The sequence below is a fragment of the Tetragenococcus solitarius NBRC 100494 genome, from assembly GCF_001544195.1.
Taxonomy (GTDB): domain Bacteria; phylum Bacillota; class Bacilli; order Lactobacillales; family Enterococcaceae; genus Tetragenococcus; species Tetragenococcus solitarius.
Genome location: NZ_BCPY01000004.1, coordinates 57672 through 105135, shown reverse-complemented (window position 1 = coordinate 105135; position 47464 = coordinate 57672). Strand labels below are relative to the sequence as shown.

At 35.4% G+C, this 47464-nt stretch carries 43 protein-coding genes, 1 tRNA gene and 1 pseudogene (1 of these 45 running past the window's edge); 29 read left to right on the top strand and 16 right to left on the bottom strand.

Annotated elements, in window-relative coordinates; translation table 11 throughout:
- Positions 1–92: 92 nt before the first annotated feature.
- Together TS1_RS02635 and leuS are read left to right on the top strand one after the other, a co-directional pair.
- Positions 93–2363, top strand: a complete 2271-nt coding sequence (locus TS1_RS02635; RefSeq protein WP_068707543.1) for a LysM peptidoglycan-binding domain-containing protein — start codon at positions 93–95, stop codon at positions 2361–2363.
- Positions 2364–2727: 364 nt separating this feature from the next.
- Positions 2728–5145 (top strand): leucine--tRNA ligase, encoded by a 2418-nt coding sequence (leuS, locus tag TS1_RS02625; RefSeq protein WP_245610094.1) that lies wholly within the window; start codon positions 2728–2730, stop codon positions 5143–5145.
- 215 nt (positions 5146–5360) lie between these two features.
- Here the strand turns inward: leuS and TS1_RS02620 are convergent, their stop codons facing one another.
- The 3 genes from TS1_RS02620 to murE form a co-directional block, all read right to left on the bottom strand.
- A complete protein-coding gene (locus tag TS1_RS02620; protein WP_068707537.1) occupies positions 5361–5777 on the bottom strand; it encodes an Ohr family peroxiredoxin in 417 nt (138 codons plus the stop codon).
- 152 nt (positions 5778–5929) lie between these two features.
- Complete coding sequence (locus TS1_RS02615; protein ID WP_068707535.1) at positions 5930–6148, bottom strand: hypothetical protein; 219 nt, start codon at positions 6146–6148, stop codon at positions 5930–5932.
- Between the two features lie 105 nt (positions 6149–6253).
- On the bottom strand, positions 6254–7753 hold the full coding sequence (murE, locus tag TS1_RS02610) for a UDP-N-acetylmuramyl-tripeptide synthetase (RefSeq protein WP_068707533.1): 1500 nt from the start codon (positions 7751–7753) through the stop codon (positions 6254–6256).
- 178 nt (positions 7754–7931) lie between these two features.
- On the opposite strand from murE, the gene TS1_RS02605 reads away from it, so the two are divergent.
- A complete protein-coding gene (locus TS1_RS02605) occupies positions 7932–9578 on the top strand; it encodes a putative polysaccharide biosynthesis protein (protein WP_068707531.1) in 1647 nt (548 codons plus the stop codon).
- A gap of 65 nt (positions 9579–9643) precedes the next feature.
- Positions 9644–10363 (top strand): pseudouridine synthase, encoded by a 720-nt coding sequence (locus tag TS1_RS02600; protein WP_068707529.1) that lies wholly within the window; start codon positions 9644–9646, stop codon positions 10361–10363.
- A gap of 7 nt (positions 10364–10370) precedes the next feature.
- On the opposite strand, the gene TS1_RS02595 is transcribed toward TS1_RS02600, so the two are convergent.
- Entirely contained in the window at positions 10371–11225 is an 855-nt protein-coding gene (locus TS1_RS02595) for an RluA family pseudouridine synthase (protein WP_068707527.1), read from the bottom strand.
- Positions 11226–11403: 178 nt separating this feature from the next.
- Between TS1_RS02595 and TS1_RS02590 the strand changes: the two genes are divergently transcribed.
- Complete coding sequence (locus tag TS1_RS02590) at positions 11404–13566, top strand: PBP1A family penicillin-binding protein (protein WP_068707525.1); 2163 nt, start codon at positions 11404–11406, stop codon at positions 13564–13566.
- A gap of 59 nt (positions 13567–13625) precedes the next feature.
- Positions 13626–13967, top strand: a complete 342-nt coding sequence (locus tag TS1_RS02585; protein WP_068707523.1) for a YlbF family regulator — start codon at positions 13626–13628, stop codon at positions 13965–13967.
- A 291-nt stretch (positions 13968–14258) separates the two neighbouring features.
- Here the strand turns inward: TS1_RS02585 and TS1_RS02580 are convergent, their stop codons facing one another.
- The gene (locus TS1_RS02580; protein ID WP_068707521.1) at positions 14259–14810 is read right to left on the bottom strand and encodes a hypothetical protein; all 552 of its coding nucleotides are present in this window, start codon (positions 14808–14810) and stop codon (positions 14259–14261) included.
- A 405-nt stretch (positions 14811–15215) separates the two neighbouring features.
- Here TS1_RS02580 and TS1_RS02575 point away from each other — a divergent pair, with 405 nt between their 5' ends.
- The 3 genes from TS1_RS02575 to TS1_RS02565 are packed head-to-tail and all read left to right on the top strand — an operon-like array spanning position 15216 to position 20059.
- Complete coding sequence (locus tag TS1_RS02575; RefSeq protein ID WP_068707519.1) at positions 15216–16421, top strand: metallophosphoesterase family protein; 1206 nt, start codon at positions 15216–15218, stop codon at positions 16419–16421.
- Positions 16402–19059: an ATP-binding protein gene (locus tag TS1_RS02570; protein ID WP_068707517.1), complete on the top strand. Its 2658-nt coding sequence runs from the start codon at positions 16402–16404 to the stop codon at positions 19057–19059. Before TS1_RS02575 ends, TS1_RS02570 begins: the two co-directional genes overlap by 20 nt.
- 52 nt (positions 19060–19111) lie before the next feature.
- On the top strand, positions 19112–20059 hold the full coding sequence (locus tag TS1_RS02565; RefSeq protein WP_068707515.1) for a 3'-5' exoribonuclease YhaM family protein: 948 nt from the start codon (positions 19112–19114) through the stop codon (positions 20057–20059).
- A 72-nt stretch (positions 20060–20131) separates the two neighbouring features.
- Here the strand turns inward: TS1_RS02565 and TS1_RS02560 are convergent, their stop codons facing one another.
- The 3 genes and pseudogenes from TS1_RS02560 to TS1_RS02550 all read right to left on the bottom strand — a co-directional run.
- The gene (locus TS1_RS02560) at positions 20132–21115 is read right to left on the bottom strand and encodes a peptidylprolyl isomerase (protein WP_068707513.1); all 984 of its coding nucleotides are present in this window, start codon (positions 21113–21115) and stop codon (positions 20132–20134) included.
- 125 nt (positions 21116–21240) lie between these two features.
- A complete protein-coding gene (locus TS1_RS02555) occupies positions 21241–21633 on the bottom strand; it encodes a YtxH domain-containing protein (protein ID WP_068707511.1) in 393 nt (130 codons plus the stop codon).
- 1 nt (position 21634) lies between these two features.
- Positions 21635–22066 (bottom strand): annotated as a pseudogene (locus tag TS1_RS02550) (HIT family protein); the annotation flags it as partial.
- A 171-nt stretch (positions 22067–22237) separates the two neighbouring features.
- Between TS1_RS02550 and TS1_RS02545 the strand changes: the two are divergent.
- From TS1_RS02545 to manA, 3 genes are all read left to right on the top strand, one after another.
- Complete coding sequence (locus TS1_RS02545; protein WP_068707506.1) at positions 22238–23038, top strand: VOC family protein; 801 nt, start codon at positions 22238–22240, stop codon at positions 23036–23038.
- A gap of 101 nt (positions 23039–23139) precedes the next feature.
- Positions 23140–24141, top strand: a complete 1002-nt coding sequence (locus TS1_RS02540; protein ID WP_068707504.1) for a serine hydrolase domain-containing protein — start codon at positions 23140–23142, stop codon at positions 24139–24141.
- Between the two features lie 33 nt (positions 24142–24174).
- Positions 24175–25128, top strand: a complete 954-nt coding sequence (gene manA, locus TS1_RS02535) for a mannose-6-phosphate isomerase, class I (RefSeq protein WP_068707502.1) — start codon at positions 24175–24177, stop codon at positions 25126–25128.
- A gap of 137 nt (positions 25129–25265) precedes the next feature.
- Here manA and TS1_RS02530 read toward each other — a convergent pair whose 3' ends face one another.
- From TS1_RS02530 to TS1_RS02505, 6 genes are all read right to left on the bottom strand, one after another.
- Entirely contained in the window at positions 25266–27536 is a 2271-nt protein-coding gene (locus tag TS1_RS02530) for a glycoside hydrolase family 65 protein (RefSeq protein ID WP_068707500.1), read from the bottom strand.
- 159 nt (positions 27537–27695) lie between these two features.
- Entirely contained in the window at positions 27696–28160 is a 465-nt protein-coding gene (locus TS1_RS02525; protein WP_068707498.1) for a PTS sugar transporter subunit IIA, read from the bottom strand.
- A 91-nt stretch (positions 28161–28251) separates the two neighbouring features.
- Positions 28252–28938 (bottom strand): type 1 glutamine amidotransferase, encoded by a 687-nt coding sequence (locus TS1_RS02520; RefSeq protein WP_068707496.1) that lies wholly within the window; start codon positions 28936–28938, stop codon positions 28252–28254.
- Positions 28931–30283, bottom strand: coding sequence for a Mur ligase family protein (locus tag TS1_RS02515; protein ID WP_068707494.1), 1353 nt, complete (start codon positions 30281–30283; stop codon positions 28931–28933). Before TS1_RS02515 ends, TS1_RS02520 begins: the two co-directional genes overlap by 8 nt.
- A gap of 120 nt (positions 30284–30403) precedes the next feature.
- Positions 30404–30988 (bottom strand): helix-turn-helix domain-containing protein, encoded by a 585-nt coding sequence (locus TS1_RS02510; RefSeq protein WP_068707492.1) that lies wholly within the window; start codon positions 30986–30988, stop codon positions 30404–30406.
- A gap of 243 nt (positions 30989–31231) precedes the next feature.
- On the bottom strand, positions 31232–32638 hold the full coding sequence (locus tag TS1_RS02505; RefSeq protein ID WP_068707490.1) for a TrkH family potassium uptake protein: 1407 nt from the start codon (positions 32636–32638) through the stop codon (positions 31232–31234).
- Positions 32639–32850: 212 nt separating this feature from the next.
- Here TS1_RS02505 and lepB point away from each other — a divergent pair, with 212 nt between their 5' ends.
- The 12 genes from lepB to upp all read left to right on the top strand — a co-directional run bounded on the left by lepB (position 32851) and on the right by upp (position 43430).
- The gene (gene lepB, locus TS1_RS02500) at positions 32851–33426 is read left to right on the top strand and encodes a signal peptidase I (protein WP_068707488.1); all 576 of its coding nucleotides are present in this window, start codon (positions 32851–32853) and stop codon (positions 33424–33426) included.
- A gap of 232 nt (positions 33427–33658) precedes the next feature.
- A complete protein-coding gene (gene recQ, locus TS1_RS02495; RefSeq protein WP_068707486.1) occupies positions 33659–35410 on the top strand; it encodes a DNA helicase RecQ in 1752 nt (583 codons plus the stop codon).
- A 185-nt stretch (positions 35411–35595) separates the two neighbouring features.
- Positions 35596–36012 carry an Hsp20 family protein gene (locus TS1_RS02490; RefSeq protein WP_068707484.1) on the top strand — a complete coding sequence of 139 codons (417 nt, stop codon included), beginning with the start codon at positions 35596–35598 and terminating at the stop codon, positions 36010–36012.
- Positions 36013–36105: 93 nt separating this feature from the next.
- Positions 36106–36522, top strand: a complete 417-nt coding sequence (locus TS1_RS02485) for an Hsp20 family protein (protein ID WP_068707482.1) — start codon at positions 36106–36108, stop codon at positions 36520–36522.
- Between the two features lie 194 nt (positions 36523–36716).
- The gene (locus tag TS1_RS02480; protein WP_068707480.1) at positions 36717–37115 is read left to right on the top strand and encodes a GNAT family N-acetyltransferase; all 399 of its coding nucleotides are present in this window, start codon (positions 36717–36719) and stop codon (positions 37113–37115) included.
- Between the two features lie 2 nt (positions 37116–37117).
- The gene (locus TS1_RS02475) at positions 37118–37513 is read left to right on the top strand and encodes a GNAT family N-acetyltransferase (RefSeq protein WP_068707478.1); all 396 of its coding nucleotides are present in this window, start codon (positions 37118–37120) and stop codon (positions 37511–37513) included.
- Between the two features lie 168 nt (positions 37514–37681).
- Positions 37682–38251, top strand: a complete 570-nt coding sequence (locus tag TS1_RS02470; RefSeq protein WP_068707476.1) for a thymidine kinase — start codon at positions 37682–37684, stop codon at positions 38249–38251.
- Positions 38252–38269: 18 nt separating this feature from the next.
- The gene (prfA, locus tag TS1_RS02465) at positions 38270–39346 is read left to right on the top strand and encodes a peptide chain release factor 1 (RefSeq protein WP_083498230.1); all 1077 of its coding nucleotides are present in this window, start codon (positions 38270–38272) and stop codon (positions 39344–39346) included.
- Positions 39339–40181, top strand: a complete 843-nt coding sequence (prmC, locus tag TS1_RS02460; RefSeq protein ID WP_068707474.1) for a peptide chain release factor N(5)-glutamine methyltransferase — start codon at positions 39339–39341, stop codon at positions 40179–40181. The genes prfA and prmC overlap by 8 nt, the downstream gene beginning before the upstream one ends.
- Before the next feature lie 201 nt (positions 40182–40382).
- Positions 40383–41408 (top strand): L-threonylcarbamoyladenylate synthase, encoded by a 1026-nt coding sequence (locus TS1_RS02455; protein WP_068707472.1) that lies wholly within the window; start codon positions 40383–40385, stop codon positions 41406–41408.
- A 60-nt stretch (positions 41409–41468) separates the two neighbouring features.
- Positions 41469–42710: a serine hydroxymethyltransferase gene (glyA, locus tag TS1_RS02450; protein WP_068707470.1), complete on the top strand. Its 1242-nt coding sequence runs from the start codon at positions 41469–41471 to the stop codon at positions 42708–42710.
- A gap of 90 nt (positions 42711–42800) precedes the next feature.
- Positions 42801–43430, top strand: coding sequence for a uracil phosphoribosyltransferase (gene upp / locus TS1_RS02445; protein ID WP_068707468.1), 630 nt, complete (start codon positions 42801–42803; stop codon positions 43428–43430).
- Between the two features lie 85 nt (positions 43431–43515).
- On the opposite strand, the gene TS1_RS02440 is transcribed toward upp, so the two are convergent.
- Positions 43516–43758, bottom strand: a complete 243-nt coding sequence (locus tag TS1_RS02440; protein WP_068707466.1) for a hypothetical protein — start codon at positions 43756–43758, stop codon at positions 43516–43518.
- Between the two features lie 117 nt (positions 43759–43875).
- On the opposite strand from TS1_RS02440, the gene TS1_RS02435 reads away from it, so the two are divergent.
- The 4 genes from TS1_RS02435 to TS1_RS02420 all read left to right on the top strand — a co-directional run bounded on the left by TS1_RS02435 (position 43876) and on the right by TS1_RS02420 (position 46046).
- A tRNA-Thr gene (locus TS1_RS02435) sits at positions 43876–43948 on the top strand.
- A gap of 199 nt (positions 43949–44147) precedes the next feature.
- The gene (locus TS1_RS02430) at positions 44148–45347 is read left to right on the top strand and encodes an FtsW/RodA/SpoVE family cell cycle protein (RefSeq protein WP_068707464.1); all 1200 of its coding nucleotides are present in this window, start codon (positions 44148–44150) and stop codon (positions 45345–45347) included.
- Between the two features lie 4 nt (positions 45348–45351).
- The gene (locus tag TS1_RS02425; protein WP_068707462.1) at positions 45352–45711 is read left to right on the top strand and encodes an arsenate reductase family protein; all 360 of its coding nucleotides are present in this window, start codon (positions 45352–45354) and stop codon (positions 45709–45711) included.
- Entirely contained in the window at positions 45708–46046 is a 339-nt protein-coding gene (locus TS1_RS02420; RefSeq protein WP_068707460.1) for a glycine cleavage system protein H, read from the top strand. The genes TS1_RS02425 and TS1_RS02420 overlap by 4 nt, the downstream gene beginning before the upstream one ends.
- A 47-nt stretch (positions 46047–46093) precedes the next feature.
- On the opposite strand, the gene TS1_RS02415 is transcribed toward TS1_RS02420, so the two are convergent.
- The gene (locus TS1_RS02415) at positions 46094–46720 is read right to left on the bottom strand and encodes a 50S ribosomal protein L25/general stress protein Ctc (protein WP_068707458.1); all 627 of its coding nucleotides are present in this window, start codon (positions 46718–46720) and stop codon (positions 46094–46096) included.
- Positions 46721–47068: 348 nt separating this feature from the next.
- Here TS1_RS02415 and TS1_RS02410 point away from each other — a divergent pair, with 348 nt between their 5' ends.
- Positions 47069–47464, top strand: partial view of a YjjG family noncanonical pyrimidine nucleotidase gene (locus tag TS1_RS02410; protein WP_068707456.1) — the 5' portion only. 291 nt of this gene lie beyond the right edge of the window; the window shows 396 of its 687 coding nt (coding positions 1–396); it begins with the start codon at positions 47069–47071; the stop codon falls past the right edge of the window.

Genomic DNA, 47464 nt, shown 5'->3' with positions numbered 1-47464 from the left:
GATTAAAAATATATTACATTCGTTTTTTGCTTTGCTTACGAAATTTCTTACATGTATAATTATAGTAAATGTGAAAGTTTGGAGGAGTGTAAATGAAATCGTCTTTGTCACGAAAAGAACGCAGAAAAATTCAGCAGCGTTTGACTTTATATGGAAATATGAAAAAAGGTGCAGCAGTGCTTGGTACGACTGTTACAGCTTGTTCTATGGTTGGAGTATTAACACCGTTACATAATGTATATGCTGACGAAGTCGACAGCAATAATGTAGTAGCGCCTTATGATTCAGATAGTGGCGCAGATGATGTACAAAGCCAAACACAAAGCCCTGAAAATGAAGAAGTAAATCCTGAAACTGGTGATATGTCAGGCAGTAACACAACTGGAACTGGTGTAGAGCAATCACGAGTAACAGAAGAACAGCAAGAACAACTACCACAAGATTCGCAACAGCCTTCGATAACAGGTGACGAAGCAGTGCAACAACCGCAGGCAGAACAACAGACAGAAGAAGAAACGCCTGAAAAAGAAACTGTTGAAGAACCAACTCAAGAGGCTGAAGAGCCAGAAGAAAATAAAGAAGATGAAGAATTGTTACAAGAAGCAGCAGAACAACTTCCAGGAGATGACGGTCCTGCACCTTCGACTTTTTCAGCTCTTGCAAAAGAACCTTCTGCTTTTATTGAAGAGCTTGCGGGGCATGCCAAACCGGTTGCTTCATCAAATAATTTATATGCTTCAGTGATGATTGCCCAAGCGATTGTCGAAAGTGGTTGGGGGTCAAGCACTTTATCACAAGCACCTAATTATAATTTATTTGGAATTAAAGGAAGTTATAATGGACAATCTGTCAAGATGCCTACCCAAGAATTTGTCAACGGCAGATACATTACAATTAAAGCAGATTTTCGTAAGTATCCATCTTATACTGCTTCATTTCAAGACAATGCTGCTTTATTAAGTACGAGTTTATATAGCGGCGCTTGGAAGAGTAATACAAACTCATACAAAGATGCTACAGCTGCTTTAACCGGTCTTTATGCGACTGCGCCAAACTACAATACTGTTTTAAATGGGATCATTGAAAATTATAATTTGACTCGTTTTGATACAGGTAATTCTGGTGGAATTATTGATACAGGTACAGGTGGTAGCGGAAACTCCGGCAATAGCGGGAATTCGTCTAACAATGGGAATTCCTCTAGCAGTGGAAATCCTTCTAGCAATAGCTCTGGTACTTATACGGTAAAATCCGGGGATTCAGTGTGGTTAATTGCAAATAAACATGGAATCACAATGAACCAACTACGTAGCTGGAATAACATCAAAAATGACTTTGTCTATCCAGACCAAAAATTAACGGTGAAAAAAGGCAGTGGTTCAAGTAATACGGGAAACTCTAGCAATAATTCAGGTAATAATGGAAGTTCCTCTACTAGTGGTTCAACTAGTTATACGGTAAGGTCCGGGGATTCAGTGTGGTTAATTGCAAATAAACATGGAATCACAATGAATCAATTGCGCAGCTGGAATAATATTAAAAACGATTTTGTCTATCCAGGTCAGAAATTGACAGTGAAAAAGGGCGGTAATACAAACAGTACTAGCAATTCCAACAGCAGCTCATCTGCAAAAGGCAGCTACACGGTAAAATCCGGGGATTCAGTGTGGTTAATTGCAAATAAACATGGAATCACAATGAATCAATTGCGCAGCTGGAATAATATTAAAAACGACTTTGTCTATCCAGACCAAAAACTAACAGTGAAAAAAGGCAGTAGTTCAAATAGCTCCAGTAATTCCAACAGCAGCTCATCTGCAAAAGGCAGCTACACGGTAAAATCCGGGGATTCAGTGTGGTTAATTGCGAATAAACATGGAATTACGATGAATCAATTGCGCAGTTGGAACAATATTAAAAATGACTTTGTCTATCCAGGCCAAAAATTAACGGTGAAAAAAGGCAGTGGTTCAAGTAATACGGGAAACTCTAGCAATAATTCAGGTAATAATGGAAGTTCCTCTACTAGTGGTTCAACTAGTTATACGGTAAAATCCGGGGATTCAGTATGGTTAATTGCAAATAAACATGGAATCACAATGAACCAATTGCGCAGCTGGAATAATATTAAAAATGACTTTGTTTACCCAGGTCAGAAATTGACAGTGAAAAAGGGCGGTAGTTCAAATAGCTCCAGTAATTCCAATAGCAATTCGTCAAATGGTTCTACGCATAAAGTGAAAATCGGAGATAGTTTATGGATGATCTCACAAAAAAATGGGATTTCAATCAGTCGTTTGAAATCAATTAACCATCTAACCTCAGATACAATTTATATAGGCCAAACTTTGAAAGTAAGTTAGCATTTTTAAGTAAGCAAACATGTCAGTAAGGCATGTTTGTTTACTTAAATTATTCAATGATGAATTGAATTCGTTCTACTTTTTTGATACGATATACACAATCTATTAACATATGAACCAAACTTGCTAGGGAGTAGTAGAAAGTTTTTCCTTTTTAAGAGAGTGCATGGATGGTGAGAATGTACAAGGACGCTTTTGAACTTACCTTAGTCAACATAGAAGACATGTATTCGGCGACGGTCGTTAAAACGTTTGAGGCTGAATTATTTTCAGTAAAAATAGGTGGTACCACGCTTATTGCGTCCTATAAGGAGCTATTTAGTTTCTTATGGGCTTTTTTTATTATATAAGGAGGAGAAAATTTGTGAAAACTTATGACCACAAAGCAATTGAAAAAAAATGGCAAACTTATTGGAAAAAAAATAATACTTTTGTTACCACAGAAGATGAACAAAAACCAAATACTTACTTACTGGATATGTTTCCTTATCCATCAGGGCAGGGCTTGCATGTAGGTCATCCAGAAGGTTATACAGCTACTGATATTTTGGCACGCATGAAACGTAGCCAGGGGCATAATGTATTACATCCAATGGGCTGGGACGCTTTTGGACTACCTGCTGAACAGTATGCGCTAGACACCGGAAATGACCCGGCAGAATTTACCAAAAAGAATATTGAAGTATTTCGCAAACAAATCAATTCATTAGGTTTTAGTTATGATTGGTCGCGAGAAATTAATACAACGGATCCTAATTATTATAAATGGACCCAATGGATTTTTACTAAGTTGTATGAAAAAGGACTAGCTTATGAAGCTGAAGTACCTGTAAACTGGGTACCAGAGCTTGGGACAGTAATTGCAAACGAAGAAGTTATTGACGGCAAAAGTGAACGTGGCGGATATGATGTTGTACGTAAACCAATGCGGCAATGGATGCTGAAGATTACAGAGTACGCGGATCGACTATTAGATGATTTAGAAGAGCTAGATTGGCCTGAAAGCATTAAAGAAATGCAACGAAATTGGATCGGCCGTTCTGTTGGAGCAAATGTAGAATTTACAGTAAAAGAAACAGGTGATACATTTACTGTATTTACCACAAGACCAGACACACTTTTTGGCGCAACCTATGCCGTTTTTGCTCCGGAATTAGAACTTGTTCAAAAAATTACCCAACCAGAACAAAAAGAAGAAGTAGAACAGTACGTTGCTACAGCAGCAAAAAAATCTGAATTAAGCCGGACGGACTTAGCAAAAGAAAAAACAGGAGTCTTTACAGGCGCTTATGCTATTAACCCAGTAAATGGTAAAGAAATCCCTATCTGGATTGCAGATTATGTGCTATCTTCTTACGGAACTGGTGCTATTATGTCTGTACCAGCACATGATGAACGTGACTATGAATTTGCGAAGAAATTTCATTTAGAGATTGTCCCTGTATTAGAAGGTGGAGATATTGAAAAAGAGGCCTTTACAGAAGATGGCGCACATATTAATTCTGGCTTTTTAGATGGTCTATACAAAGAAGAAGCTATAGACAAAATGGTTACTTGGCTAGAAAAAGAAGGCGTAGGGCAAAAGCAAGTTAGCTATCGTTTGCGTGATTGGCTATTTTCTAGACAACGTTATTGGGGCGAGCCTATCCCGATTATTCATTGGGAAGATGGAACAGTTTCTGCTTTGTCAGAAGAAGAATTACCTTTGGAATTACCTAAAACAACGGATATTAAACCAAGCGGAACGGGTGAGTCCCCTTTAGCTAATATCGCCGATTGGGTCAATGTAACAGATCCTGCGACCGGAAAAAAAGGTTATCGAGAAACAAATACGATGCCGCAATGGGCTGGAAGCTCTTGGTATTTCTTACGCTTTATTGATCCACATAATAAGGGAGCATTAGCAGATTACGACCATTTAAAAGAATGGATGCCAGTGGATGTTTACATCGGAGGAGCTGAGCACGCAGTATTGCATTTATTATATGCTCGTTTCTGGCATAAGTTCTTATATGACCTGGGAGTTGTTCCGACAAAAGAGCCTTTCCAAAAGTTGTATAATCAGGGAATGATCTTAGGAACAAATAATGAAAAAATGTCAAAATCTCGGGGGAATGTTGTTAATCCTGACGATGTTGTTGAACGATATGGAGCTGATACGCTGCGCCTTTATGAAATGTTTATGGGACCTTTAGATGCTTCTGTTGCCTGGAGTGAAAATGGTCTGGAAGGAAGCCGGAAGTTCTTAGATCGAGTATGGCGCTTATGTGTTGATGAAGACGGAAAAATGCGTGATCGTATTACGACAATAAACGATGGTTCATTAACAAAAGTTTATAATCAAACGGTTAAAAAAGTAACCGAAGACTTTGAGAACTTGCGCTTTAATACTGGAATTTCTCAGTTAATGGTATTTGTCAATGAAGCAAACAAAGTGGACTCGCTTTATTATGAATATATTGAAGGCTTTGTTCAACTATTAGCTCCTGTTGCTCCTCACTTGGGCGAGGAACTTTGGTCTATTTTGGGCCATGAAGGTGGAATTTCCTACGTTGCTTGGCCAACTTATGATGAATCTGCTTTAGTTGAAGAGCAAGTAGAAGTTGTTTTACAAATAAATGGGAAAGTAAGAGCAAAGGTACAAGCTTCTGCTCAAGCAACTAAAGAAGAATTGGAAGAAATAGCTAAAAATAATTCATCAATACAAGAACATTTGACTGGTAAAACGATTCGCAAAGTCATTGTTGTGCCTAATAAAATTGTTAATATTGTAGCGAATTAATACAATAAAAACGCAAGATTCAACTATATGTTGGATACTTGCGTTTTTAAAAGCCATTACTGTTTTTAACTGTAATGGAATGAATGATCTTGGAGGTAGTAGTAAAAGGGGATAGTTTGATTTTTATTGGTGAAGAAAAAATTGATGAACAGGCTAAACAAGAAAAATAGGTAAAATAAAAAAGAAGCTAGAATGTTCTAGCTTCTTTTTTATTTTTATTCTTCGGCTTCATAATCGATATCAATATTGCCATGTACGGCTTTTGAGTAAGGGCAGATGCCATCTGTTTCTTTCATATATTTTAAAGTATCTTCTTTGGAAACACCGTCAATTTTTCCGATCAATTTGATTTCTAAGTGAAGTGTTGTGTGATCATCTGGCAGATCTCCATATAAAGCTACTTCTGCACGGATTGTGCGATCACGATCGCCCAAGCCATCACGTTCTAGTGGAAATTGGATTGCACCATTGAAGCAAGCAGAAATACCAGCAGCAAATAATTCTTCTGGGTTTGTATAGCCTTTTTTATTTGTTCCAGTTGTCTTTACTTCAAAATCACCATTTAAGGATTTGCTGACACCTTCACGTCCGCCTTCATTAATTACTGTTGAAACAGACATTTTGTTACTCATGAATCGACACTCCTTTTGTGTTTTTTTTCTTACAACTTCACTATAGTATAAAAAACAAAAGAAGAGAAATAAAGTGCTTATACTATGATAAAATAATAAATAAAAAAACTGGTTTAAAATGTCTGTTGAAGACTAAACCAGTTTTTTTACTATTATTTTGCGCGCGCTAAACCCAGAAATAAAGTAGAGGTGGCGACAATCGGGAAAAGCCATACCAATACAAAGCCATAAGGCATAGCAGAACGCGTATAATTCTCGGTCGTTCCTTGAGCAATGATGGCTGAAAAAAGTCTCCAACCAAAAATAATGATAAAGAAAAAGACGATAGCGGTGCCGATGAGAAGTAGTTGTTTTTTACGTTTAGTGCTCATGGGAAGATGCTCCTTCAAATTATTGTTACTTCGATTATACAAGAAAAAAAGAATAAAAATAAGGACCTTAGTAAAAGAAAATAAAATGTAATGAAATTGAAATAATTATTTTTTTTCTTCTTCATTAATCAAACGTTTAACAATGTGAAAATCTCCTTCGTACGGTAGCTCTTTTCCTTTGTATTTCATCATTTTTTCAATCCCTTTGCCAGCAATAATAACTGTATCATTTGCTTGTGCTTGGTTAAAAGCTGAGGTCACAGCTGAAGTCCGGTCAAGCGCTGACTGAATTTCGACCTTAGGGTTTGTGATCGCTGCTTTTATTTCTGCAGCAATATCGGCGGGATCTTCAAAATCTGGATCATCACTCGTTAAGATAGCTATGTCTGCGCATTCTGACAATGCTTTGCCAATATCGGGCCTGCGTGAAATAGCCTTGCCGCCTGCACTGCCTGTGACGATAATCGTTCGTCCATTTGGCCGTAATTCATGGGCAAATTGACCGATGGAATGGATACTAAGATAGTTATGCGCATAATCGACAAAAATGTAAGCACCATTTGTTTTTTCTAACAAATTCATACGTCCAGGAATTTGAGTCAATGGCAAACTTTCTTGACAAGTTTCTTTTGTTGCATTGGCTAATCCGCAAACTAAAATTGCCGCTGCAGCATTTTCGTGGTTGAATTGTCCAAATAAAGATAGACGGTAAGTGCCGTTCATATTTAATGTATCCTTATTTGCTGCTGTTAATTGAAATGAACGCTCCTTGGTTTTGTCTATTATGCGGTAAGTACCATTTTTATGCCCATAAGTGTATAAAGGAATCTGATGATCCTGGCACGTTTTTTCTAAGATAGAAAATTGATCACTTTCGTAGTTAATGACCATTTGTTTACTATTTAATAATAGTTGTCTTTTACAATTAAAATAATCTTCAAATGTCGGATGTTCAATAGGACTAATGTGATCAGGACTAATATTTAAAAAGACTCCTGTTTCAAAAGTAAGGTTATAAACGCGTTGGGTTTTATAAGCTTGCGAGGATACTTCCATTACTAAGTGGGTCAGTCCATTTTGACAAGCTATAGCCATTTGTCGATATATATCAAGCGCTTCAGGAGTAGTCAATTTAGATGGGAAAAAAGTCGTACCATCCAAAGTTGTTTCTTCTGAGGAAAATAATGCGACTTTTTTGTCAAAAGCATCATCTAACATTTTTTTTACAAAATAAGCTGTAGTAGTTTTCCCTTTAGTACCAGTAATGCCAATCTTATATAATTTATCTTGAGGATTATGATAAAAACTTTGAGCAATTATTGCCATGGTCTTTCGAATATCACTAACAATTACAGCCTGTGCTGTCGTATCATATTTTATCTCAGAGACATAAACCTCAACGCCTTTATTTATGGCGTCTTGTAAAGAAGCTTTTTTAAAATTGTTTCCTTTACAAAAAAATAAGGTGTTTTCTGCTAAATCGCGAGAGTCATATGAAAGATAGGTAAAATCGTAATCGTTTAATTGGTTTGTTTTTAAAGGTTCTTTTAATAAATCTTTATCTGCTAAAAGTTGGCAGAGTTGTTTAAGAGTCATTGAATACATGATTATACACCTTGCTTTCTGGTAAAAACTTCTCAACTATTATAGCATAGGAGAAAGAAAACGGGTATTTTTGCTAAATTTTTTTAATGAAAGCAAACGTTTGTAAAAATAGTTTGCGATTGCTGATGTTTCGAATTAAAATAGGAACTATGTATGAAGAAAGTTGGAGAAGATAAGCATGATGAATAATAAAGACCCCGAAACACCAGAGTTAACAAATGAAGACAAGATGGCTCGCGGTTCTGCATGGATGACAGTTGGTAATATTGGTTCACGCCTTTTAGGTGTCATTTATCTTTTGCCATGGATTTATTGGCTCGGTGATGATTACTTGCCAGCCAATGCCCTGTTTAATATGAGTTATAATATCTATGCCTTATTTTTAATGATTTCCACTGCAGGACTTCCTTCTGCGATTGCTAAACAGGTGGCTTATTATAATTCAATCAATGAATATCGAGCCAGTCAGAAGCTTTTTATGCGTGCTATGCAATTAATGCTAGGTTTAGGAGCATTTTTTGCGGTTATTATGTACTTTGCGGCTCCAGCACTGGCAGAAAATGCTGGGGGCGGAGTGGACTTAATTCCTTCTATGCGTTCATTAAGCGTAGCCATTCTAGTTATTCCATTAATGAGCGTTATCCGTGGCTATTTCCAAGGACTGCAAAATGTTGCGCCTTATGCCATCTCTCAATTAGTTGAGCAAATCGCTCGAGTCCTTTATTTATTAATTGCGACCTTTGTTATTATGCGTTTAGGTAGTGGAGACTATGTGTCGGCAGTGACACAGTCAACGTTTGCTGCTTTTATCGGAGCATTAGCTAGTATTGCCGTACTGCTTTATTACTATCAAAAGGAAAAGGGCAGGTTGGATGTTCTAGCAGAAATGAGCCCCGGCAGAGTAAAAGTAAACACCACAAGATTGTTGTTGCAAACAATTAGAGAAGCTGTGCCTTTTATTATTGTTGGTTCAGGAATTACGATTTACAAATTAGTGGATCAATATACGTTTATTAATGTCATGGAACGCTTTACTGAATATTCGAATCAGCAGTTGCAATCTTTATTTGCTTTGTTTAGTGGGAACCCGGATAAATTAGTTATGGTTGTGATTGCATTAGCGACTTCTTTAGCAACTGTAGGGTTACCTTTAGTTACTGAGGCATTTGCCAAAAAAGATCAGCCAGGTTTGGCGAGATTAGTTAGTAACAATTTGCAGTTATACGCTTTTGTTATGTTTCCGTCAACATTTGGGATGATGTTACTAGCCTATCCTTTAAATACTTTATTTTATCAACCTAATCGTCTAGGAGCTAGTCTTTTGATAGCTGTTAGCTTTTCCGGTTTATTATTAGGGTTGTTTATGCTTACTTCAAGCATGTTACAGGGGATTTATAAAAATTCTTCTGCTGTTCTTTACTTTGCTATCGGGCTAGTTGTCAAATTTTTGACGCAGTTTTTAAGTATTTATATGCTAGAGTCTTATGGACCTGTAATTTCTACTATCCTTGGATTTGGTGTGACTTGTTATTTAAATTTACGTAAATTACACAAAGAAACTAGGTTTAATGTGGGATTAACTTTTCGTCGTATAGTATTAATCTTTTTATTGTCGATGGTTATGCTGGCTTTTGCTGCTATTACCCGTGGAATTTTCGGTATGCTATTTACGCAAGAACGCAAAATCCAATCTTTTGTTCTGATTATTATTGTCGCAGCCATTGGTGCGTTAGTCTATCTCTATATGACGTTAAAAATACGATTAGCTGATAAACTTTTGGGTTCAAAAATGGCTTTGTTACGTAGAAAGTTACGAATAAAATAAAAAATGATGAGTTCGAAAATCTTTTTGATTTTCGAGCTTTCTTTTAAGCGAGGAGAGAAAAGGTATTGCGTTTAGACAAGTATTTAGCAGATATGGACTTTGGTTCTAGAAAAGAAGTGAAGCAATTGATAAAAAATAAACGGGTGACCGTTAACGAAAAAGTAATTGCTTCCGACAAATTTCAAGTTAATGAACATAAAGATCAGGTAACTTTAGATGGTGAAGAAATTGTTTATCAAAAATATTTTTATTATATGTTAAATAAACCCGCAGAGGTAATAACCGCTACGATAGATGATTTTGAGGCAACAGTCTTGGACCTCTTTTCTGACCAAGACTTTCGCTCGGATCTTTTTCCGGTTGGGCGTCTAGACAAAGATACCGAGGGTTTACTCATTATTACTAACGATGGAGCACTTTCTCATCGTTTGCTTTCTCCTAAAAGGCATGTGGAAAAAGAATACCTAGTTAGAGTACAGGGGATCATGACAACAGTGGATATTGAAAATATCGCCAAAGGATTAAAGATTGATAAAGGAGAAATTTGTTTGCCAGCAAAACTTATCATCGATCAAATTGATGAACAAAAGAATGAGTCAATCGTTCGGTTAGTGCTACATGAAGGAAAATTCCATCAAGTAAAAAGAATGGTTTATGCACTTGGCAAAGAAGTGATTTATTTAAAACGAATCCGCATGGGCGCTTTGGCCCTTGACGAACATTTAGAACTTGGAGATTACCGTCAATTAACCGAGGAAGAAGTAAAATTACTAGAAGGCAAATAAAATACTTTTACCAAAGGCCTGGATTAGCTACGACCGTAATTTGTTCTTGCGTAAATGGATGAAGTAATTGCATTTCATAAGCGTGTAAGGCCAAGCGCTTTTCTTTTTTGTTTTGGTATAGCGGATCGCCTACAATTGGATGACCTATACTTGCCAAATGAACTCGTATTTGGTGGGTTCTACCCGTAGCAAGACGGCAGTAAACCTTACTGTTTTGTTCATTTGCTTGGTGAACTTTTACATAGGTAATCGCTGTTTTCCCTCGGTGTTCGTTTATGATTCGCTTACGTTGATCATGACGATCACGACCAATTTTTTTATCGATGGTACAGTTTTGTGTTAATTTTCCCCAAACAATTGCTTGATAGTATCGATAAATTTTCTTTTTTTCTAAGAGTCTGCCTAAGATGGGGAGTACAAGCGGATTTTTGGCAAACAAAATAGCACCTGATGTTTCTTTATCTAAACGATGGACGACATACGGTTGAGTATTCTTCTCAGCTAAATAAGCGGTTAAATCATTTAAGAGGGTGCCTGTTTCTTCAGGTTGATTAGGGTGTGTTTTTATCCCAGCGGCTTTATTGACAATAATTAAGTGTTCATCTTCGTATAAGATGTTGAGCTTCTCCTTAAAACCAGCTTTTACTTTTTGGTAGCTGTAATCTTCTTTCTCAATCCGTAGTGTGATAATATCATTGGCATACACCAGCTCATGAAATTTTATTGGTTGATGATTACGCCAAACGTTTTTACGAATACGTAAAAAATGTCGTACTTTTCGCGGGATGAGCCACTCATTTTCTAATAATTCACGGAGGGTCATCTTTTTTTGTGAATGGGGTAAAACGATTGAATATTCCATTATTTTGCTTCCTTTCATTTCGTTATTGTATCATGTTTAATGCTTTTTTAATAAAAAAGTAAGCCAATTCTGTAAGATAAATGATAAAATATATAAGATTTATAAGTGAAAAATACAACTCAAGCAGTATTTGAGAAAAATAAAATTATGCTACACTTATCACCAGGAGGGAAAAGTAATGGACTTTCAGCGCTTTTTCAGTGCGATAAAAGAATATTTATCGTCGTTTTGGACATGGCTGAAACCATACCTTGTACAGTTTCATCACTGGCGCAAGCGGATTTGGAAAAAATATCATGTCAACAAAATTTTATTATTACTTGCGTTAGTTGTTATCTTAGTCATGAGTATCTATCTTTTTTATATTGCTAAAACGACTAAAGTTCAAGAATTAAAAGCAGGTTTGCAAGAAGAAACGGTCATTTACGATAAACAGGAAAATGAAGCAGGAAGTGTTTCTTCACAAAAAGGCACTTATATCGAAGTCAAAGATATGTCTCCTTATATTGTGGATGCGGTTGTTTCGACTGAAGATCGTAATTTTTATCAACACCATGGATTCGATCTTAAAGGGATCGCTCGAGCAGGATTACGAATGATTATAAGAAGAAATACCTCTGGTGGTGGAGGAAGCACAATTACCCAACAATTGGCTAAAAACGCTTATTTATCGTTGGATCAAACCTTTAACCGTAAAGCCAAAGAGTTATTTTTAGCGATTGAAATCGAAAAAAATTATAGTAAAGACGAAATTATGTCGATGTATTTAAATAATTCTTACTTTGGTAACGGCGTGTGGGGAGTACAAGATGCAGCACAAAAATACTTTGGTGTGGATGCTGCTGATTTAACATTGGGAGAATCAGCAACGATCGCCGGTATGTTAAAAGGTCCTTCTTTGTATAATCCTATTGATAATCCTGAGAACGCCACGAATCGTCGCGATACAATCTTACAGTTGATGGTAGATAATAATAAGATTTCCGAGGAACAAGCTAAACAAGAAGAACAAGTCGCTATGAGTGACTTAGTTCATGATACCTATCAACAAGAAGGTGACGGTTACCAATATCCTTATTATTTTGATGCGGTTATTGAAGAAGCGGAAGACAAGTATGATATTAAAGCGGATGATTTAATGAATCGTGGATATAAAATTTATACTGCACTTGATACGAATTTTCAAAATGGTATGCAAGAAGTATATGATAATAATGGTAATTTTCCAGCTGATGCCCAGGATGGTACGATGGTTCAGTCAGCTTCGGTTGCAGTGGACCCTAATACTGGAGGCATACAAGCGATGGTTGGGCGACGTGGCGAGCATACATTTAGAGGATTTAATTTTGCTACCGATATGAAACGTTCACCTGGTTCAACGATCAAGCCATTAAGCGTTTATACGCCTGCGCTTGAAGCAGGTTATATGCCAGATAGTGTATTAAAAGATGAACCGCAAGATTACTATGATGCGAAAAATTTCGACGGCGAGTACCAAGGAGAAGTTCCAATGTACCAAGCGGTAGCTCGAAGTTTGAACTTGCCAGCTGTTTGGCTGCTACATGAATTTGGTTTAAATAAAGGCTATAACAAGACAAAAGAATTCGGCATTGATTTAACGAGTTCTGATAAGTATTATGGGTTGGCCCTAGGCGGATTAGAATATGGAACTTCGCCAATGAAAATGGCCGGTGCTTATGCAACTTTTGCTAATGGGGGAACTTTATATCCGCCTCATTTGATCACAAAGATTGTTGACGCCAATGGAGCAGTGATTGTGGATAACACAAAACCTAGTGGTGAAAAGATTATTTCAAAAGAAACATCTAATGAGATGAACAGTATGCTCTTGGGAACATTTTCGAATGGAACAGCTGCAAATGCTAACCCTTATGGTTATACAGTAGCTGGAAAAACAGGTACTACAGAAACAGATTATGATCCAGATCAAAATAATGACCAATGGATCATCGGTTACACGCCGGATACTGTGATATCTACTTGGTTAGGATTTGAAAAAACCGATGAAGAACATAACTTTAGTGGTACCAGTGGAGATGTTGTTGGCCAAGTTTTTAAAGCACAGGCAGAAAAGATGCTGCCTTATAGTAATAATACGCCATTTGAAGTCGCGGACGCTTATGCGACGGGAGGAAAAGTGACAGCTTCATCAGAAGAAGAGGAAGGCTCTTCAGAGGAAGGAAACGACGATTGGAAACAAGACGTTGATCAATTTACTGATAATGCTAAAAAAGGAATGAACGAATTTGGTGAACGTGTAAAAGAAGGCGGAAAAGAATTAATTCGAGGGTTTAAAGAACGCTTTAATAACAACAATTAGCCATTCAAAGTTGAACATGTTACAATAAAACAAACAAAGAAAAGGTGAGGATATTTTTTATGGCAAATATTTATGATACAGCGAACCAATTAGAACGAGAAATTCGAGAATTAGAACCATTTCAAGAGTTAAGTGCCTCTTTTGATAACTTGAAAGAAAATGAAGAAGCTTATCGTTTATTTAAAGACTTTCAATCATTTCAACAAGAATTACAACAAAAAATGTCACAAGGCGAAGATATGACAGACGATGATGCACAAAAAGCACAAGAAATGGCACAGCAAGTTCAACAAGAGCCTTTAATTAATGACCTAATGCAAAAAGAACAAGTTTTTAGTACAACAATTAATGACCTAAACCGAATTATTATGACACCTTTAAGAGAATTATATGAAGGTTAGTAATAAGGGGCTGTGACAAGTAAAGACAAGACAAAATACCCGAACTATATTTGATGATATTTCCTAATTGTCGTGAATTTTCGACGAGTAACCGCAGGAACAATCTCTCTTATAGTTCGGTTATTTTATTTTTAAAGGAACTGCCCCTTTATTTTGCCTAGGTATTACTCAGATAAAAATAAACTATTTTTTCTGAAATTCTATATTTCAATACTTATGTGTTATGTGACAAGTATAAAAACGCTCGGTTGATGGATGGTAATAAAGGCTGTATCTGATTTAGACACTTTATTATTTCCAAAATTGATACCATTTTTTATTTTTTTGTTTTAAAGAAGCTAGTTCAGTTTCCAATGCTTCTTTTTCTTGATGAAGGGCTTCTGTTTGTTGTAATTGTTCCTTTAGTTGGGCCAATTGTTCGTCTTTTTGTTGTAGTTTTTTGTCTAAATCTTCTTCTGAAGAGTTTTCTTCTTTAGGTGCTTCAAGTGATAGGTATTGATGCATTTCTTTGATCAATTTTTTGTCTTCAGCATTTAATTGTTGCTGTTGATCGACTAATTTATGCAACTGATCAATTTGCTCGTCCTTTTTGTTTAGTTGTTCGACTAGGTAATCAAAAGAAGGATTTACTTGTGACTCCTCAGTGTCTTCTTTATTTTCTTTGATATCATCTCCTAAATCATCAATAATTTTTTGTATTCCAGTGTTCAGTAAATAGATTGTATTATTTTCCTTGAAATAATCTTCTTCCGGTAATTTTTTGTAGCGATAGATAATTTTATCTCGTGATACATTTAGCTCATTGGCTAATTGTGTTAATGTCTTCCCTGTTTCCTCTGTCATATTGTAAGTCTCCTTTATTTTACTAATGCCTTTGGTAATACCGCAGGATTGCCTAGGTAAATTTTAGCATATTTAAATAAAAAAAACGACTCCTTATTTATTTTTTTACTCACTTATCGATGACGTGTCAATTTTTTCCTTGTTTATTTAATAAAAGAAATTAAAAATTGAGCAACTTTGTTAGAATCTTTTTGTCTTATAACAGTTAGAATATACAAAAATAGTAAAATAAAGATCAATAAAAGAAGCAAAATAAACTAGACTCAGTTATAAAAATGAAAGTTTCTTTTTAACGATTCTTTAGAAGATCATATAGCAAGCTAAAAAGGCGAAAATTTGTTCGCTTTTGGCTGACTTCTTCCCAAAAAAATGCTAAAATAAAAAACAAAAAGGAGAGTCGTTACTGTGTTACATTTTATTCATTGTGCGGATTTGCATTTCGATCGTCCATTTGAGGGTCTGCATCTGATTGCAGAAAAAAGCAAGGAATTACCTAGGGAAAACGCTCAAGTGTTGAGTAACATTGTAACATTTGCGATTGCCGAATCTGTTGATTTTGTACTCTTTGCGGGAGATACTTTTCATCAAAATAAACCTACTTTAAAAACGCAGCAACAATTTTTTCAACAGATGGAACGTCTTAATGAACGAAATATACCAGTATATATGATCTTTGGTAATCACGATTATTATGAAAAGGAACGTTATTGGTTTGATTTTCCAACAAATGTACACTTATTTAAAGAAGAAAAAGTTCAGACTTTTACCGGACGTACACAAAGCGGGGAGATTTATGCAATTAGTGGTTTTAGTTACCTACATCCGTATATTAGCCAAGAAATGGTGAATAACTTTCCTATAAAGCAAGAAAAATATCATATTGGGATATACCATGGCGATATGATGAGCGAGCATTTTGCACCTTTTCAATTAAAAAATATGAAAAATAAAAATTATGATTATTGGGCGCTGGGCCACATCCATGCACCTACGGTTCTTTCTGAAGAAGATGCCATTTTATATGCAGGAACTCCTCAGGGTCATACTCAAAAAGAAGAGGTAACAGGGATTAATCTTGTGACCATAGACAATGGAGGAACTACCTGGCAAACTAAAGATGTTTCAGCTATTACATGGAAAAAACAAAAAATTTCTTTAAAAGGGATACAGCAGCAAAAATCTGTGTTAGAAGAGATAACTAGTACTTTCCAAAACTCAGAAAAAGCATTGGTTAAACTTAGCCTAAACGATACGAAACTTTTACCAAAAAATTGGCTGCAAGACAGCGAATTGTACGAACTAATCGAATATATTAACGAATATTTAATAACTCATCATTTTCAGCAATTAGTTTATCAAATTGAAGTGGATGAAGACACGAATACGGAGAAAATCGATGTTCCGGCGGATAAAGAGCTACTGGACCATCTCTTAGCTATATATCATGAAAAAGACATATTTAACGAAACAATCAGTGAACTTGCAACACATCCTTTAGTCAGACAGGCAATTTCATTAGAACAATTACAAGAAGAATCATTGTTTAATATGCAACGACAGTTAAAGAGTGAAATTAGTTGGAGGAAGCTAGATGGAATTAAAGAAAGCTGAAATTACAGGCTTTGGACACTACCGTAATCAAACGTTTGAGTTTTTATCTGGTAACCAGCTTTATTATGGAAATAATGAAGTAGGAAAGTCAACCTTGTATCAATTTATTTTAGCTATGCTTTTTGGATTTCCCAAACGGAGTAACAAAAAGAAGGATTATACTCCAAGGGATGGGGCTGCTTATGGTGGTCGTCTCTGGCTAAGAGTTGAACCTTATGGAGAAATATTAATTGAACGTTATCGAAAGATTAACCGGGGAAAAGCCAAGCTGTTTATTGAGGGAAAACCAAAAGATGAAAAAGTTTTATCTAGTATTTTAGCACCATTAAATAAAGAGATTTTTCAAGATGTCTTTACCTTTCAACAAGAACAGCTTTCTCAAATTGATCGTTTACAAGAAAAAGAATTACAAGCGTCTTTGGTTTCTTTAGGGATTACAGGAAGTCAGCAATTAATGGAAAAGATACAAACTTATCAGAAAGAAAATCAGCATTTGTTTAAACCACGCGCCAAAAAACTTGTTTTAAACCAACAGTTAAAAGATTGGCAAGCGTTAAGAAAAACAATTCAGCAACAAGAAGCAGAAGAAGAAAATGTCCAAAAAGCCTATCAAAAAAAGGCTCGTTTTGAGCAAGAATTACAAAAATTAACTGATGAGCGAAACGAGTTACAAGCAGAAGAGAAAACCTTGAATCAACAAAAATCTCATTGGTCACTATACGAAGAGTGGCAAGTTTTACGTAAGATGAAAAAAAGTCAAGTAGAAGAAAAGGAGCAAAAAGAACTTCGACGTTTCTATCATGACTATCAAGCTCTTACGGAAAAAATACAAAAAAAAGAAGAAGAGTTAGCTCAACTTGAACATGGTCAAGAAACAGATCGTTACTTTTTTTATTTAGACCATGAAAAAGAAATTCAAGATTTATTGAAACTAGACATTCCTATTATGCGATTGCTTGATAAAGAGCAAGGCCTTTTACAAGAAAATCAAGAGGATGAACAAGTGTTTTTTACCTTGAATCAAAAATGGGGATGGACGGAACAAATGCCTCCGCATTTAGAAGCTTCTGTTGATTCTTCGGTTGTTAAGGTTGAACAATTATATGAACAAATAAAGCAAAAAGAGCTGCAAATTCAGTGGTTAGAAGAAAGAAAACAACTGATTGAAAAAGAGATAGATCAACTGGAAAAAAAATACCCCGATTTACTAAATCCTTCTCCCAAAAAACAAAATCTTCCTTTTTTTATTTTGGTAAGTGGTCTTATTTGTTTTACTGCAGGGGTATTTTTGTCAAAACCATTGAACCTAATCGCTTTTATTGTAGGTATGGCTGGTATAGGTATAGGCTTATTAAAAAGTTATCAAAAGAAAAATCCTTCTACAAAGGTGAAACCAACATGGCAAGAAAAGTTACTGCAGTTAGATTCTTATTCAGAAGAAATTTTTAATGAAGAAAATATTTTAAAAGAGTTACGTCAGCAAGAACAAAGGTATAGTACTAAGTTACAAGCGACTTTAGGTCATAAAAAGGAGGACCAAAGCTGGCGTAGTTTAATTCAAGCTTATCAAGAGGATCAAAAAAAGTATGAACAGACAGTGTCAAATAACGCTTATTTACAAAAACAATTAGTAAAGATAAAGCAGCAAAGAAATGACCTAGAGTCTCGATTTCATTTTTTAGAAGAGTGGCTGCCACTAGCTAACAAACAACTACAAGAAAAACAAGAAATTGTAAAAAAGTTTGCTTCTCAAATGCAAGAAACAAAAATGACACGTTTGCAACAGCCAAGTACATTACTTGCGCAGCAGTTAAAGCAAAATAAAGAAGAACGAGATCAATTATTTACCGATTACGCTGCTTTGTTAGGAAAAGTTGGGTTAGAACAACCAAATGAAATTCCATTATGGATAAAACAATGGGAAGATAGGCAAAAAAAATTGGAGAGAAAAGAAGAATTAGCTGCTATTTTACTTCCTATTTTTCCAAAAGATATTACTTATGAGCAATTGATGGAATCTTTAAAAAGCAACCAAGCAAGACAAAAAGAAATTCAAGAGCTAAATAATCAGTTACTTGAAGAAAAACAACGTTTACAATTGCAAGTTGAATACTTACAAAAAAATGGTACCTTAGATAGGCTCTATCAAGAAGAAAATCGGAGATTATCAGAGATTTATGAAACAGCATTGAAGTGGAGTACGAATCAATTATTAGCGGCTTTTTTGAGCGACTTGGCATCTGAACTATCTGAACAACAGCTACCTCAATTATTTAAGCAAGCTTCTTATTATTTTTCTTTATTAACAAATGGTCGCTATCAAAAAGTAATGTTAGTAGATGGAGTTATAAATGCTGCTTCAAAGCAAGAAAGTTTTGCGATTTATGAATTATCGACTGGAACAAAAGACCAATTGATTATGGCTGTGCGATTTGCTTACCTTTTTATGCAAAAAGAACGCAGTATTTCACCGGTAATTATCGATGATGGATGGCTCCATTATGATAGTACGAGGAAAGCAAATTTGGCTAAGCTACTTTGTGAATTTAGCAAAAGTTATCAAATCATTTGTTTGTCATCTGATAAAGAAATGGTAAGCTATTACCAAGAGTTAGAGCAAAATGTTATTAAATTTTAAGTAAAGGATGTGAAAAAGCGTTGCTTGCAAAAACAGGCAATCGATAAATACAATGAAAAAAATTCGCGAGTTAGTTGTAGACGAAGAATTTCAAGGATTTGTCTTAATAAAAAATGCAGATGTTCGAGTTGCAAAAAACGGCAAAAAGTTTATTGCTTTTACATTTCAAGATACTTCAGGTTCTATCGATGGAAAATTTTGGGATGCTTCAAATGAGGAAATCCAACGTTTCGAAGTGGGCCGAGTCGTTCATCTTACAGGGAAAAGAGAGATTTACCAAGGAAATCCCCAGATGAAAATTTATAAACTGCGGCTGACTAATCCTGAAGAGCCCAATGATCCTAGCTTATTTATGGAGCGTGCTCCAGTCAAAAAAGAAGCTATGGAAGAAGATATAAATCAGACATTATTTGAAATTACCAATCCTCATTGGAACCGAATTGTTCGCTTTTTATTAAATAAATATAAAAAAGAGTTTTTTGAGTATCCTGCTGCAAAGAAAAATCACCATGCGTTTGCTAGTGGTTTAGCCTATCACACCACGACAATGTTACACCTAGGTAAAAGCCTGGTACAAGAATATCCTCAATTAAATGTTTCTTTGCTTTACGCTGGGATTATCTTGCATGATTTAGGCAAAGTGATTGAGTTAAGCGGTGCTATGGCAACTGAATATACAGTGGTAGGAAATTTGGTAGGACATTTAGTTTTAGTAGATGAAGAGATTACTAAGGCTTGTTTAGCTTTAAAAATTGATGAGCATACAGAAGATATTGTCATATTACGTCATATGGTGTTAGCTCACCACGGTCAATTGGATTATGGCTCACCGGTAAGACCGCGTTTAATGGAGGCAGAAATTTTACATCAAATTGACAATATGGATGCTTCTATGCAGATGCTGACAAACGCTATCTCTAAAACAGAAGCAGGTGAATATACTGAACGAATCTTTGGGTTAGAAAATCGAAGCTTTTACGTTCCTAAAAATGTTGAATAAATTGTATTCTATCATAAGAAAATACCGCAAGAAGCTTTATTGTATGCTTTCTGCGGTATTCTTTGTGGAAAATTAATCGCTAGATTCTTCAGTTTTAGTTGTGTCCGTTGATTCTTTATCTGTGGCATCAGTAGAGCTATTGTTTTGTTTGTCATCAGCTGCATCAGTAAATTGACTTAAAATATCACTGAAAGCTTCATCTTTAATTTTTACATTAGCATCTTGTAACTCTTGGCCGATAACTTTTGTCGTAAATTCTTGGTCATTTATCTTGTTATCAGTAGCAATTTTTTCGATTTTATCTTTATATTTGTCCATATCATTGCCTTTATCTTGGTTTTTATTCATTTTCAAGATATAATAACCAGTTCCATAATCGGAGTTAACTTCAATTGGATCAGAGATATCGCCATCTTTCATGTCCCAAGCTTTTTCTTTTACTTCATCAGGAACTTCTTCGGCAGAAGTTGTAGAATCAAATTTCACTTTTCCGTTGTCATCTTTAGAAGGAGCGATAGATTCGTCTTTAGCAATTTTACCGAAATCAGCATCATCTTTGTCCACTTCTTTTTTCACTTTTTTTGCATCATCTTCTGAAGAAACGGCAATAATTTGCGCTTCTACTTGTGGGTGGTAGGAGTCCCAAGCTTCTTTTAAGTCATTATCAGACAAATTAACATGAGCTTTTAGTCCTTCTTGTACAGCCAAACTTTGTTTATAAGTTTCTTCTAATTCTTTTCGGCTCATTTGCGAAGCTTTTAGTTGCTGCTTTAAGGTATCCTCATCACCAAAGGTATCTTTGATTTGTTTGTCGACTTCGTCGTCTGAAACTTTATCACCGTATTTGTCCATAAAAACTTGCGATATAATCATGTCTAATACAATTTGTTGGCTGTTTTGATCGGTCTTTGCTTTATCGTAAAAATCGCTTACGGTAATTTTGTCGCCTTTCATTGTTGCAATCTCGTCATCTTTATCTGAATTTCCAGAGCAAGCTGCTAAACTTACCACACCTAGCAAACAAGCTAGAGATAAAAACCATTTTTTCTTTTTCATAAACACACGCACTCCTGTTATTTATAGTTTAAATATTAACAGGATTTACTATATCACAGTTCATTTGGTATTGGAAAGCTTTGCTAGAAACTTTCCAATAAAATTCAAACAATCCACACAATTTTTTAAGAGGATTTTTGTGTAGAGTTTTCAGCAACTTCTTCAGTAAAGTCAGCAATATGGGTTTGTAGTTCTTGTGCTTGTTCGTTAACCCGGTCTATACGTGGTTCTGCTTGGAATTTGAATGCTTCAATATCTTTTTGCAATGAGGCCATTACTGAAGGAATTGTTTCTTGAATCGTTTTTTGGGTATGGCTCATTTCTTTGCCAAAATTTTTGACACTTTGCTGTAATTCTTTAGCTGAATCAGTTGCTTCATCAAGGGAATCGCTGACTTCATCCAAATATTCTTTTACTAATTGTTGTGTTTGTTTACCGCTTCTAGGTGCCCAAAGCAAGCCTCCTACGCTGCCTGCACAAGCTCCAAAAAGAAGTCCTTTAAAAAAGTTTTTTATCATATTATTTCACCTGCGCTTTAATGGTCTGAGAAATTTTTGTCATTTCTTCTGGGCTACATTGTTGTGAGTGATCACCAAAATGGATTGAAAAGTCGTCATCTTTTCCGTAACGAGGAATCAGATGTACATGAGAATGAAAGACGGACTGATAAGCAATTTCTCTATTATTATTTAAAATATTTATCCCTTGAATTTCTGGAAAAGCTGTTTGTAAAGCACGAGCAATTTTAGGAAGACGTGTGAATACGTCAGCTGCTAATTGTTCATCATATTCAAAAATATCGCTAACGTGCTTTTTAGGAATAAGTAAGGTATGTCCCTTCGTTACTTGTGACATATCTAAAAATGCATAAATTTTGTCGTCTTCGTACACTTTATAGCTAGGGATCTCTTGATCTTTGATTTTACAAAAAATACATTCGTCCATAGTACGTGTCCTCCTTTTTTATCTTATCCTTACTTTACCATATTTTTTTAGGGATAACATCAATTGATACATTTTGCTTCTAGTTCTAGGAAAAAAACATATTTATATGTTATTGGTTGAAAGAAAACGGATTTATCAGTACAATAGTTTGAGAAGAAGCGAGGGGGAAATAAAAAGATGTCAGTTCTTACTTTAACGGATACTGCAGAACAGGTTACCATAGCTATACGAGTAAAAGATCGGGATAAAATGATTGATTTTTATAAAGATATTATTGGTTTTACTTTAAAAAGAGAAGAAAACACATTAGCGATTATGGGTGTAAAAGAAGATGAGACACAATACCTATGGTTAGAAGAAAGTCCTCGGGCTAAAGAACATTTTGGAGAAGTTAAAAAGCTTAATCAATTCACTCTAGAAATTTCCAACTTAGAGGAATTAGGTGATGTATACCACCGATTCAAACAAGCGAACTATCCTATCGTAGCTACTAACTATGAAAAAAAAGTACGGGTACTAGTAGATGATCCAGAAGGGAATCGTTTAGAAATCGTCGCAAGTAATGATAACCAAGCAGTGAAAAATGATGAGCAGCTTTTAGCCTTGGCTACCGGAAAATTTGTAACTTTGTCGCCAAAGATTTCATTGCAAGAGGTCCAACTGAATGTTAATGAACCAAAAAAGGAAGAAGAATTTTTACAAAGTGTCTTAGACTTTCACCTAGGTAAAGAAGAAAGTGGGAAAGATTCAGATTTCAATGTTATTGTAAATCAAACAGATAGCACAGTGGCTGGTATAGAAGGTTCTGAGGTGTTAGGACTAGAAATTATTCGCTTTGTTGTAACGGAGGAAGTAATCGCTGCGATAGAAAAACAATTTATTGAACAGCAACAAGATTATTATGTTGATAAGAAAAAAACGATACTTACTGTCTATGACCCTGCTGGTCTTGAATGGTGGTTTGTTCGTAAAAAATAACCACTGGCGCGCGTTTTTTACGCGTGTTTTTTAGTCTCTTTTCTTTGTTTCTATAGGAAATGTTTAGAGAGTTAATTGATAACAGATAGCAAGGAGAAAAAATGTATTCAAAAACACAGAAAAAAATTTATGAGGGAAGACAAAACGGTATCTTTTCTGGAGCTGTCTATCGTTTTATTAGTCATAAGGAAAGATGTACAGGAGTACTGGGAAATGCAACGGTTCTTCCACAAAAAGAAGTAATGACTAAAGAACATTTATTTGATGTTGCTTCTTTAACGAAAGTGGTGTGTACAACTACTGTTGTACTACGCTTATTAGAAAAACAAGTGATTTGTTTGGAAGACAGCTTACAAAAGTATCTGCCTCAATTTCAAGATAGCCGAGTGACCTTGCGTCATTTATTAACCCATACGGCTGATATTACGACATGGATAAAGCAGCGCGATCAGCTAACGAAAGAGGAGTTAAAACAGGCGTATTTATCGGTACAAGCAGGAAATCAATTAGGAAAAAAAGTCAAGTATACTGACAGCGGAATGATTTTGTTAGGTTTTATGCTGGAAGAAATTTTTCAAGAAGATGTGACTACTATATTTAAAAAAGAAGTATTTCTCCCGTTGAACATGACGAATAGCTTCTTTCCCCCAATACAAAGGAATAAAATCGTACCCACACAAAAATTAGCAACTGGACAAATTTTAAAAGGACAAACCCACGATCCTAAAGCACGTATCTTACATGAGCATGCTGGAAACGCTGGATTATTTACTACAGTGGATGACCTTGAACACTTTGTACAACTTTATTTAAACCAAACGGACTTTTTAAGTCCAAAGACAATTAATTGTTTATTACAGGATCAAACACCATTGAAAAATGGAAATAGAAGTTTGGGCTGGGATCTAAAAGACAAAAATAAGGTTTTATTTCACACCGGCTATACGGGAACTTTTTTAGCAATTGATCCATTAAACCAGCAAGCATTTATTTTTTTGTCCAATCGTATTCATCCAGAAGACCATAAAACGACTTACATTAGCTATCGGGATGAATTAGTTTGCTGTTATCTAAAAGAAAAAGCTTCATCTGGTATGTTATAATTGAGTAGAAATTAATGAAAATGAGGTGTATTCATGGAACCATTATTTATGGAACCTGTATTTCAGGAAAAAATTTGGGGCGGAAATTCATTAAACACTATATTCGGCTTTGAACTCCCTAGTGAAAGAGTCGGAGAAGATTGGGCAATTAGTGCTCATCCTCATGGCGTTAGTACGATCAAAAACGGTCCTTTTAAAGGGCAAAAGCTAGACCAGCTTTGGCAAGAACATCAGGAATTATTTGGCAACCAACAAGGAGACGTTTTTCCACTATTGGTTAAAATTTTAGATGCTGCAGATGATTTATCTGTACAAGTACATCCAGATGATTCTTATGCTTTAAAACATGAAGGTGAATTTGGGAAAACCGAATGTTGGTATATTATTGATGCTAAACCAGGAGCACAGATTATTTATGGTCATAATGCGAAATCACGTGAAGAACTAGCCCAAATGATTAGAGAAGAACGTTGGGACGAATTATTTAATAGGGTTACTGTAAAAAAGGGAGATTTCTTCTATGTGCCAAGTGGAACGATCCATGGCATTGGAGAAGGCATCATGATTTTAGAAACACAACAAAGTTCAGATACTACTTATCGAGTATACGATTATGATCGTACAGATAAAAAAGGGAATGCAAGAGAGTTGCATATTGATCAATCGATAGATGTAACTACTGTGCCAGCTCGAAAAGAGTCGTTAAATATTTTAGAAAAGAGACAAGGAGAATCCTCGGTAATTACCTACCTAGAAACTGAGTTCTTCAATGTATATGAGTGGCAAGTTCACGGTATTTTGAAATTAAAAAAACAAGCGCCTTACACTTTAGCAACCGTTACAGATGGTTTTGGTCGATTGATTGTTGAAGGTAAAACTTATGAATTGACCATGGGAACAAGTTTTATTTTACCTAACGATATTGAAAGCTGGGAAGTTCAAGGCGAAGCAACTCTAATCGCTTCAGAACCAGGAAAAAACGTTTAAATGATAAATAATGCAAAAATCCAGCTCTGTTACGCTGGATTTTTTTGTATTATTTTTTTATTTACACATGTTTTATATAGAAAAGAAAATGCTTCTAGAGAAAATCTTCTTTGTCTATTTAGAAAGTTTACAGTATATTAACTGTTTTTAGTTTGCACAAATAGATCATCGGTTAGTGTATATTTTTTATGATAAACTTCAAGTGTCAGAGGAGTACCATGGTTTAAATGCAACTCTACCTCTTCATTACTTACTTTGATAAATAGTAGACGATGACGATAATTGATATGAAAAGCATAAGATTGCCATTTTTTTGGTAATAAAGGCGCGAAACTCAATGTCTCATCAAAAGTTTTCATTTGAGCAAACCCTTGTACAATAGCAAGCCAGCTTCCTGTCATAGAAGTGATGTGTAGTCCGTCTTGTGTATCGTTATTATAATTATCAAGATCTAAACGGGCCGTTCGTTCATACATTTCTAATGCTTTGTCTATTTCCCCAATTTCGGCTGCTAAAATAGCATGCACACTAGCAGATAATGAGGATTCATGGAGTGTCATTGGTTCATAGAAATTAAAGTTGCGCCTTTTTTCCTCTAAAGAAAAGTGATTACCAAAAAAATATAAACCTTGGACAACGTCTGCTTGTTTGATAAAACAAGAGCGTAGAATCCGATCCCAAGACCAGTGCTGACTTAGAGGCAGCTCATTTTTAGCGAGGACATCTTTTGTTTTAAGATCTTTGTCCAAAAATGTATCATGTTGTACAAAAATTCCTAATTGTTCATCTACAGGAAAGTACATATGATCAATAATATCTTGCCATTTTTCTTGTTCCATTTTTGGAAGGCTGATGGTTATTTCTTTTTCATATTTTTGATAATTATCTAGGGTATATTGTAATACCCAACTAGCTATTTTGTTGGTATACCAGTTATTATTTACATTGTTTTCATACTCATTGGGTCCTGTAACACCATGAATCATATAGCTTTTATTTCTTTTGGAGTAATGCACTCGATCGGCCCAAAATCGTGAAATGGCGATAAGAACTTCTATGCCTTCTTTTTTAAGATAAGAAGTGTCTCCTGTATAATTTGTGTAGTTATAAATCGCATAAGCAATTGCGCCATTACGATGAATTTCTTCAAAGGTAATTTCCCATTCGTTGTGACATTCAATGCCATTAAAAGTTACCATAGGATAAAGTGCGCCTTTTAGACCTTGTTTGTCCGCATTATAATAGGCTTGAGGTAATTGATTATAACGATATTTCAGCAGATTTTTAGGCACTGATGGTTCTGCTAAAGCTAAATACAAAGGTAGAGCAAAGGCTTCTGTATCCCAATAAGTTGCTCCACCATATTTTTCACCGGTGAACCCCTTAGGACCAATATTTAATCGTTCATCTTCGCCATAATACGTAGAAAAAAGTTGGAATAAATTAAAACGAATTCCTTGTTGTGCTTTGTCGTCGCCTGTAATAGCAACGTCGGCTAGTTCCCAACGCTTATGCCAAGCTTCACTGTGTTCTGCTTTTAAAGTAGAAAAATCAGTGCCATAAGTTTGTAACAATTTTTGCGCTTGTTCTATTTGCTTTTCTTCGGGTACATTCCGACTGGTTATTACTAGGACTTCTTTTTCTAAGCGAACGGTTTGACCAGTCTCTAGAAAAAATTCAAATTCATTACTAATAAATAAGGGTTCTTTTTTAATCTTTTTTGGCTTTAAATTATGGGTCATGCTGGTAGTAACGACAAATTGTTCGATGCCAAAAGGATTTTCAATTGTTTGAGTAGTTAAAGAACTCAATTTTTCAGACACTTCTTTATTTCGCTCTTGCCAAAAAGTTTCTCCATAATTACTGTCTTCATTTTGTACATTACTGTCTAATTTTGAGACGACATAAATCTCAGCTGTTCCCTGTAATACCTCAGCTTGTAGGGTAATACAAGCTAGCTCTTTTTTTGTGATACTGATAAAACGTTCAAAAGAAAACTTTACCTGGGTATTACCTAGGTCTACGACGAATTGACGGGAAAGGATCCCATCATACATATTTAATTCTACATAAAAATCTTTATAATTACAGTTAGCCAAATCTACTCGAGTATCGTTAACAAAAATGTCTAAGGCAATAAAGTTAACTGCATTAATAACCTTGCCAAAATAGTCAGGATAACCATTTTTCCACCAGCCAACTCTGGTTTTATCTGGATACCAGACCCCTGCAAGGTAAGTTCCGCCATGGTGATCAGCACTGTAATATTCTTCAAAATTCCCGCGCATTCCCATATAGCCGTTACCCAGGCTAGTGATAGATTCATGTAGTCGTCGCTTTGTTTTGTCAAGCGTGGAGGTAGAAATTTTCCAAGGGTGAACGTCTAATGTAGCTCGTGTAGTTTCCATAGCATTTCCTCCATTTAAAGTTACTTAGTATATTTATTGTAGTTGAAAACGCATACAATAGTCAATTGCTTTTTAGAAGGAACAATCTTTTATTGATAAGGACAAAATGTTTTTATTTATAAAAAAAGTATGCAAGAAAACTTGCATACCGCTTTGGATTTAATCTAATTCAAATAGTTCATCACTGGCTTTGACATCTTTTTCTTCTACATTTGGGAATTCCTTTTCTTCTGGGAATAAGACCATCAAAGTATCATCTTTTTCTTGTTCTTTTAAGTAGGCACGATCCATACGAGCTAATAAGGTATCATTTTGCACTTTGTCGTCAACGTCAACAAAAACCTCAAAACCTTCTCCTTTTAATTCTACTGTATCGATACCAAAATGGAGTAAAACTTCTTTATTGTCTTTAGTTTTTAATCCAATCGCATGTTTTGTTGGAAAAACATTGGTAACTGTTCCTTCAACTGGGGAATAAATATCATCTGAAGAAGGCAAAACAGCAATTCCAGGTCCCATCATCCCTTGGGAAAAAACGGGGTCCTCAACTTTTGATAGTGGAACTAATTGTCCATTGGCGGGACTATATAAAATGGTTTTTTTCTTTTTTAAAAAAGAAAACATAAGTAGTAACTCCCTTCAGTTATTAAAATCAGTCATTTGATAATGCTTAATTAATAGTATAAAGGTTTTCTTCTAATAAAAAAAGCTTTTTTTAGTTTACAGACGCTAAGTCGATCTTTTTTCCATACTTATTTGTTAGAGAAGTATTCAGTAAACGTTGTGTCAATATTTCGTTTCTTGCTAAAATAGGTCCATGAAAATAAGAACAAAAAACATTGCGGTAATGTGCTCCTTCTGTCTGGTCTTCTCCATTGTTGCCATAGCCTTCAACAATTTTACCTAGGGGTTTTTCATTTTCTCCTAGAATGGTACGTCCGTTGTGGTTTTCAAAACCTACATAAGTTTCGTCAAATTCTTCATTATAGATTTTGATGTCTCCAATAAAACGATTATTATCTTGGCTTAACGTATAATGATCTAGGGCAGAAATACCTTGGATTTTTTCCCCATGAGCACCTGTATAGTAATGTCCTAATAATTGGTAGCCTCCACAAATAGCCAGCATAACACCATCGTTTTCGATATAATCAGTTAAGCTTTCTTTTTTTGTCTGGATATCTTTTGAAACGATATATTGTTCGTAATCTTGACCTCCACCAAAAAATACTAGGTCGTAACGCTTAGGGTCAAATGGTTCGTGAATACTTACAATTTCAGTATCTAATAGAATACCCATTTTTTTGGCGATGTAGTTCAGCATTAAAATATTACCATTGTCGCCATAAGTATTTAATAGATTGCCGTATAGATGTGCCATTTTCAGTGAATAATTAGCCACGATCCATTCCTCCTTTTATATAACCTTTATCTGCCAATTTTTTTCGTAATTGTAAAACCGCAGTGTAAGTAGATAAAATATAAACGTGTTCGGTAGGTAATTGTTTGATTTGTTCAATTACTTCGTCTAAGTTTTGTGTTTCTATGATTTTTTCGTCGGGAATATCTGCGACTTTTAGCCGCTTAGTCATATCCTGATGACGTTCTCCACCAGAAATAACTTTTGGAACCTTTGATGTACTAAATGCTTCGTAGTCTCCATCCCAAATCCAACTAACATCAGTACCATCGGCATAATTTGCATTTAATAATGATACAAGTGAAAATTCATATGGGGATAAGCCAATCATATTGATCACTTGATTTAAACCAACGGGATTTTTTACTAAAACCAAGGTACATTTTTTACCGTCAATGTTTATAATTTCTTGACGTCCAAAAACCTTTTCATCAAAACCAAGTCCTTTTCGTATTTTTTCAGGAGCAACATGATAATACTCAGCTACGGCTGTAGCTGCTAAAGCGTTGTAGATATTGTACATCCCCCCAACTTCTAATTTATAATCATGATGATCAATCGTAAATTCTGCTGAAGTATTGGTCATATTCCGTAGTTCTGTTAACTTGTAATCTAAGTGAGGACGTGAAAAGCCACAATTAGGACAATAATATTTACCTAGGTTTGCATAGGTAATCATTTTATAGTGTAAAATATGTTGACATTTAGGGCACAACACACCATCTGTATTGTAATGAGCGGTTTGATCTTCTTCTATTTTATGATCAAAGCCATAATATTTCCTAGGATTGATGGTCTCTAGTGAATTGAAGATCGGCGAATCACCATTAGCTAAAATAGTCGCTTTCGGTGATTTTGCTGCGCCATCTACAATTAATTGATAAGTTGTGTAAATTTCCCCATAACGATCCATTTGATCACGGAAAATATTCGTAAATACGAAAAGTTCTGGCTTAATATATTCTGTTACTTTACTTAAACTAGCCTCATCAATTTCTAAGACGGCAAATTTCTTTTGTCCTTTTTTGGAATTAGCTGAAAGAAAAGTCGAGACAATCCCTTGTACCATATTAGCTCCTGTGGGATTGGTTAGCACATGCTCAAATTCCTGCTGCAAAATTTTAACTGTTAGTGCAGTTGTTAATGTTTTTCCGTTAGTGCCAGTAACCACCACAACCTTATAATCTTTAGCCAAATGATCTAAAATAGCTGGATCAACTTTTAATGCCAGTTTACCAGGTAAACTTGAGCCACCTTTAGTAAAAGTTTTTAAAAACCATTGTGAGCTTTTGCCCACAAAAGAAGCGACATAACTTCGGATTCCCATCTCAAACCTCCATCATTATATAAACATAAATTCAATTCATCTTACCATATTTCAAAAAAAAGATTAAACCAATTTTCTTGTTCTTAAGAATATGTGAACATTTTTATGGCAACCGATGAATTAAAAGACAAAAGCTGTAAGTTCGTAAAAATGTTGGAATTGTTTACTGTTGTGGAGGTTAATACTACCAAGAGAGTTCAGATATTCCTTGAAAAAACTTATAATTTCATCATATAAAAATGGTACTAGAAACAAAACTAGAGTGATAATACTTAACATAATTGTTCTTTTGGTAAAAGATTGATTGATTTTTTTCCAATCCATTGAAAAAAGTAACATGATGAGGAAAATGGTTCCGCTTCCTTGTAGCCAAGGCGTAATCTTTTTGAAATTAGCATTCAATGTAAGCAAAAGAGCAAATATGAGTACAGTTATACTTATACTTAGCCAAACAATTTTTTCTAAAGGGGTAAATTTCTGTTTTGCTTTAAGGTTATTCATAAGCTTTTCATCCTCTCTGATGAGTTCATCTAAAGAAATTTCAAAAAGATCACTAATAGCAACAACATTAGCAAAACTGGGTAAAGCAATTCCTTGCTCCCATTTGGAAATAGACTGACGAGAAATATGTAATTTATCCGCTAACTCTTGTTGAGTCCACTTTTTAATTTTACGTTGCTTTTTTAATCGTTCGCCGATCTCCATAGAACAGCCCTCCTTTCATTTTTATTTAAACATTTTCGATAAATAAACTGTAGCACCAAGTGGTTGCAAATAATAAAAAAAGAGCGCAGAACGAAATATCAAAATTTCCGCTCTGCGCTAGCGAGTAAACCCTAATTTTTTAAGTAAGGTAGATGCATCATTTATTTTTTCTCCATCTAATAATTCTCACCTAGTTAAAATTGGCATGGTACTTCTTTTTCACCAAAGCTGAAGTAATTTTTATCAACCAATGATAATCTTTTCAGTTGGATAATGATAACCTAAATCATGGGGTTTTTTAGGAACAAATAACATTAATGTATATAGCATTCCTACCCGTCCAATAAACATTAGAGCTGTAATAACTAGTTTCCCGATCGTTGTTAAGTCCTCGGTAATACCTAGGGAAAGACCAGTAGTACCAAAAGCAGAGGTCACTTCAACAATAATAGAGATCAGGGAAACATCTTCGATAGCAGTTAAAAAAATGATACAAGAAAAGCACATCATAAGAGATAGCATAAAGACGACTACTGATTTGCGAATATCTTCTTCGTCAATATTGCGGCCAAAAATAGTAATATGATTTTCTCCTTTTAAAAATGAATAAAGGTACAGACCGATAATCATGATGGTCGTTGTACGGACGCCACCTCCTACTGAACTGGGACTGCAACCGATAAACATAAGTAAAGAAAAAACAATCAGTGTTGTCGTTTGAAAGTCATTTAAATCATGAATCTGTAACCCAGCATTACGGGTAGTAATAGAATAAAACATACTATTGATACTTTGACCAATCACATTCATGTTGTCGAATAAGTGATTTTTTTCTAAGAGGAAAATCACCAAGGCACCACTAACAAATAAACCGATTGAAGAAAATAGAGCAATCTTGGTAAATAAAGAAAAACGAAAATGTAAAGGATTCGGTTTTTTAACAAATTTATAAGAAATCCATTCTTTAACATCCATCAGAACTGGGAAACCGATACCCCCAATAAAAATTAAAACCATCATCGCAGTTAAAAACAAAAAGTCATTGGCAAAAGGTAGTATGGAATGGCCGCTAATGTCAAATCCAGAATTGGTTACTGAAGAAATTGCTTCATAAAAACCATAATAAAATGCATCTAACCAATGGTCGTAATATCCTCTTAATTTCAAGTAGAGGCTAAAGCCGATGCCACTAAAAATTTGTAAACCTAATATAATTGTAAAAGTTGTACGAATTAAACGTACAATACCACTAAGACGCGGTTGATTCATATCCGTCATAATTAATTGTCGTTGTTTTAAAGTAATTTTTCGTTTAGAGATAATAAAGAAAAAAGTAGATATCATCATAATACCTAAGCCACCAACTTGGAAAAGAACTTCTAATAAGATCACTCCTTGTTCATTGAAGACTTCTTTGATAGGAAATGTTGACAAGCCAGTAACACTAATTGTGCTCACGGCCATAAAAAACATATCAATAAACGAAACATGAGAACCAGGTTGGCGAAAAATAGGCAAACAAAATAGGATAAGTGCAATTAATGTCATCAGTATATAGTAGGATACGATGATTTGAACGGAAGAAAGCCTATGACCAAAAAAGAGTTTTCCCTTCTTCCAGGTGTCCTGTGCACGTAATTTCAATGACATTTTCAAGACTCCATTCTTAATAGATTACTCACAGTATAACAAAAAAGAAAATTCATACCATATACTTGAGCCAGAAAATAAAAATTCAAAAGTTTCTTAAAAGGAAAAATTGTTTTTTTCATTATTATTTTGCGCTATGATATACTAAAGCAGTATTATTAAAATATAAAAATGAAGAAATAACTCATAACAAACAATAAGGAGTTTGTACTTTGAAAGAATTTATAAAAAATTGGGGCATCTTTTTTTTACTTCTTGCTCTTTTTATCATCTTACGTATATTTGTTATTGCGCCTGTTTCGGTTAATGGTCATTCTATGGATCCCACTTTAGCTGACGGACAAAAATTAATGACCTATCAATTATCAAAGATTGATCGTTTTGATATTGTAACAACCAAAGAGCCAGATGATTTAGATAAATTAGCGGTTAAACGAGTGATTGGATTGCCTGGTGACCGAGTGCAAATGCAAGATGATGAACTTTTAGTTAATGGTAAGAAATTAGACGAGCCTTATTTAACAGCTTACAAACAACAATTTAGTAAAGATAAAATGCAATCAACGTATGCCTATAATCCAGCTTTTCAAGAAATTGCTAATAATGCAGAGACATTTACCAGTGATTTTGTATATGAAGTGCCAGAAGGTAAGTATTTTGTTTTAGGAGATAATCGTTTAATCTCTAAGGATAGTCGTTCGTTTGGTTTTGTCAATCGATCTATGATCGAAGGCGAAGTAGGTTTTCGCTATTGGCCCCTAAGCGAAGTTTCACTTGTGAATGACTAAATGACCTTAAAAAGAAAAGGTTTCAAAAATGATTACAAGGTCAGTGATCGTCTCGTTTGTACTTTGCTTTTATGAATTATTTTTGTGCAAGTGTAATGCTAAAGTGTGATACTATTTATTCAAAACGTACGCTTTCCTAAAGAAGGCGTATTTTTTTGGTAAGAAAAAAGCGAAATGATGGGCTGATTTCTAGAAAAAATTTTCAATAATAAAATAAGAAAGAGGTATTAGAATGACAGAATTAACGAAAATTTTAGCAGAAAAATTCGGGTTTACCAGCTTTCGCAAAGGACAAGAAGAAATTATCCAAAAAGTTTTGAATAAAGAAAATGTCCTTGGCATTATGCCTACAGGTGGAGGGAAATCTATTTGTTATCAGCTGCCAGCGCTTTTATTTGATGGTTTGACATTGGTGATTTCTCCTTTGATTTCTTTGATGAAAGATCAGGTAGATAGTCTAAATGAAATGGGAATTCCTGCTACCTTTATTAATAGTTCTCTATCTTACGTGGAGATAAATAAACGTCTTAACAGAGCACAAAACAAAAAGGTGAAGTTATTATATGTTGCACCAGAACGCTTGGAATCAGAAGAATTTTTACACTTACTAGAAGAGATACAAATCGATCTTTTGGCTGTGGATGAAGCACACTGTATTTCACAATGGGGGCATGACTTTCGGCCAAGTTACTTGAAATTAAACGAAATGATTCAATTTTTAAAACAAAAGCCAACAGTTGTAGCATTAACGGCTACAGCAACTCAACAAGTAGCTCAAGATATTTCTGACTTATTAACGATTTCTAAAAGTAACCAAATTAACACGGGATTTGCGCGTGAAAATTTATCTTTCCAAGTAGTAAAAGAACAAAAGGATAGCTATTTAATAGCTTATCTGAAAACGAATGAAAATCAGTCGGGGATTATTTATGCAACGACTCGAAAAGAAGTTGAACGTCTGTATTATCTACTAAAGCATAATGGTTTTTCTGTAGGAATGTATCATGGCGGAATGGATAAAAATGAGCGTGCCCAAAGTCAAGAAGACTTTTTATTCGACCGCATCCAGCTAATCGTTGCCACAAACGCGTTTGGTATGGGAATTAATAAGAGTAACGTTCGTTTTGTCATACACGCACAAATTCCTGGTAATATTGAATCCTATTATCAGGAAGCTGGAAGAGCAGGCAGAGATGGTTTAGCAAGCGATGCAATTTTACTTTATGCACCTCAGGATTTGCAGATTCAACATTTTTTTATTGAACAATCTAGTTTAACGAACAAATTCCAACAAAATGAGTACGAAAAACTCCGTGAGATGAACCAATATGCGCATACACAGATGTGTCTGCAGTGTTATATTTTACGGTATTTTGGTGAGCAAGGTCAAAACTGTGGCAAATGTAGCAATTGTTTAGATGAACGAGAAGCGGTTGATGTGACTGTTGATACACAAAAAGTGTTATCTTGTGTAAAACGAATGGAAGAACGTTTTGGTAAAACAATGGTGGCCAAAGTTTTGACCGGCTCAAAGACTCAGCAAGTAAGAGATTGGCATTTAGATCAATTAACCACCTACGGGCTAATGAAAGAATGGTCTCAAAAACAAATATCTGCCTTCATTGATTACTTAATCGCTGAACAGTACCTAACACTTACTAAAGGAGAGTTTCCCAAGGTAACTGTTTCAGCAGTAGGAATAGAGGTCCTGTTAAAAAAGCGGAAAGTTTACCGTAAACAGGCGCCCATCAAACAGTTATCGATAGATGATGAACTATTTGAAAAATTACGTGCACTACGCTTAGAGTTAGCTCAAGAACAGAATATGCCGCCTTATATTATTTTTTCAGATAAGACGCTGCAAGAACTGGCGCAGAAAAAGCCTAAAAACCTAGTTGAGTTGTTACAAATCAAAGGGGTAGGACAAAATAAACTTGATAAATATGGGAAACGTTTTTTAGCATTATTAAATGAGCAGCAGTAAAGATAAAATACGTTTGGTTAGCACTCGGGATATACGAGTGCTAATTATTTGACCAATTTTGACTAAAGTTGTATATTAAAGTTGTAAGGAAGCTAGAGGCCTTCCGAAAATCGAGATTGAAAAATCCCGCACAAAAGAACACAGTTTCTTTTGGAACAAATCAATAAAGAAAGGAAGTAATATCTATGGCAAACTTGATGTCAAGAAACAATGATTTGATGGATATGAGAGATGATTTTTTTGATAATTTCTTTAATAGATTTATGGGAAACGATAATTTTCAAGTCGATATCAAAGAAAAGGACAATGATTACGAGCTAACAGCTGATTTACCTGGTTTTGACAAATCTGATTTGAACGTTACTTATGATGATGGTGTATTAACTATTGAAGCAAATCGAAACGATACAAAAGAAGATAGAGATGAAGAAGGCAACTTCTTACGTCGAGAACGCAGCAGCCGCTCCTACCGTCGTCAATTCATGTTAAAGGGCGTTGACGATGAAAACATTGACGCTTCCTTTAAAGATGGCGTTTTAAATTTGAAATTACCGAAAACAACAGATGAAGCTGATGAAAAGAAAAAAATTGATATCAAATAATTTTACTTGTTTGTTTCTAACTGGCAAGAACTTTGTCAAAGGGACTATTTGTTTCTTTGTCGTTAATGAAAATTAAGAAAGGGAGTAATAACTATGGCAAATCTAATATCAAGAAATAATGATTTGATGGGTATGAGAGATGACTTTTTTGATAATTTCTTTAATGGCTTTATGGGAAATGACAATTTCCAAGTCGATATCAAAGAAAAAGATAATAATTATGAAGTAACAGCTGATTTACCTGGTTTTGACAAATCGGATTTAAATGTTACTTATGATGATGGTGTTTTAACTATCGAAGCAAACCGTAATGATATAACGGAAGATAAAGACGAAGAAGGCAATTTCTTACGTCGAGAACGTAGCAGTCGTTCTTATCGTCGTCAATTCATGCTAAAAGGCGTTGATGATGAAAATATCGATGCTTCCTTTAAAGATGGCGTTTTGGATTTGAATTTGCCGAAAACATCGGATGAAGTTGAAGAAAAGAAAAAAATTGATATTAAATAAAAAAATAAGGTGATAAGCCATCGGCTATAATTCATGGTCGATGGTTTTTTTTATTCAATTTTAAGAATTTTAACGTAGGGATAAAGTACAATGAATGATGGATTTATTCACTTATAAGGTGTATCTTGGGGATAAGAAGCAATAAAGCGCTAATTGAAATAGGTGTTTGGATAGCAAACAAAAGGAGAGATAAAATGGAAGTTGAAATCAAAGTAAATGAACCGATGACAGTAGAACAAGTGACTCAGCTTTATCAAGAAACGGGGTTTGAAAAACCTTTAAATGATAAAAAACGCTTGCAAAATATGATTGATCATACGCCTTTAGTTTTTAGTTCATGGAAAGACGGAAAATTACTTGGGCTAGCGCGGTGTTTAACGGATTTTGAATATTTTTGCTATTTAAGTGATATTTTGATCTTGCCTAGTTATCAAAAGCAAGGAATTGGTAGAAAATTAGTAAACGAAATCAAACAATATTTAGGAACACGAGTGACTCTTTCTTTAAGAGCTGAAGATAAGGCAACAGGGTTTTATGAACGGCTTGAATTCGCCCCTACGGATAAAATGTATCGCATTCACAGGGAGGGATAAATGTGGTGGAAATTCAAACAGATAAAAAAATAACAGCAGAAGAGTTAATTGAGGTATTTATTGGATCAGGTATCAAACGACCTGTTTACGACCAGAAAAGAATCAAACGGATGATTGCAAATGCGAATGTCTTGTATACTGCTTGGGATAATGCTAAATTGGTGGGTGTGCTTCGTGGTGTTTCTGATAATTCTTTTTGTACTTTTGTGTCAGATCTAGCCGTGCTAAAAGAATATCAGGAACGAGATATAGGAACCCAGTTATTAACTGCACTAAGAAAAAATCAAGGTAAGGACATCTCGACAGTATTAATATCTGCACCTAGTGCAACTTCTTTTTATCCAAAAGTAGGGTTTGAGTCAGTGAGTCATGCATTTAAAAAACAAAGAAGATATTAATAAAACTTCGTTAATGAAGCAAAATTTGGGATTTAGGGTAAAACTAGGACAGCTGTAAAGAATCATCTTGCTGGTCCTTTTTATTTGGCTAAATTTCAAAAAGCTGGGGCTGTAAAAAATGTTCATTTTCAAGTATACTTTTAGAGGAAGTATACGGAGGATGAGAAAATGGCACAACTATTTTTTAAATATGGCGCAATGAACAGCGGTAAGTCCATTGAGATATTGAAGGTCGCCCATAATTATGAAGAACAAAAAAAGCCAGTTGTTCTTATGACAAGTGGTGTTGATACACGAGCAGGAGTGGGACAAATTGCTAGTAGAATTGGTTTAGAAGAAAAAGCCCAACCTATTTTTGAAAAAACCAATGTTTATGAAAAAATTGAACATTTAGAATTCAGACCCTACTGTGTATTAATCGATGAAGCACAATTTCTAAAAAAGCATCATGTGTTAGAATTTATGCGTATTGTAGATGAGCTAAATATTCCAGTAATGGCTTTTGGTTTAAAAAACGACTTTCGTAATGAATTGTTTGAAGGGTCTAAATATCTATTATTATATGCAGATAAAATCGAAGAAATGAAAACTATTTGTTGGTTTTGTCATAAAAAAGCCATTATGAATTTACATTTTATAGATGGCAAACCAGTCTATGAGGGTGAACAGGTGCAAATTGGGGGAAATGATGCTTATTATCCCGTTTGTCGTCATCATTATTTCCACCCAGAAATTTAGGAAAAAGGAGGATGTCAGGTGTATTACGACCAACTACAAAAAATTGAAGACCGCTATCAAGAGTTAGGCGAGTTAATGAGCGATCCAGATGTCATCGCAGATACCAATCGTTTTATGAAACTGTCTAAGGAAGAAGCCGATTTACGTGAAACGGTTCAAGTTTATCAACGCTATAAAAAGGTAGAAGAAGGTATTAGCGAAGATGAAGAAATTTTAAAAGAGAATTTGGATGAAGAAATGACGGAGTTAGCTAAAGAAGAGCTAGCCGAGCTAAAAAAAGAAGAAACTGAGCTGGAAGATCAGATTAAAATTTTATTATTACCTAAAGATCCTAATGATGATAAAAATATCATTATGGAAATCCGAGGAGCAGCCGGTGGAGATGAGGCTGCATTATTTGCGGGAGATTTATTTAATATGTACCAGCATTATGCTGAATCGCAAGGCTGGAAAGTTGAAGTGATGGATGCCAATGTTACAGGTATTGGTGGCTACAAGGAAGTAATCATGATGATTACAGGAGACCGCGTTTATTCCAAATTAAAATATGAAAGTGGTGCTCATCGCGTACAACGTGTTCCAGAAACTGAGTCCCAAGGGCGCGTACATACTTCTACTGCGACGGTTGTTGTTATGCCAGAAGCTGAAGAAGTTGAGTTAGACTTGGATGATAAAGATATTCGAACGGACATCTATCATGCTTCAGGAGCGGGTGGACAGCATGTAAATAAAACAGCATCTGCCGTACGCTTAACCCATATCCCAACGGGAATTGTGGTCGCTATGCAAGATGAACGTTCGCAAATTAAAAATCGCGAAAAGGCGATGAAAGTTTTGCGAGCACGTATTTATGATAAATACCAGCAAGAAGCACAAAGTGAATATGATGCTAACCGAAAATCAGCCGTTGGAAGCGGAGACCGTTCGGAACGTATTCGTACGTATAATTTCCCGCAAAATCGTGTGACTGATCATCGAATTAATTTGACAATTCAACAATTAGACAAAATTTTAAGCGGCGAGTTGGATGAAATTATCGATGCCTTAATCTTATATGATCAAACTTCAAAATTAGAAGAGTTGCAAAATGGCTAAACAAACATATCAAGAAGTCCTATGGTGGGCTTCTTCTTTTTTAGAAGAACGGGGAAAAGAAGGGCATGCTATACTTTATGTTTTTTTAGCGCGAAAAAAATGGACAAAAACCGATTGGTTATTACACTTAAAAGATGAGATTCCACAAAATGAATATGAACAATTACAAAAAGATGTACTTCATTTATTAAACGATTACCCGCCTCAATACTTATTAGGTTATGAAGAATTTTATGGCCGGCCTTTTAAGGTCAATTCTGCTACCTTAATTCCTCGTCCAGAAACTGAGGAGTTAGTTGAGTGGTGTTTACAAACAACGGCTAAACAAAAGAATGAAAAAATTCAACTAGTAGATGTGGGGACAGGTACAGGAGCGATTGCAATTACTCTGAAATTGGAAAGACCTCATTGGCAAATAAGCGCAGTAGATGTTTCAAAAGAAGCGCTGGAGATAGCCCAAATAAATAGTCAAATGCTTGGAGCAGATGTAAAATATTACCTAGGGAATACCTTGGAACCGATTAAAGAGCCGGTTGATATTTTGATTGCTAATCCTCCGTATGTGAGTAAGAAGGAATGGGGGTTAATGGATGCAAGTGTTCGCCAATATGAGCCGTCGATAGCTCTGTTTGCTGAAGATGATGGGTTAGCAATCTATAAGGACATTGCTAGGCAGGCACAAGGCAAATTAACTAAAGAGGGGAAAATCTTTTTAGAATTTGGTTTTATGCAAGGAGAAGCGGTGGAACAGATTTTTCAGAAAAGTTTTCCGCAAAAAAGAGTACAACGTAGAAAAGACTTGTCTGGCAATGAGCGAATGCTAGTTGTGTATTAGTTTTCCACAAGCTTGTGGGCAAAAGCAAAAATCGTTCTTTAATATCCCATAAAAAAGTGGAAAACAAAGGAATTCTAGCAAATTTTTAGTTATGAACAAAGAAATAAACAATTTGGCACAGCTTTATCCACAAACTGTGCATAACTTTATCAAAATTGTTGATAACTTGCTATTAATTAGAAGAAAGGGTGTGGACAAACTGTGGAAACAAAACAATGGACAGTAAATGAAATAGATGAGGCAGCACAAGTTTTAAAAGAAGGCGGATTAGTCGCATTCCCAACAGAGACAGTATATGGGTTAGGGGCAAATGCAAGGATGTCGGATTCAGTTTGTCGTGTGTTTGATGTCAAAGGTAGGCCTAATGATAATCCACTAATCGTTCATGTTAGTAGTTTTGAACAGGTGAAAGATTATGTAGATACACTCCATCCTTATGCACAAAAATTAGTAGATACATACTGGCCGGGGCCGCTGACATTGGTATGTAAGGTAAAAGAGGGAATATTTGCCAAAGAAGTTTCTGCGGGACTACCAACCGTTTCTTTCCGAATGCCAGATAATGAAGTGACTTTGTCTTTACTTAAAAAAGCAGGAGTTCCAGCAGTAGGGCCAAGCGCTAATACCTCGGGAAAACCTAGCCCAACAACTTTTGAACATGTTTATCATGATTTGCAAGAGGATATCGAAGGAATTTTAGACGATGGTCCTACAAAGATTGGCGTAGAATCAACTGTAATAGATATAAGTGATCCCGAGCAAGTCCCGATGATTTTGCGACCAGGAGCAATTACTAAAGAACAAATTAAACAAGACTTAGGCATCGAGGTTACTTATGATAAGCATTTATTAGAAGTTTCTGAAACACCGAAATCACCTGGAATGAAATACAAACATTACGCACCGGATACAAAAGTATTAATGGTAAAAGAACAAGATTGGCCGGCGGCTGTTAAATGGGCAAAAGAAAACCAATTATCTGCTGGTGTATTGGCCGGACCTATTGTTTGTGATAAGATTCGTGCAGATACAGCAGCAACTTTTGCTTATAAGGATGATAGTATAGCCGCAGCCACCAAAGGCTTGTACGCTGGTTTACGGGCGCTAGATGAAGCTCAATTACCTTTGGATGTTATTTTAGCAGCTGCTTTTCCTGAAAAAGATTTAGGGGTCGCTTATATGAATCGTTTAAAAAAGGCGGCTGCACAAAAGTATTTTGAAGGATGAAAGATTTCTTTAATCTCCTATGGTACAATGCTATCAGAAAGTAAAAGGGGTGTTTTTGACATGGTTATAAAAGATTTTGATTTTGAAGTCGGTGCTGCAATCGAAAAAGAAGCAAACCGGCAGCAGAATAATCTAGAACTGATTGCTTCAGAAAATATTGTCTCAAAAACAGTAATGCAAGCACAAGGCAGTATTTTGACAAATAAATATGCAGAAGGGTATCCTGGACAGCGCTATTATGGAGGTTGTGAATTTATAGATGTTATCGAAAATTTAGCGATTGACCGTGCTAAGAAGATATTTGGCGCTAAATTTGCAAATGTACAACCACACTCTGGCTCACAAGCCAATACAGCAGCGTATCTATCTTTAATAGAAGAAGGCGATACGGTGTTAGGGATGGATTTATCAGCAGGCGGTCATTTAACTCATGGTTCACCAGTAAATTTTAGTGGAAAAACTTATCACTTTGTTAGTTATGGTGTTGATCCAACAACAGAAATGATCGATATGGATAACGTACGTGCCTTGGCGCAGCGCTATCAGCCAAAACTTATTGTGGCTGGGGCGAGCGCTTATTCTCGCACAATTGATTTTGCGGCCTTTAAAGAGATAGCAGATGAAGTGGGTGCTAAGTTGATGGTGGATATGGCCCATATTGCCGGATTAGTGGCCAGTGGTCTTCATCCTAATCCTGTTTCTTATGCTGATATTACAACAACGACAACCCATAAAACATTACGTGGACCACGTGGTGGGATGATTTTGACAAACGATGAAGCTCTTGCCAAAAAAGTAAACAGCAACGTATTTCCTGGTATCCAAGGGGGGCCATTGGAACACGTGATTGCAGCAAAGGCAGTTGCTTTTAATGAAGCACTCGCTCCTGATTTTAAGACTTATAGTCAACAAGTTTTGAAAAATGCTAAAGCGATGGAAGACGAATTTAACCAAGCTAAAAAAATCCGGCTAGTTTCTGGTGCAACAGACAATCATTTATTGTTGGTAGATGTTACAGGATATGGTATGACCGGAAAAGAAGCAGAGCAATTACTAGATTCAGTTCATATTACAGTCAATAAAAACGCAATTCCATTTGAAAAATTAAGTCCTTTTAAAACAAGTGGTATTCGCGTAGGCACCCCTGCCATTACGAGTCGTGGATTTGATGAGAAGGAAGCTGCAGAAGTAGCACGCCTGATTGTCAAAGTTTTGGAAAATAGTGAAAATCAAGACAGACTGGATGAAGTGAAAACATCAGTCCGAGCATTAACCGATGCGCACCCAATTTATACAGATTAAGTTGTACTTTTAGCGCTAATTTCTGGTGATGTGTTTACTTATACATTACTTTTAGATTACAATAGAAAGAAAACAAAGGAGCCTAAAAAAATGGGAAAATTCCAAGTGATTGAACATCCGTTAATTCAGCATAAGTTGACAATTATCCGTGATAAGAACTGCGGAACAAAAGTTTTTCGCGAGGTTGTAGATGAACTTGCTATGTTGATGGCTTACGAGATTTCTCGTGACATGCCAACAGAAAACGTTGAAATTGAAACACCCATTCAACAATCAACTCAAAAAACACTAGCTGGTAAGAAAGTAGCTATTATACCAATTTTGCGAGCTGGCTTAGGGATGGTTGATGGTATATTAGAACTCATTCCAGCAGCTAAAGTCGGACATGTTGGTTTATACCGAGATGAAGAAACACTAGAACCACACGAATATTTTGTAAAAATGCCAGAAGACATTGATAGCCGTCAATTATTAGTCGTCGATCCTATGTTGGCTACTGGCGGGTCTGCGATTATGGCAATTGATTCATTAAAAAAACGGGGTGCTTCAAACATTAAATTTGTTTGTATCGTTTCTGCTCCAGAGGGCGTTAAAGCATTACAAGAAGCGCACCCAGATATAGATATCTATACGGCTGCTTTGGATGAGCGTTTAAATGAAGATGGGTACATTGTTCCAGGGCTAGGCGATGCTGGTGACCGCCTGTTCGGTACAAAATAATAAAAAGCAGGCCTTATATGAAGTGGGCCTCCAAGTTAGCACTTCTAGTCTAACTATCGGGTTTACTTCATTAAGACCTGTTCTTTTATTTGTTGGTTGGTTTCATTTGTTTGTAATTGATGATAATAACACCATTACTTTGAGAAATGAGCTCTTGATTTTCCTGCGTTTTGTCAATAGCAATAACAGCTGAATTTTTCAATTGTTTTGTGATTATGCCTGTTTCCGTCTGGTTATGTACTTTAAAGCTTACCTGCTCGTTAACCGTAAACTCCTTACCTAGTTCTGAAGGGTCAATAGATGTATCAAATTTCCCAAATGCTGTCATATAAAAAGCCTCCTTGTAACTATTATAACATAACTTTTGGAAATTTTCAGATAATGGTTTTTTGAAACTTTTTCTTTACAAATCGGAAAAAGTTTCTTATAATTTCATATGTATTTGGCCAGCTTAGCTCAGTTGGTAGAGCAACGCACTCGTAACGCGTAGGTCGCAGGTTCAAGTCCTGTTGCTGGCACTCTTTAAAACGTTGGTATATCGCTTTTTATAGCATGTACCGACGTTTTTTTATTTTGCAAAAAATGGTTACGGAGCAGAACTTTTTTAGTGAGACATATAAATTTTAAACTTTTTTTGAATCTCTAGGTACAAAGCTTTCTTTTATAGCTATTTACCTCTATAATGAAGAAAGTAATCTTTATGAAAAGAGAGAGCAGATGGAAAAAAGGAAACTTTTTAAAAATGAAAATAAAATTGATTATGCTGTAATCCTCCCTGTATTTTTATTATGTTTGGTTGGATTGGCTTCTTTGTATGTGGCATCTTACCATGATCCGCTGAAAAATGGGAATCCTTGGAGCGATGTGTTTCAACAATTACTTTGGTATATTGTTGGTGTTATCGCAGTGGTTGTTATTATGCATATTAAACCCAAACAACTTTGGGCGATGACCAAGTATATCTATGCAGCAGGGCTTGTCGTTATGGCCTTGTTGGTGCAGTTTTATGATAGAGGGATAGAAAGTGCTACAGGTTCCAAAAATTGGTTTAGCTTGGGACCCATTACACTGCAACCTTCAGAATTAATGAAAATTGCAATGATTTTAATGTTAGCCATGGTGGTTACAAGGCATAATGCGAACAATCAGGTTCGTACTTTAAGAACCGATGGAATACTGATTGGCAAAATGCTTGCTGTGATAGCTCCTGTACTGCTTTTAATTGTATTGCAAGATGACTTTGGAACGATGCTGGTCTTTTTAGCAATCTTTGGCGGAATATTCTTGATGTCAGGTATTTCTTGGCGAATTATTTTACCAGTTATCGCTGTCTTTTTAGTGATTAGTGTTGGTACCATTGCTTTAGTCTTAACCGATGGCGGACGCGAATTTCTTTCAGATATCGGGTTATTTTCTGATTATCAATTTGCACGTATTGATTCTTGGCAAGACCCATTCCATGATGTACAAGGAGACTCTAGGCAAGTAGCCTCTGCTTTAATGGCTATTGGTTCGGGCGGTTTATTTGGTAAAGGGTTTAATATCAGCGAAATTGATGTTTCAGTACGTGAGTCGGATATGATTTTTTCTGTTATTGGGGAAAATTTTGGATTTATCGGCAGCGCGTTTGTGGTCTTGTTATATTTTATTTTAATTTACCAAATGATACGTGTTTGTTTTGATACAAATAATGAGTTTTATTCTTATATTGCAACCGGAATTATCATGATGATTTTGTTCCATGTTTTTGAAAATGTCGGGGCAAATATTGGCTTATTACCTTTAACTGGAATTCCTCTTCCGTTTATCAGTCAAGGAGGCTCCGCACTTGTAAGTAATATGATCGGTGTAGGTTTAATTTTAGCTATGCGTTACCAGGCACCCAACGAAGAGCCGCTCAAGCAAACTAGGAGATGAGTCAATGTTAACATTATATTGGTATTCGAAATGTAGTACTTGTAAAAATGCCAAAAAATGGTTAGAAGAACACGGTAAAAAAGTTGAATTGATTGATATGATTAAAGAAGTTCCTGCTAAAGAAGAACTAGAAAAATGGGTTAAAGAAAGTGAGTTGCCCATTCGTCGTTTTTTTAATACCAGCGGGAAAAAATATCGCGCTTTAGGCTTGAAAGATAAGGTAGACGGGTATACACTTGAGGAGGCTTGTCAAGTACTTTCAACAGATGGTATGTTGATTAAGCGTCCGATTCTAGTAAAAAATGACCACTTTTTAACAATCGGGTTCAATGAGAATGAATATGAAGGAGTATTCGCATCATGAAAAAGCAATGTTTAAAGAAAACGGATAATTTATGGGTGCTATTTAACGGAAAAGAATACGTAGTTGGTTTGACAAATAAAGCGCAAGATGATCTAGGAAATATCACATTTGCTTCTGTTCCTAAAGTAGGCCAGTCGTATTCAAAAGGGGATACATTGATTGACCTTGAAGCAGAAAAAGCAACAAGTGAGTTTGTCAGTCCTTTAACAGGAACGGTTTCTTCTGTTAATGAAAAAATTGACGAGGATGTCAATGTGTTGAATGATGAAGATGAACTAAATGCTTGGATTCTTAGTTTAAAAGATGTAGAACCAACTGAATTTGAAGTACTATAATAAAAAAATTCTTGAAATCATTGAAATGATTTCAAGAATTTTTTTATTTATTCTTCTGAATCTTCATCAGTTTCACCAATTACTTCTGGTTGTGCTTCTTCTGTTTCTTCTTCTGGCTCTTCTTCAGCTTCTGGTTCGTTAACAGCTGCTACTTGTTCTTCTGGATCATTTACAATAGTGTAATCTTTTGATACTGGAATATCACTAATGTTAACAGAATCACCGATTTCTAGCTCAGAAACATCTACTTCGATAGAATCAGGTAATTTATCTGGTGTAGCTGAAACAGTCGCATTATATAATGTTTGGGTAAGAACCCCGCCGGCTTTAACCCCGCTTGATTCACCAACAAGTACGATTTCTGCTTCTACTTCTTGTTCTTCAGTCATGTTTACAGATAAGAACTCAACATGAATGATATGTTGTGTAAAGGTATCTGCTGAATAATTTTGAACCAAAGTATTTACTTTTTTACCATCAATTTGCATAGTAATAACTGAGTTTAGACCATTTTCACGTAAAACTCTGTCTAGTTCTTGAGCGTCTACAGAGATAGGCGTACTTTCAATTTGGTAACCATTGATAACTGCGGGTACTCTCCCTTCGTGACGCAATTTGTTTCTGATTGAGCGTGGGCGTACAGCTCTTTTTTCTACTTCTAATGAAACTGCCATAACTTATTTCCTCCTAAATTTTGTGTTAAACAATATTTTAAGCAAATATTGGTTACTCGAATACAAAGATGATAATCCATGATCGATAAGTTATGCAAAAAAGGGCAGCTGAATACACAGCTGCCCCTTTAATACTCCACAATAACTTTCTCCACCAGGTCTTAACGCTGTGTGTAGTGAGAAACTCTATTTACTTTACCTTATTACTTTAAAAGAAAAACATGGATAAGTCAAATAATGAGGGAATGTTTTGACAAATTTTTCATAAGAAAGCTCTCGTATGTTTTATTGACCTTATTTCACAATTAAGGTACGATATTCTTCAGTAAAGAATAAGGAGTATATCACATGCGCTATAAAAATTTATTATTTGATGTGGATAATACATTACTAGACTTTCATGATGCACAGCAACAAGCGCTTAACGCTTTATTTAATGAGCTAGGTGTACCACTGACATCAGAAAACGAAGCTTTGTATAAAACAATGAACCAAAACCGTTGGCGTGAACATGAGAAGGGGAATTTGACTTCTGATGAAGTGGTCAATGGTCGGTTTGGGCCCTTTTTTGAACAGCTAGGTAAAAAAGTTGATAGTGTAAAAACCGAACAGAAATATCGTCAATTTTTAAATCAAGGACATAAAAGAATAGAGAATAGTCTAGAAATTATTCGAGATCTATCGACGAAAGCGGACTTGTATGTGGTAACAAATGGCTTAGCAAATACTCAGCTTCAGCGTTTG

Excerpts from the sequence above, each read along its gene's own strand:
- TS1_RS02415 (WP_068707458.1), bottom strand. The coding sequence starts at position 46,720 with ATGGCAGTTTCATTAGAAGTAGAAAAAAGAGCTGTACGCCCACGCTCA.
- TS1_RS02505 (WP_068707490.1), bottom strand. The coding sequence starts at position 32,638 with ATGTCATTGAAATTACGTGCACAGGACACCTGGAAGAAGGGAAAACTC.
- TS1_RS02420 (WP_068707460.1), top strand. The coding sequence starts at position 45,708 with ATGAAAAAGCAATGTTTAAAGAAAACGGATAATTTATGGGTGCTATTT.
- TS1_RS02595 (WP_068707527.1), bottom strand. The coding sequence starts at position 11,225 with ATGGAATATTCAATCGTTTTACCCCATTCACAAAAAAAGATGACCCTC.
- TS1_RS02525 (WP_068707498.1), bottom strand. The coding sequence starts at position 28,160 with ATGTTTTCTTTTTTAAAAAAGAAAAAAACCATTTTATATAGTCCCGCC.
- TS1_RS02545 (WP_068707506.1), top strand. The coding sequence starts at position 22,238 with ATGTCAGTTCTTACTTTAACGGATACTGCAGAACAGGTTACCATAGCT.
- upp (WP_068707468.1), top strand. The coding sequence starts at position 42,801 with ATGGGAAAATTCCAAGTGATTGAACATCCGTTAATTCAGCATAAGTTG.
- TS1_RS02620 (WP_068707537.1), bottom strand. The coding sequence starts at position 5,777 with ATGAGTAACAAAATGTCTGTTTCAACAGTAATTAATGAAGGCGGACGT.
- TS1_RS02510 (WP_068707492.1), bottom strand. The coding sequence starts at position 30,988 with ATGGAGATCGGCGAACGATTAAAAAAGCAACGTAAAATTAAAAAGTGG.
- manA (WP_068707502.1), top strand. The coding sequence starts at position 24,175 with ATGGAACCATTATTTATGGAACCTGTATTTCAGGAAAAAATTTGGGGC.
- TS1_RS02470 (WP_068707476.1), top strand. The coding sequence starts at position 37,682 with ATGGCACAACTATTTTTTAAATATGGCGCAATGAACAGCGGTAAGTCC.
- recQ (WP_068707486.1), top strand. The coding sequence starts at position 33,659 with ATGACAGAATTAACGAAAATTTTAGCAGAAAAATTCGGGTTTACCAGC.
- TS1_RS02440 (WP_068707466.1), bottom strand. The coding sequence starts at position 43,758 with ATGACAGCATTTGGGAAATTTGATACATCTATTGACCCTTCAGAACTA.
- TS1_RS02570 (WP_068707517.1), top strand. The coding sequence starts at position 16,402 with ATGGAATTAAAGAAAGCTGAAATTACAGGCTTTGGACACTACCGTAAT.
- TS1_RS02580 (WP_068707521.1), bottom strand. The coding sequence starts at position 14,810 with ATGACAGAGGAAACAGGGAAGACATTAACACAATTAGCCAATGAGCTA.
- TS1_RS02485 (WP_068707482.1), top strand. The coding sequence starts at position 36,106 with ATGGCAAATCTAATATCAAGAAATAATGATTTGATGGGTATGAGAGAT.
- TS1_RS02560 (WP_068707513.1), bottom strand. The coding sequence starts at position 21,115 with ATGAAAAAGAAAAAATGGTTTTTATCTCTAGCTTGTTTGCTAGGTGTG.
- TS1_RS02585 (WP_068707523.1), top strand. The coding sequence starts at position 13,626 with ATGGCAAATATTTATGATACAGCGAACCAATTAGAACGAGAAATTCGA.
- TS1_RS02605 (WP_068707531.1), top strand. The coding sequence starts at position 7,932 with ATGATGAATAATAAAGACCCCGAAACACCAGAGTTAACAAATGAAGAC.
- TS1_RS02515 (WP_068707494.1), bottom strand. The coding sequence starts at position 30,283 with ATGGGAATCCGAAGTTATGTCGCTTCTTTTGTGGGCAAAAGCTCACAA.
- TS1_RS02430 (WP_068707464.1), top strand. The coding sequence starts at position 44,148 with ATGGAAAAAAGGAAACTTTTTAAAAATGAAAATAAAATTGATTATGCT.
- TS1_RS02490 (WP_068707484.1), top strand. The coding sequence starts at position 35,596 with ATGGCAAACTTGATGTCAAGAAACAATGATTTGATGGATATGAGAGAT.
- prmC (WP_068707474.1), top strand. The coding sequence starts at position 39,339 with ATGGCTAAACAAACATATCAAGAAGTCCTATGGTGGGCTTCTTCTTTT.
- TS1_RS02425 (WP_068707462.1), top strand. The coding sequence starts at position 45,352 with ATGTTAACATTATATTGGTATTCGAAATGTAGTACTTGTAAAAATGCC.
- TS1_RS02540 (WP_068707504.1), top strand. The coding sequence starts at position 23,140 with ATGTATTCAAAAACACAGAAAAAAATTTATGAGGGAAGACAAAACGGT.
- murE (WP_068707533.1), bottom strand. The coding sequence starts at position 7,753 with ATGTATTCAATGACTCTTAAACAACTCTGCCAACTTTTAGCAGATAAA.
- TS1_RS02530 (WP_068707500.1), bottom strand. The coding sequence starts at position 27,536 with ATGGAAACTACACGAGCTACATTAGACGTTCACCCTTGGAAAATTTCT.
- TS1_RS02555 (WP_068707511.1), bottom strand. The coding sequence starts at position 21,633 with ATGATAAAAAACTTTTTTAAAGGACTTCTTTTTGGAGCTTGTGCAGGC.
- TS1_RS02590 (WP_068707525.1), top strand. The coding sequence starts at position 11,404 with ATGGACTTTCAGCGCTTTTTCAGTGCGATAAAAGAATATTTATCGTCG.
- TS1_RS02565 (WP_068707515.1), top strand. The coding sequence starts at position 19,112 with ATGAAAAAAATTCGCGAGTTAGTTGTAGACGAAGAATTTCAAGGATTT.
- TS1_RS02635 (WP_068707543.1), top strand. The coding sequence starts at position 93 with ATGAAATCGTCTTTGTCACGAAAAGAACGCAGAAAAATTCAGCAGCGT.
- glyA (WP_068707470.1), top strand. The coding sequence starts at position 41,469 with ATGGTTATAAAAGATTTTGATTTTGAAGTCGGTGCTGCAATCGAAAAA.
- TS1_RS02480 (WP_068707480.1), top strand. The coding sequence starts at position 36,717 with ATGGAAGTTGAAATCAAAGTAAATGAACCGATGACAGTAGAACAAGTG.
- TS1_RS02615 (WP_068707535.1), bottom strand. The coding sequence starts at position 6,148 with ATGAGCACTAAACGTAAAAAACAACTACTTCTCATCGGCACCGCTATC.